54 protein-coding genes and 2 pseudogenes (2 of these 56 running past the window's edge) are annotated in these 57,671 nt (G+C 57.0%); 25 read left to right on the plus strand and 31 right to left on the minus strand.

The window, feature by feature from the left end:
• The 4 genes in view from CU100_RS26145 to CU100_RS26160 are tightly spaced (at most 60 nt apart) and all read right to left on the minus strand, a layout consistent with a single transcriptional unit that may run on beyond the window.
• Positions 1–1,097, minus strand: partial view of an amidase gene (locus CU100_RS26145; protein WP_106719566.1) — the 5' portion only. 370 nt of this gene lie to the left of the window's left edge; 1,097 of the gene's 1,467 nt are visible here — the first part of the coding sequence; the start codon lies at positions 1,095–1,097; its stop codon lies off the left edge, out of view.
• A 60-nt stretch (positions 1,098–1,157) separates the two neighbouring features.
• A complete protein-coding gene (gene glnQ, locus CU100_RS26150) occupies positions 1,158–1,886 on the minus strand; it encodes a glutamine ABC transporter ATP-binding protein GlnQ (RefSeq protein WP_106719567.1) in 729 nt (242 codons plus the stop codon).
• The gene (locus CU100_RS26155) at positions 1,883–2,539 is read right to left on the minus strand and encodes an ABC transporter permease subunit (protein WP_106719568.1); all 657 of its coding nucleotides are present in this window, start codon (positions 2,537–2,539) and stop codon (positions 1,883–1,885) included. The genes glnQ and CU100_RS26155 overlap by 4 nt, the downstream gene beginning before the upstream one ends.
• A 45-nt stretch (positions 2,540–2,584) precedes the next feature.
• On the minus strand, positions 2,585–3,328 hold the full coding sequence (locus CU100_RS26160) for a transporter substrate-binding domain-containing protein (protein WP_106719569.1): 744 nt from the start codon (positions 3,326–3,328) through the stop codon (positions 2,585–2,587).
• Positions 3,329–4,178: 850 nt separating this feature from the next.
• On the opposite strand from CU100_RS26160, the gene CU100_RS26170 reads away from it, so the two are divergent.
• The 5 genes from CU100_RS26170 to CU100_RS26190 are packed head-to-tail and all read left to right on the plus strand — an operon-like array spanning position 4,179 to position 8,290.
• Complete coding sequence (locus tag CU100_RS26170) at positions 4,179–5,156, plus strand: ABC transporter ATP-binding protein (RefSeq protein ID WP_106719571.1); 978 nt, start codon at positions 4,179–4,181, stop codon at positions 5,154–5,156.
• 41 nt (positions 5,157–5,197) lie between these two features.
• The gene (locus CU100_RS26175) at positions 5,198–6,226 is read left to right on the plus strand and encodes an extracellular solute-binding protein (RefSeq protein WP_146141903.1); all 1,029 of its coding nucleotides are present in this window, start codon (positions 5,198–5,200) and stop codon (positions 6,224–6,226) included.
• A gap of 25 nt (positions 6,227–6,251) precedes the next feature.
• Positions 6,252–7,109, plus strand: coding sequence for an ABC transporter permease (locus CU100_RS26180; protein ID WP_106719573.1), 858 nt, complete (start codon positions 6,252–6,254; stop codon positions 7,107–7,109).
• Positions 7,106–7,885, plus strand: coding sequence for an ABC transporter permease (locus tag CU100_RS26185; protein WP_106719574.1), 780 nt, complete (start codon positions 7,106–7,108; stop codon positions 7,883–7,885). Before CU100_RS26180 ends, CU100_RS26185 begins: the two co-directional genes overlap by 4 nt.
• Positions 7,886–7,909: 24 nt before the next feature.
• Positions 7,910–8,290 carry a tautomerase family protein gene (locus CU100_RS26190; RefSeq protein ID WP_106719575.1) on the plus strand — a complete coding sequence of 127 codons (381 nt, stop codon included), beginning with the start codon at positions 7,910–7,912 and terminating at the stop codon, positions 8,288–8,290.
• A 267-nt stretch (positions 8,291–8,557) separates the two neighbouring features.
• On the opposite strand, the gene CU100_RS26195 is transcribed toward CU100_RS26190, so the two are convergent.
• The 7 genes from CU100_RS26195 to CU100_RS26230 form a co-directional block, all read right to left on the minus strand.
• Entirely contained in the window at positions 8,558–9,004 is a 447-nt protein-coding gene (locus CU100_RS26195) for a RidA family protein (protein ID WP_106719576.1), read from the minus strand.
• Positions 9,001–10,212, minus strand: coding sequence for a pyridoxal phosphate-dependent aminotransferase (locus CU100_RS26200; protein ID WP_106719577.1), 1,212 nt, complete (start codon positions 10,210–10,212; stop codon positions 9,001–9,003). The genes CU100_RS26195 and CU100_RS26200 overlap by 4 nt, the downstream gene beginning before the upstream one ends.
• 46 nt (positions 10,213–10,258) lie before the next feature.
• Positions 10,259–11,245 (minus strand): threonine ammonia-lyase, encoded by a 987-nt coding sequence (locus CU100_RS26205; protein WP_106719578.1) that lies wholly within the window; start codon positions 11,243–11,245, stop codon positions 10,259–10,261.
• A 240-nt stretch (positions 11,246–11,485) separates the two neighbouring features.
• On the minus strand, positions 11,486–11,689 hold the full coding sequence (locus tag CU100_RS26215; RefSeq protein WP_146141904.1) for a KH domain-containing protein: 204 nt from the start codon (positions 11,687–11,689) through the stop codon (positions 11,486–11,488).
• A 284-nt stretch (positions 11,690–11,973) separates the two neighbouring features.
• Entirely contained in the window at positions 11,974–12,678 is a 705-nt protein-coding gene (locus CU100_RS26220) for an HAD-IA family hydrolase (protein WP_106719581.1), read from the minus strand.
• Between the two features lie 160 nt (positions 12,679–12,838).
• Positions 12,839–14,008, minus strand: coding sequence for an arsenite efflux MFS transporter ArsK (gene arsK / locus CU100_RS26225; RefSeq protein WP_146141905.1), 1,170 nt, complete (start codon positions 14,006–14,008; stop codon positions 12,839–12,841).
• Between the two features lie 11 nt (positions 14,009–14,019).
• A complete protein-coding gene (locus CU100_RS26230; protein WP_106719582.1) occupies positions 14,020–14,892 on the minus strand; it encodes a fumarylacetoacetate hydrolase family protein in 873 nt (290 codons plus the stop codon).
• A 143-nt stretch (positions 14,893–15,035) separates the two neighbouring features.
• On the opposite strand from CU100_RS26230, the gene CU100_RS26235 reads away from it, so the two are divergent.
• Both CU100_RS26235 and CU100_RS26240 read left to right on the plus strand, forming a co-directional pair.
• Positions 15,036–16,028 (plus strand): D-2-hydroxyacid dehydrogenase, encoded by a 993-nt coding sequence (locus CU100_RS26235; RefSeq protein ID WP_106719583.1) that lies wholly within the window; start codon positions 15,036–15,038, stop codon positions 16,026–16,028.
• A gap of 3 nt (positions 16,029–16,031) precedes the next feature.
• Complete coding sequence (locus tag CU100_RS26240; RefSeq protein ID WP_106719584.1) at positions 16,032–17,234, plus strand: pyridoxal phosphate-dependent aminotransferase; 1,203 nt, start codon at positions 16,032–16,034, stop codon at positions 17,232–17,234.
• Between the two features lie 14 nt (positions 17,235–17,248).
• Here CU100_RS26240 and CU100_RS26245 read toward each other — a convergent pair whose 3' ends face one another.
• From CU100_RS26245 to CU100_RS26255, 3 genes are read right to left on the minus strand one after another with little or no spacing between them, the layout of a single operon-like run.
• Complete coding sequence (locus CU100_RS26245) at positions 17,249–18,520, minus strand: NAD(P)/FAD-dependent oxidoreductase (RefSeq protein ID WP_106719585.1); 1,272 nt, start codon at positions 18,518–18,520, stop codon at positions 17,249–17,251.
• A complete protein-coding gene (locus tag CU100_RS26250; protein WP_170113982.1) occupies positions 18,513–19,940 on the minus strand; it encodes an FAD-binding oxidoreductase in 1,428 nt (475 codons plus the stop codon). Before CU100_RS26250 ends, CU100_RS26245 begins: the two co-directional genes overlap by 8 nt.
• A gap of 32 nt (positions 19,941–19,972) precedes the next feature.
• Positions 19,973–21,292, minus strand: a complete 1,320-nt coding sequence (locus tag CU100_RS26255) for an aspartate aminotransferase family protein (protein ID WP_106719587.1) — start codon at positions 21,290–21,292, stop codon at positions 19,973–19,975.
• Between the two features lie 119 nt (positions 21,293–21,411).
• Between CU100_RS26255 and pdxR the strand changes: the two genes are divergently transcribed.
• Positions 21,412–22,923 (plus strand): MocR-like pyridoxine biosynthesis transcription factor PdxR, encoded by a 1,512-nt coding sequence (gene pdxR, locus CU100_RS26260; RefSeq protein WP_170113983.1) that lies wholly within the window; start codon positions 21,412–21,414, stop codon positions 22,921–22,923.
• Between the two features lie 35 nt (positions 22,924–22,958).
• Here pdxR and CU100_RS26265 read toward each other — a convergent pair whose 3' ends face one another.
• The 4 genes from CU100_RS26265 to CU100_RS26280 form a co-directional block, all read right to left on the minus strand.
• Complete coding sequence (locus CU100_RS26265) at positions 22,959–24,389, minus strand: NAD-dependent succinate-semialdehyde dehydrogenase (protein WP_106719589.1); 1,431 nt, start codon at positions 24,387–24,389, stop codon at positions 22,959–22,961.
• A gap of 169 nt (positions 24,390–24,558) precedes the next feature.
• Positions 24,559–25,215: a GntR family transcriptional regulator gene (locus CU100_RS26270; RefSeq protein WP_106719590.1), complete on the minus strand. Its 657-nt coding sequence runs from the start codon at positions 25,213–25,215 to the stop codon at positions 24,559–24,561.
• Positions 25,216–25,371: 156 nt separating this feature from the next.
• A complete protein-coding gene (locus CU100_RS26275; RefSeq protein WP_183635541.1) occupies positions 25,372–26,043 on the minus strand; it encodes a GntR family transcriptional regulator in 672 nt (223 codons plus the stop codon).
• 157 nt (positions 26,044–26,200) lie between these two features.
• Positions 26,201–27,103: a dihydrodipicolinate synthase family protein gene (locus tag CU100_RS26280; protein WP_170113984.1), complete on the minus strand. Its 903-nt coding sequence runs from the start codon at positions 27,101–27,103 to the stop codon at positions 26,201–26,203.
• 393 nt (positions 27,104–27,496) lie between these two features.
• On the opposite strand from CU100_RS26280, the gene CU100_RS26285 reads away from it, so the two are divergent.
• The 3 genes from CU100_RS26285 to CU100_RS26295 all read left to right on the plus strand — a co-directional run bounded on the left by CU100_RS26285 (position 27,497) and on the right by CU100_RS26295 (position 31,198).
• Entirely contained in the window at positions 27,497–28,237 is a 741-nt protein-coding gene (locus tag CU100_RS26285) for an aspartate dehydrogenase domain-containing protein (protein ID WP_106719592.1), read from the plus strand.
• 306 nt (positions 28,238–28,543) lie between these two features.
• The gene (locus CU100_RS26290; RefSeq protein ID WP_245419271.1) at positions 28,544–30,088 is read left to right on the plus strand and encodes an amidase; all 1,545 of its coding nucleotides are present in this window, start codon (positions 28,544–28,546) and stop codon (positions 30,086–30,088) included.
• A gap of 402 nt (positions 30,089–30,490) precedes the next feature.
• Positions 30,491–31,198 carry an autoinducer binding domain-containing protein gene (locus CU100_RS26295; protein WP_245419272.1) on the plus strand — a complete coding sequence of 236 codons (708 nt, stop codon included), beginning with the start codon at positions 30,491–30,493 and terminating at the stop codon, positions 31,196–31,198.
• A gap of 4 nt (positions 31,199–31,202) precedes the next feature.
• Here CU100_RS26295 and CU100_RS26300 read toward each other — a convergent pair whose 3' ends face one another.
• From CU100_RS26300 to traA, 5 genes and pseudogenes are all read right to left on the minus strand, one after another.
• Positions 31,203–31,535 carry a transcriptional repressor TraM gene (locus tag CU100_RS26300; protein ID WP_170113985.1) on the minus strand — a complete coding sequence of 111 codons (333 nt, stop codon included), beginning with the start codon at positions 31,533–31,535 and terminating at the stop codon, positions 31,203–31,205.
• A gap of 426 nt (positions 31,536–31,961) precedes the next feature.
• Positions 31,962–32,558 (minus strand): TraH family protein, encoded by a 597-nt coding sequence (locus CU100_RS26305; RefSeq protein WP_106719594.1) that lies wholly within the window; start codon positions 32,556–32,558, stop codon positions 31,962–31,964.
• 16 nt (positions 32,559–32,574) lie between these two features.
• On the minus strand, positions 32,575–33,810 hold the full coding sequence (locus tag CU100_RS26310; protein ID WP_106719595.1) for a conjugal transfer protein TraB: 1,236 nt from the start codon (positions 33,808–33,810) through the stop codon (positions 32,575–32,577).
• Positions 33,731–34,261 (minus strand): conjugative transfer signal peptidase TraF, encoded by a 531-nt coding sequence (gene traF, locus CU100_RS26315; protein ID WP_106719596.1) that lies wholly within the window; start codon positions 34,259–34,261, stop codon positions 33,731–33,733. Before traF ends, CU100_RS26310 begins: the two co-directional genes overlap by 80 nt.
• Positions 34,258–37,432 (minus strand): annotated as a pseudogene (traA, locus tag CU100_RS26320) (Ti-type conjugative transfer relaxase TraA). The gene traF and the pseudogene traA overlap by 4 nt, the downstream one beginning before the upstream one ends.
• A 252-nt stretch (positions 37,433–37,684) precedes the next feature.
• Here traA and traC point away from each other — a divergent pair.
• The 5 genes from traC to CU100_RS26345 all read left to right on the plus strand — a co-directional run bounded on the left by traC (position 37,685) and on the right by CU100_RS26345 (position 40,876).
• Positions 37,685–37,948 (plus strand): conjugal transfer protein TraC, encoded by a 264-nt coding sequence (traC, locus tag CU100_RS26325; RefSeq protein ID WP_106719597.1) that lies wholly within the window; start codon positions 37,685–37,687, stop codon positions 37,946–37,948.
• Between the two features lie 4 nt (positions 37,949–37,952).
• The gene (gene traD / locus CU100_RS26330; protein ID WP_106719598.1) at positions 37,953–38,165 is read left to right on the plus strand and encodes a type IV conjugative transfer system coupling protein TraD; all 213 of its coding nucleotides are present in this window, start codon (positions 37,953–37,955) and stop codon (positions 38,163–38,165) included.
• Positions 38,158–40,074 carry a Ti-type conjugative transfer system protein TraG gene (gene traG, locus CU100_RS26335; RefSeq protein WP_106719599.1) on the plus strand — a complete coding sequence of 639 codons (1,917 nt, stop codon included), beginning with the start codon at positions 38,158–38,160 and terminating at the stop codon, positions 40,072–40,074. The genes traD and traG overlap by 8 nt, the downstream gene beginning before the upstream one ends.
• A 172-nt stretch (positions 40,075–40,246) precedes the next feature.
• Positions 40,247–40,558 carry a WGR domain-containing protein gene (locus tag CU100_RS26340; protein WP_106719631.1) on the plus strand — a complete coding sequence of 104 codons (312 nt, stop codon included), beginning with the start codon at positions 40,247–40,249 and terminating at the stop codon, positions 40,556–40,558.
• Between the two features lie 39 nt (positions 40,559–40,597).
• Positions 40,598–40,876, plus strand: a complete 279-nt coding sequence (locus CU100_RS26345; RefSeq protein WP_106719600.1) for an HU family DNA-binding protein — start codon at positions 40,598–40,600, stop codon at positions 40,874–40,876.
• Positions 40,877–40,927: 51 nt separating this feature from the next.
• Here CU100_RS26345 and CU100_RS26350 read toward each other — a convergent pair whose 3' ends face one another.
• The 4 genes and pseudogenes from CU100_RS26350 to CU100_RS26360 form a co-directional block, all read right to left on the minus strand.
• Entirely contained in the window at positions 40,928–41,236 is a 309-nt protein-coding gene (locus tag CU100_RS26350; protein ID WP_037211031.1) for a DUF736 domain-containing protein, read from the minus strand.
• A 491-nt stretch (positions 41,237–41,727) separates the two neighbouring features.
• Entirely contained in the window at positions 41,728–41,931 is a 204-nt protein-coding gene (locus tag CU100_RS26650; RefSeq protein WP_146141906.1) for a hypothetical protein, read from the minus strand.
• Positions 41,870–42,803 (minus strand): annotated as a pseudogene (locus CU100_RS26355) (ArdC family protein). The gene CU100_RS26650 and the pseudogene CU100_RS26355 overlap by 62 nt, the downstream one beginning before the upstream one ends.
• A 293-nt stretch (positions 42,804–43,096) precedes the next feature.
• A complete protein-coding gene (locus CU100_RS26360; RefSeq protein ID WP_245419274.1) occupies positions 43,097–43,555 on the minus strand; it encodes a hypothetical protein in 459 nt (152 codons plus the stop codon).
• 444 nt (positions 43,556–43,999) lie between these two features.
• Here CU100_RS26360 and CU100_RS26365 point away from each other — a divergent pair, with 444 nt between their 5' ends.
• The 3 genes from CU100_RS26365 (at position 44,000) to CU100_RS26380 (ending at position 49,095) form a co-directional block, all read left to right on the plus strand.
• Entirely contained in the window at positions 44,000–45,718 is a 1,719-nt protein-coding gene (locus tag CU100_RS26365) for an amidohydrolase family protein (protein WP_106719601.1), read from the plus strand.
• A 761-nt stretch (positions 45,719–46,479) separates the two neighbouring features.
• Positions 46,480–47,112 carry a pyridoxamine 5'-phosphate oxidase family protein gene (locus CU100_RS26375; protein WP_106719602.1) on the plus strand — a complete coding sequence of 211 codons (633 nt, stop codon included), beginning with the start codon at positions 46,480–46,482 and terminating at the stop codon, positions 47,110–47,112.
• A gap of 357 nt (positions 47,113–47,469) precedes the next feature.
• A complete protein-coding gene (locus tag CU100_RS26380) occupies positions 47,470–49,095 on the plus strand; it encodes a hypothetical protein (protein WP_106719603.1) in 1,626 nt (541 codons plus the stop codon).
• A gap of 335 nt (positions 49,096–49,430) precedes the next feature.
• Here CU100_RS26380 and CU100_RS27535 read toward each other — a convergent pair whose 3' ends face one another.
• From CU100_RS27535 to CU100_RS26395, 4 genes are read right to left on the minus strand one after another with little or no spacing between them, the layout of a single operon-like run.
• Positions 49,431–49,559 (minus strand): hypothetical protein, encoded by a 129-nt coding sequence (locus CU100_RS27535; protein ID WP_280951636.1) that lies wholly within the window; start codon positions 49,557–49,559, stop codon positions 49,431–49,433.
• A gap of 19 nt (positions 49,560–49,578) precedes the next feature.
• A complete protein-coding gene (locus tag CU100_RS26385) occupies positions 49,579–50,616 on the minus strand; it encodes an NAD(P)-dependent alcohol dehydrogenase (protein ID WP_106719604.1) in 1,038 nt (345 codons plus the stop codon).
• Between the two features lie 9 nt (positions 50,617–50,625).
• Positions 50,626–51,378: an SDR family NAD(P)-dependent oxidoreductase gene (locus CU100_RS26390; RefSeq protein WP_106719605.1), complete on the minus strand. Its 753-nt coding sequence runs from the start codon at positions 51,376–51,378 to the stop codon at positions 50,626–50,628.
• Positions 51,362–51,679, minus strand: coding sequence for a hypothetical protein (locus CU100_RS26395; RefSeq protein WP_146141907.1), 318 nt, complete (start codon positions 51,677–51,679; stop codon positions 51,362–51,364). The genes CU100_RS26390 and CU100_RS26395 overlap by 17 nt, the downstream gene beginning before the upstream one ends.
• Before the next feature lie 315 nt (positions 51,680–51,994).
• Here CU100_RS26395 and CU100_RS26400 point away from each other — a divergent pair, with 315 nt between their 5' ends.
• From CU100_RS26400 to CU100_RS26425, 6 genes are all read left to right on the plus strand, one after another.
• Entirely contained in the window at positions 51,995–53,464 is a 1,470-nt protein-coding gene (locus CU100_RS26400) for an aldehyde dehydrogenase family protein (RefSeq protein WP_245419276.1), read from the plus strand.
• Between the two features lie 3 nt (positions 53,465–53,467).
• A complete protein-coding gene (gene xylB, locus CU100_RS26405; protein ID WP_106719607.1) occupies positions 53,468–54,988 on the plus strand; it encodes a xylulokinase in 1,521 nt (506 codons plus the stop codon).
• 33 nt (positions 54,989–55,021) lie between these two features.
• On the plus strand, positions 55,022–55,714 hold the full coding sequence (locus tag CU100_RS26410; protein ID WP_106719608.1) for an HAD-IA family hydrolase: 693 nt from the start codon (positions 55,022–55,024) through the stop codon (positions 55,712–55,714).
• Positions 55,711–56,550 (plus strand): MurR/RpiR family transcriptional regulator, encoded by an 840-nt coding sequence (locus tag CU100_RS26415; protein WP_106719609.1) that lies wholly within the window; start codon positions 55,711–55,713, stop codon positions 56,548–56,550. Before CU100_RS26410 ends, CU100_RS26415 begins: the two co-directional genes overlap by 4 nt.
• Before the next feature lie 58 nt (positions 56,551–56,608).
• A complete protein-coding gene (rpiA, locus tag CU100_RS26420) occupies positions 56,609–57,319 on the plus strand; it encodes a ribose 5-phosphate isomerase A (RefSeq protein ID WP_106719610.1) in 711 nt (236 codons plus the stop codon).
• A 196-nt stretch (positions 57,320–57,515) separates the two neighbouring features.
• A protein-coding gene (locus CU100_RS26425; RefSeq protein ID WP_106719611.1) for a sugar ABC transporter substrate-binding protein crosses the window boundary here: on the plus strand, positions 57,516–57,671 show its start. Its footprint extends 927 nt past the window's final position; 156 of the gene's 1,083 nt are visible here — the first part of the coding sequence; its start codon is at positions 57,516–57,518; the stop codon falls past the right edge of the window.

The raw sequence follows: 57,671 nt of genomic DNA on the forward strand, positions 1-57,671 counted from the left end.
TCGAAGGCGTCCGAGTACTGTTGTGGAGAAATGGTGCGCCCCGCTGAAATGCCCTCTCTTACACTCTCGTCAAGCAACGAAGACCCGTCATCGATCACATCACGGAAATAGGCATAGGCCTCTGAGTTGACAATCGACATGTGAGGCCCGAAGCAGTCTTGGAACCGGAATGGAAGGTTGGTCTCCACAATCTCCGCGCCCAGGTTGCTTAAGGTCTCCAATGAGCGGTCGTAGGCTTCAAGAACGTCGGCTTCGACGCCCTCCCTTTCCGCTTTCGGGAGGGACCCGAGCTTGAGGCCAAGAACTCCGCCTTCCAATGCGCGCGATATGCCAATTACGGTGCCTGATCCAAAGGCGAATTGAGACTCTGAACCTAGCATCACGTTGTAGAGTATAGCCGCGTCAAGGACCGATCTTGTGATCGGCCCTGGCGTATCAAAAGTCTTACTAAGAGGAATTATTCCGTCGGTCGCTATTTGATCAGCAGTTGTCTTCAACGCCGTGACGCCGCAAAATGAAGCCGGCAGCCGTACAGAGCCACCGGTATCTGTTCCGATCGCCCAAGGTGCGAGACTGCCTGAAACGGCGACCGCCGAGCCGCTACTTGAACCACCTGGGATCCTCTGAATGTCCTCGTCCCATGGGTTCCACGGAGTACCCATTTGAGGGTTGATGCCCCAGCCGCTGTAAGCAAATTCAACCGTCTGTGTTTTGCCGAGAATGATTGATCCGCTGGAGATAAGCCGCCTGGCAAGACTCGCAGTAACGCAAGAGCGACGACCTCGAAAATGCGCTGATCCTGCCGTCGTGATCTTGCCGTCGACTTCGAGCAGATCCTTCAGAGCGATGGGGATGCCGCAGGCTAGTCCACCATCATTTCGCGTATCCCTGCCTGCGTCTAGGCTTGTTGCCGCAAGCCTCGCCTCCTTCGCATAAACCTCAACGTACGCATTGAGCTTGCTATCGAATTTTGCGATCCGCGATAGATAAGCCTCGGTAATTTCCGCAGTCGAGATCTTCCCCGTCGCTCTCATTTCGCTAAGCCGCGATACCGGCAAAAAACATAGATCATCGCCATTCTTGCCGCCGTTATCCATTATTCACTCTTTCACTTTCAAATGAACTAAACATATCGCCAGCGGAATATGGGCATCGACCTACGCTACGTGTTGCAAGAACGTGCGTAGCCTTTCACTAGGCGGATCGCTCAAAAGTTGATCTGGTTTTCCGTCATGCATGATTCGTCCGCCATCCAGAAAAAGTAGGCGAGAACCCACGTCTCGGGCGAATCGGATTTCATGGGTGACGATGACCATCGTCATACCTTCTTCGGCCAATTGTCTCATAACCTGAAGAACCTCGAAACGAAGTTCCGGATCCAGCGCCGAGGTTGGCTCATCGAAGAGCATTAGTCTCGGTTTGACTGCAAGGGAGCGCGCGATTGCAGTTCGTTGTTGCTGACCTCCGGAAAGTTCGCTCGGATACGCCCTCATGCGCTCCTTCAGCCCAACCTTGATGAGAAGCGCCTCTGCGATCTCCGCCGCGTCCCTCCAACTCACCCCCCTAACCCTGAGGGGGCCAAACATTACATTTTCAAGCGCGGTCAAGTGGGGGAAAAGGTTAAACTGCTGGAACACCATGCCGGCTTCCAACCGGATCTTCCGTACTTCTGCTTTGCCACCGCGTACGCTGAGACCGTCAACCACGATATCGCCTTCGCTGACCGTCTCCAGTGCGTTGATACACCGAAGCAGTGTTGACTTCCCGGATCCGGAAGGACCAATCAGAAAAACTATTTCTTGGGAAGCGATCGATAGATCGATATGTTTGAGGACATCAACGCTGCCGTACCGTTTGACGACGCCGGTAATCTCAATGATGCTCATGCAATCCTCACGTGTTTTTCTAGCGATTTCAATAGGCTAGCCATGAGGCTGATCATTGCCAAATAAATTATGGCGACGGCAAACCACACTTCGACCGCGCGGTACGTGTCGGTCATAATTTCCTGGCCGGTTCTGGTCAGTTCGCCGACGCCGATGACGATCAACAATGACGAGTCCTTGAGACCGATCACGAACTGGTTACCAAGCGCAGGGATCATACGGCGAAACGCCACGGGACCCACGATGTATCTGATTACTTGTCCAAAACGCAGGCCCATCGCCAGTCCCGCTTCTTGAAGGCCGCGCGGAACGGCGAGCAAGCCTCCTCGTACGATTTCAGCCAGATAAGCGGATGAGTTGATGACCAGTGCCACAATGCCGGCGGTCAGGCCATCCAAGCGCACATCCATTAAAGCAGGGAGCCCAAAGAAGATGAACATGATTTGGACAACCATGGGCGTACCGCGGATCAGACCCACGTAAACCTGTGCAATGCTGGCTATGGGCGTGGGCGCATATGTCAGGATAACGCCCACCATCGCGCCCAGGAGCAGCCCTGCGGGTAGGGAAACAAGGGTAACGAAAAGCGTCACCCTCGCTCCATAGAGCAGACCTGGGAAGGACTCAAAAAATGCAGACCAATCGAAGGTCATGTGTGCGCTCTTTCGTTGGAGTGCTATGATGTGGAGAGGGGGGCTTTAAGACCCTGTCTTCCCAAACCACTTGCGTGACAACGCGTCGTACCGGCCGTCAAGGCGGATCTTCTTCAACGCGTTGTTAATCGGTTCGACGAGAGAGCTCCCTTTTTGGAGGGCAAAGCCAACCGGATAGTCTTCGCCTGCATGCTCATCCAGAAGCCGCGCCTTCCTCTTACCTTCGGTCAGGGCGTAGTATGCCAGGGTTGGATAATCGTAGAGGACGGCGTCGACCCGGCCCGCCTGCAAGGCCAGAAATGCGTCGGTGGCGTTCTGAAACTGCGTTAGTTCAGCCGACGGGAGATTAGCCTTGATCCATGCCACCTGTGCCGAGCCCGTCATGGCCGCCACATGTTTCGCGTTGAGGTCTGCCAGAGTCTTGATAGCGCTTGTTTCCGAGACGAGCGCCCCAGTTCCCGCCATGTAATACGGATCGGAGAAATCCACGACTTCCTTGCGCTTCGCGGTGATGAAGATGCTGGAAAAGCCGACATCGATGTTCTTGGTCTGGAGAGCTGGAATGAGAGCCGAGAAATCCATGGACCTCGCTTCAAATTTCAGTCCTGCTTCCTTGGCGATCTCCACCCAGAGATCGTAAGAAAACCCTGTATATTCTCCTCCCGAGTTGAAGATGAAGGGTTTGTTTGCGGGCTCAAGTCCGACGGTTACGGGTTGATCGGCGGCAAAAACGGAGCCAGCAAAAATTGCGGCCGCGAGAGCCGAAGCAAAGAAGATGCGTTTTTTCATAGTAGTTCCCTTTGTTTTCATGTTGGAGGGGTGCTCGCCTCTGCCGGAACAGAGTTGCGGCCTCACGCAAGCGCCAAAACGTCGATATCGCAGCGCCTGGTTTCTCGTCGCCGCATCGTTTAGCGATGCTGATATTAACGATAATCGCTAAATTTGGCATGTCAAGTGTTGATGTTGGAGGGCAAGACATACGGTGAGATTTACTTCGAGACGTCAGTCAGACCTCATGACTGGCTCGCTTTGGGCGGCGCACGCAACGGCTCGAGACGATCATCCACTATCTCGCACGCGATCACTTGGCGAGATCCGAAGGGTTTGGTGGTGACGATCGAAGTGAACAGTCGGTATCTAACCTCCGATTTGACCATTCGATCAGACAGAGATGATAGCGTTTCCGACGGCGATGTCCCTTTCGACACGTCAACGATTAACCAGGCTTTTCTTCGCGTTTCTAGCCAGGCATCAAGCTTTGCCGCCCTGTTCGAGCTGGATTGAAAACCACTGGCGGTTGTGTGGGCGACATCCAGTTCCGGAAAACTTATCAGGCGTCAGATGTACGGTCTCGCAAAGTTCGATCTGCCGCAGGCCCCGATAGATAGCCGCGACTTATGAATGTAGCTTCAACAAAGTGCATCAGAGCCAATTCTCGGTGGCAATCAACAGCGATTTGCAACCTCCTTGTCGCGGACCTGATTCAGGACGCCAGCCGTCAATCTGTTGACACCGTACCGATTAACGATTATCGCTAATACTAATAACGTCGAACTGACAGTCGCGTCTTTGAAGGGGACTAACGGATGCTGGGGTTTAGCGAGCAATCATTTTATTTGTCGACTCGTACGGTAAACTGATGAGCGACATTCGACTGAGCAAAATTCGTAAGGACTATGGTATATTCACGGCAGTCGCCGACGTAGACCTCCATGTGGTTAATGGTGAATTCCTCACGATCCTCGGGCCAAGCGGTTCGGGCAAAACCACGTTACTGGCCTTGATCGCGGGGCTCTCGGGTCCAACCGGCGGCCAAATGCACATTGGCAGCCAAGACGTCACCTACACGCCTCCGCAAGGAAGGAATATTGGGCTCGTGTTTCAGTCATACGCGCTTTTTCCCCATATGACTGTCGCTGAGAATGTTGCCTTTCCTTTGGAAGTTCGTAAATGGTCTCGCAGTAAGAAAGACGAAGCCGTTGGCCGAGTTTTGCAGATGATGCAACTGGGCGCTCTCTCAAGCCGGAAGCCGTCGCAACTGTCGGGGGGTCAGCAACAGCGAGTAGCGTTAGCGCGAGCAATCGTGTTCCAGCCCAACATCCTGCTGCTCGATGAACCCTTGGGGGCGCTCGACAAAAAACTCAGGGAAGAGCTTCAGGTCGAACTCAAGCAGTTGCAGCGCCGTCTTGGAATTACGACGCTGCTGGTCACCCATGACCAGGAAGAGGCCCTGTCTATGGGAGATAGGGTGATGATTCTGAACGAAGGCAAGGTCCAGCAAATTGCAACGCCGGAAATCGCCTATCTTCAACCCGCTAACCGCTTCGTTGCCGAGTTCCTCGGTACCGCCAACATCGTATCAGTGTCGGACGGTAGCAGCAGGAAAGGCATATTGCGTCCCGAACGTCTGCTCCTGCGCACCTCAGCTGGGACTAATAAAGGGGTGGCTACCGTGGTAAGCGACCTCGTCTATCTAGGCCAAACGGTAAGATATTATCTCTCCGCCGCTGACGGCACCTCCTTCATCGCGGTGCGGCCATTTGTCGGACCAAAATTCGCTCTTGGTTCTGCTGTTAACGTATCTTGGACCGAGGAGGATGTCTGGCCAATCGACTAAGCATATTGATCAAACATTCAACAAAAGAAAAGGGGAATTACATGCACAGAAGAAGTTTCAATAAAATGGTGGTTGCGGCGGCTGTTGCAACTTTGGCGCATAAAGTGACCGGCGCAAACGCCGCAGTCGATGAATTGCGCTTGATCGAAGGCGGCGGTCTTAATGGCGACGCGATCGACGCGGCTTATAGTAAAGCGTTCACGGCCAAGACCGGTATCAACGTGGTTCGCGAAAGTCCAAATCCTTTCGGTAAACTGCGTGCGCTCGTAGAGAGTAAAGATTCCTCCGTAACCTTGTACGAGCTTGGTACTGCATCCCTGCAGCAGGCGAAAGCCCTTGGTCTTCTCGAAAAACTGGATTGGGAGAAAATTGCTCCCCTCCCTATGTTTCCCGAAGCTCGTGACGATTATGGGATGGGATATCAGTATTATTCAACGCTCATGTGCTGGCGAAAAGGTGAAAAGCCGCTCAAGACATGGGCGGATTTCTTCAATCCGAAAGACTACCCAGGCAAGCGCGCGTTGGCCGACGATCCGGTCTACGCTCTACCGGCCGCTTTGTTAGCAGCTGGCGTCCCAATCGGCAAATTGTTTCCGCTCGACGTGGATCTGGCCTTTCAAAAACTCGAAGAGATCAAGTCGAGCGTTTCGGTTTGGTGGAAAGCCGGGGCACAGCCGCCACAACTCCTTCGGGATAACGAAGTCCAATACGCGAATGCGTACTCAGGTCGGGTTGTCGGTCAAGAGGGCATCGATTTTACCTACAATCAAGCGAATCTCAGCATTGGGTATCTCACGGTTGTAAAGGGTTCACCTCCTGAAAGCGTGGAAGCTGCGTATAAATTCCTTCACGAAACGACGGATCCGGCAAACCAGTTAATTGCCGCAAAGGTGCTCCCATACTCTGGCAATTCGCCTGATTTCGAAAAGCTCCTCACGGCTGAACAGTTGCCGTCGTTCCCGACGACTGCTTCGAACAAGCAGGTGCAGCATTTCAGTGACCAGGCATGGTGGTTGGACAATGCAGCGACCGTTCAAACGCGTTGGCAGGAATTTGCGCTAAATCGTTAATGCGATTTGGTGGGAGGGTGCATCAATGGCTACCGTATCGCATACGCAGACCTACAGACGAAAATCCTGGGGAGCAGTTTTTTTCATCCTGCCGCTTCTCATCCTAGTGGTCATCGGGTTCGACATTCCGATAGTCACGATTTTCAACTATAGCATCTCGAGTGCGGACGGATACTCACTCGACAACTTTTACGAGTTGGTGACCACGCCGGTTTTCGCAAAAGTAGCATTGAACACCCTCCGAATAACCGTAATGACAACGGTGATCGTTGCGATCGCCGGGTACATTCTTGCGTACTGGATTTCCACACTACCCAAAACCGGCAGAATGATCGCGCTTGCGCTTGTCGTTCTGCCATTTTGGATCAGTGTCCTCGTCCGTACCTACGCATGGATCGTCGTTCTCGGTAACGCCGGGATTGTAAATAAGACTCTTCAGTCCTTAGGGCTTACTGCCGCACCAATCAGCTTCCTTTATAATGATCTCGGCGTGACAATTGGCATGGCCAATATCCAGCTTCCACTCCTGGTATTGCCGCTTTACGCTGCATTAATCCGGGTCGACCAACGCCACATGCAGGCCGCAGCTTCTCTCGGAGCATCAAAACGGGTGATCTTCTGGAGGGTGTTTTTCCCGCAAACGTTAAAAGCATATCTAGCCGGCATTATGCTGGTCACGATCGTTAGCATCGGCTTCTACATCACTCCGGCTATTCTGGGTGGTGGCCGTGTGCCCATGATGTCTAACGTCATCGAGACGTATATAAACACTGTCCCGAGATGGGAGTTAGCAAGCGCTATCGCGGTCATTCTTCTATTCGTAACTCTTGGCCTTTTCGCGATCTATAGACGCCTAGAAAACAGAACTGGAGATGAGCTATGACCCCAAACTACGCTGTACGAACGGTTGCGATCGTCACTCTGGGCTTTCTGATCCTGCCCGTGATCATCGTTATCCCGATGTCTTTCTCTTCAGCTAGTTCGATGAGCTTTCCTCCTCCGGGACTGTCGTTGCGATGGTATAGCTCGTTCTTTGGTAGTTCGGTTTGGGTTTCTGCAACGATCACATCAGCTGTCCTTGCATTGATTTCATCGACATTGGGACTTCTTCTCGGGTCAATGGCTTCTTATGGGCTCTGCAGGCGCCGCATCATGCAACGAGGCATTATTGAGAGCAATTTTATGGCTCCAATGATACTGCCCACGATCATCACTGCCGTAGCCCTCTATATCGCCTTTGCAAAAATCGGCCTACTTGGCACGTTAATCGGCTTGGTGATGGCGCACACGATCTTACTAGTCCCCTACGTGATGGTCGTCATGAACGTTGCATTTCGCTCGTTCGATTTACGTCAGGAACAGGTATCGTGGACCATGGGGGCATCATGGTACACCACGATGCGTCGGGTCGTGTTACCGCAACTTGGGCCCAACCTGTTTGCTGCTTGGGTCTTTGCATTCGTTCATAGTTTCGATGAAGTCGTTGTTACATCCTTCATCGCAGGGACCTACAACACTGTTCCAAAACAGATGTTCAGCGAACTGATCTTGGAAATATCACCAACCATCACCGCAGTTGCAACCCTCTTGATTGCATTCACCGTTGCTTCCCTGGCGGGCGCGACTCTGATCATGAAGCGATCGGTTCAAACCGTTTGACGGTAAAGCAATTCACGGAGGTAAATGATGCCGAGCACTAAATTGATAACGGGCACCTGGGCGAAATCGCGATCGCAGGCGCTGCTGGAGGCCCTGCAGCGGTCTATTGTCACCGGGCTTGAAGTCCCTGAGGACGATCGCGATATTATCGCTGAATTTATCGAGTCCGAGAATCGCATTGTGCCGTCGGGCCATGACCGAGAAAAATATACTCGCATTGAGATTCTACTTTATAGTGGCCGGGAATTAGCTACGAAACGGCGGCTCTACACTGAGGTCATCAACGAGTTAACAGCGTTTGGTCTGCCCAAGGAAGAAATTAAGGTAATCTTGGTAGAAATGCCGTGCGATAATTGGGGTATACGGGGCGGAATACCGGGATCTGAGGTCGACAGCGCCGCTTAAGAAGACGGCAGGGCGGCACCTCATTGGATGAATTTGTCATCTAGAGCTGGTGGGATAATGAACCGAGACCCAGGTGCGATCTTCGTCCACGCACCCCTCATCAAGGTTAGTTTTCCGGCGAGCGCCACTATTTATCGTCGTGCAACCTTTTCGCTTGAAGCATTCGTGAAATCCAGTAGTTGCATCGTCTTGGCCGTCTCGATAGAGGTCGATAAAGGGGAGCGATACTCAAACCTCCTTACAGAAGGTCCCCCGTTTGAAGGGAGACTAGCCACTAAGGCAAACACTCACAATGACCTGCAGCTCGACTGGAGCGTTCGAAGGCAACGAACTCACTCCAATTGCTGTCCTCGAACCGACGCCCTTCTGGCCGAGATTGTCGCGGAAATATGCAGAAGCAAAATCTGCAATACGGGAATGGTCGTTAAAACCCACTGGGGCGTTGACGTAAACCGTCAAGCTGACCACTTCGCAGATTATTTCGCCCTCCCGGAGTTGTGTCGCGGCAGCCGCAAGCGCGTTGCCTGCTGCCTGCCGAACGGCCTGGCTATACTCATCGATGGACTTATCAGGATCGATTTGACCAGTATGGATCAACGCGCCGGCCTTTCGGGGCGTCATTCCTGAGACATAAATGATATCGTTTCGCCGTGTGGCCACGTCATAGAGACCCTGCGAGCGTGGCGTATTGGCGTCGATGTTTGGCGCGCTCATTTTTTGTAACGCTCGACGAGTTCAACCAATCGTTTGACGGCTGCGACAGCCGCAGTGTGATCCTGGGAGAAGTTCAGACGAACGCTGTCCAGGGAATGCGGGCCGAACTCGCTACCCGGCGTCGCAATGACGCCTGTCTGATGTCTCAGAAGCTTCACGAAATCATGGGGTCCGACCTCCAGCGCGGGGAGTTTCGGGAAAAGGTAGCTGCCGGCCTGGGGCACGCGCACTGGCAGGCCGGCACCGCGGAAGGTTGATACCAGGTCATCGCGAATTGCTTGATGCAGTCTAATCCGCTCCTCCATCCAGCCGCTCGGCTCATTGAACCAGGTATTGAGTACCGCCTGATTGTAGCCCGATGCGCGCAGCGAAACGATGGCTTGAAGCTTTTCCATTCGCTCGATCAGATGGGCGCTCCCAAAGGCAGCGCCGAGACGGTAGCCGCTTAGCGATTCGGACTTCGACGGCCCCATGATGGTAATCAGGTTGTTGGGTCTCTCGCTTAGCGCGCGAAGGTGCGTGTATGAAGTTCCTTCATAGCGCAGGCGAGAATAAAGCTGATCTACAATCACCGTTGCGCCGTAAGCTTTGGCGAGCTTTGCAATCGCTTCAATCTCGGTTTTGGAATAAACCACCCCGGTCGGGTTGTTCGGGTTTGAAAAGACAAACACTTTCGCGCCAGCTTCGAAAGCCTGCTCTAACTCGTTGAGATTGATCCCGGCATCATGGTCCTTGCCCTCATAGCCAAGGATGACGGGGACCATTTCGCCGCCAAAGAACTGGACGAGCTTGCGGTTAGCAAAATAGTCCGGCTGGACGATGGCGACTTTGTCGCCATTCGTCACCGTCGCCGCAACAGCAAGGAATAGGGCACCCTGGGTGCCGGGCGTGATGATTAGCTCTTCGTTGGCGTCAACCGGCGCACCGGTGAAAGCGCCCACCCGTCCGGCCACGACACTGCGGATCGAGGCACTGCCACGATATTCGGTGTAGGCCTGCTTGCCGCCAGCATGCACCCCGTCAGCAAAGGCATCGAAGGAGCCAGGCGTGGGTTCAAAGGCGTCAACGTCACCGTGGGAAAAATCCACGGGCGTTCCAATCAGTGTCCCACCTTTCATCTGGTGCGTGATATTGTCAGCCTTGCTGCGCATCTCTTGCCCAGGTGCATTATCGGTGGCCAACGTCATGAACTTGTCTTCGATCAACATCTTGAATTCTTCCTCTTGGACTTTGAGAACTTGGTTCCAAAAATGGTTATGAGGTAATCGGCGATGAAAGCGCGCGCATGAAGACCCCGTTGTCAACATTGCCACCGGAGGCAACCACAATGACCGTGCGGTCCTTTGCACCGGAAGGATCTGAGAGAAGCGCGGCGAGCGCTACTGCCCCGCCTGGTTCGACAACAATGCGGAATTCCTCGTAGGCGAAACGCATCGCCGCCAAAACCTCCTCATCTGTTGCTGTTACCACGCTCGACAGTCGGCTCTTGTTGATGATGAATGGGAGCTCGGCCGGTGTCGGCGCTAGAAGCGCATCGCAGATTGAGCCCGTCAGTGCCCTGTTCGTCTCTCGATTTCCGCTTAGCAGGGAGCGCATCGTATCATCGAAGTCGGAGGGTTCCGCGGCCCAAACTTCCGCTTTGGACTTTGACGCCTCGACGCCGAGGCAGGTACCCGCCGAGAGGCCACCTCCGCCACATGGCACCATAACAACGTCAATATTCGAATTGCCGATCTGAGATAAGGCCTCGACCGCCACCGTACCTTGGCCGGCGATGATCTGAGGATGGTCTCCCGGCGGAATGATGGCCACAGGCGACCTTTCAGCGATGATCGCGGCGATCGATTCACGAGTTTCCTTGTGCCTATCATAGAGAATCACTTCCGCACCCTGCTTGCGGGCTTTAGCGATCTTCACAGCAGGAGCGTCGAAAGGCATCACGATCTTCGTTTCGATGCCTAGCATCTTGCCGACCGCAGCAATTGCCTGCCCGTGATTACCTGTCGAATAGGCAACGACCCCGCCCGGAAATTTGTCCCGCTCAAGCTGCGAAAGCGCGTTAAAGGCACCGCGAAATTTGAACGCGCCGGTGTGCTGCAGGCTCTCGAACTTCACAAAAATCTTGCCCTGTGTCCTGCGGTCGAGTTCATCTGAGCGCAGGAGCGGCGTGACGATTGCAATGCCGTCAAGTCGCTTGCGAGCCAGCAGGACGTCGTCTGCCGTTGGTATATTGTCGAGCATATGAGCCTCAGTGTGTCAGGATTTGGGAGAGGAAAAGGCGAGGGCGTTCGGTGGCCGGCGTCGTAAAGAATTGTTCGGCCTCCAGGATCTCGCCTCGTACCGTGACTATGTCGCGATCAGTTACTGTCTTGGCAAAGGCCATTTCATGCTTTACGACGACCCTTGCTAAGCTCTCTTTCGCGAGTGCCACTATCCCCGACAGCACTTCACAGAGAATTGGGGACCGCGGATGTCGGCCCGTCAAAAATAACGATAGGGTTCATCGCCGGTGACCTGGTTACTGCGAAACGCTGCTGCCGGCGGGAAAGCTGTGCCGGAAATGCCTCGGCCTTCGGAAATCGACCAGGCTTTGGCACGCCGCCGCTCAAGCACGGAGACTGCGGCGAGGCCACTGCTGTCGAGGATATTCAGATGCGGGTGGAACATGAAATGTTGAGAGACCATGCTGAGACGCGGGTGCAAACGAGATGCGAGTTTAAGATTATTTCCCACTGCAGTTCCCTTGATGATACCGGAGCCGCCCTGAAGCTCCAAGTCCGTTGATAGGCAGAACCACGTCCTCACCTTAGCGTGGTGCCAATGAAGTGTTCGTCACAGATTGATGTTCGCCCTGATCGATGACCGGGCGATCGCTCCGATCGCGCGACGGTGGACGCGCAAGAGGAAGTGAGATTTGCGGTTGCAAGTCTTATTGGGGTTTTTCATTATGTTCCTCTCAACTTGCGACTTTATGAAATAGCGGCAACAAGCTCCGCCAGACTGGAAAGCGTCAGATCAGGTTTTGCTTCCGCAGCACCTTCGCCCGACAGGCCAAGAAGGCGGTCTGGACGGTTGATCCATGCGCACCTGATTCCGAGCTTGTTGGCAGGCGTTATGTCCGCCCGCAGGCTCTGGCCGACGTGGAGAATGCGCTCCTTGGGAATTCCTTGCGCCTGCAGATCGGCAATCGCCGCGTTGAAATGTGGCCAGTCGGGTTTGTAGGCACCCACGCGTTCTGCAGTAACCACGAGGTCGAAGGTGAAGTTCATATTCTTGCAAGAGCTGGCGAGAGAGGCATTGTCGATGTTGCTGAGTGCGCCAACCTTTGCCGCCCGCTGCAGAATCTTGAGGCCGTCGTGGGTGTCGGAATATGCCGGCCAGAAGTGCGGGGTTGCCGAAAATGCCTCGCGCTGGACAGGATCGGGTGAAAGATCTAACTCGACGGCGATGCGGTCGAAGCACTTACGCAACACGTCGGGATAGAGATACGCAGGGCGCTCCTTCTGGATTTCGGCGCGTGCCCGGTCGAATGCCATTAGTAGTTCTGCGCCACGCGTCTTGATTCCTTCTTTTTCGGCCCAGGCGTCAAGGAAAGCGATGATTGATGGTTCCCAATCGATCAGCGTCCCATAGACGTCGAACGTAACTGCGTCAAAATCCTTCAGTCGAAGCATGAATATCCCCTTGGTATTGCTAAGCCGCAATTAGCGATAATCGATAAACGATTCAGAGTCAACAGTGCATTTTATTTCTGCAAACGATGATTTTTACTGGCGGTTTTGGCGGAACTTTTTGTCACGTGAAATTGGAGGCGAGCGGCACCAGCGCGGATTTTCATGGCCTAACAAACTTTCTAACGGATAGAAAAAATGCAACGCCAACAATCCCGAGCATCATGTTCAACCCCAAGGACCAACGTATCCCGAAGAGTTCCATGCCGTAGGAAAAGGCCACCGGCGCGGTGGCGCCAAAAGCCAGCCTTGCCGCCGTGATTTTCCCAGTTATCGATCCATAGTGCTGGAATCCGAACAGCCAGAGGGGCAGGGAGCCTTGCGCAATGCTGCTTGTACCCGATCCTAACCCGGCGCAGATGGCAAAGATTATCGCACCGATGAAATTGCCATTCGTCACGGCAAGGACGGCGCTGCCTATGGCAATGGAGGCGCATGACGCTGTCGCGAGCATCAGAGGAGACATTCGCGCGCCGAAGACCATGTTCAAGACACGGCTGAAGACCTGCGATGGGCCAAAAAAAGCGCCTACGACAACCGCACTTGCGCCGAGGCCAAGGGTTTCGAGCATCGGGACCATATGTGTCAGGACGGCCGAGAGCGTGAACGTCTGCAACGCGAAGGCAAGCGAGACGAGCGTAAGGGCGGGCCCCCGGTCCCGTCCAGCAAGAAGACCGGGAACGAGGACAGTTCCCACATCGCTTACCGATCGCCGTTCATCAGTTCTTGTGCGGATTGCAAGGACATGGACGGGAGCGCAGATGGCGAGGTTCATGATTGCAAAGGAGACATAGATTTCGCGCCAGCTCAGGCTTTCGCGCAACGAAGCAGAAAGCGGCCAGAACAGGGTCGAGGAAAATCCTGCGACGAGCGTCAGATACGTTATGCTTCTTCCTGCGCCCAGAGGACGTGCCTGTACTAGGGCGAGGAATGCGGCTTGGTAGAGCACCATGCTCGAAGTCAACTGCATCAGCAGGAGCGCTGCGAAAAACCCTGCGACCGAGCCACTAGCAGCGATAATGAATGTCATCGCGGCAATAGTTGATCCGACGGCCATCACCAACGCAGCGCCGTAAGCATCCATGACCTTGCCGATGTATGGCGCCGGCAGACTCCCGAAGAACAGACATATCGAATAAAGGCCGAAGACCGTCTCCAAAGGCAAACCGAAGTCGCGTGCGATGTCCGGAGCCAGTATGCTGAACGAATAGGTCATCGTTCCATAGCCGACAATCTGGGTGAGGCCCAGAGCGCCAATCAGCTTAGTAGGCACCTTATGCCCTCTTACTGATCAACGAGACTGTCGGCCGGCCCGGCGCGCTCGTCGGTGACAGAATTTTGTAGCAGACCTATACCTTCAATTTCAATCTCGACAGTGTCGCCGTGCTTGAGCCACAATTGCGGGTCCCGGCGCGATCCGACGCCGCCTGGTGTGCCGGTCGCGATTATGTCCCCCGGTTCCAGCCGGGTGAAGGTCGAGCAATATTCGATGAGGGAGGGGATATCGAAGATCATGTCTGCGATATGTGCGTCTTGGACAATCTGCCCGTTCAATCGCGTCCTGATTGCTGCGTTCACGATATCGCCAACAGCGTCTGCAGACATCATCCAAGGTCCGAAGCCACCCGTCGCCACGAAGTTTTTTCCCGGCGTAAACTGATGGGTATGGCGCTGATAGTCGCGGACGCTCGCGTCGTTGTAACAGGCATATCCAGCTATGTGATCGAAGGCCTTTTGACGGCGGATATGGCGTCCCGCCCGCCCAATGACTATGGCAAGTTCTCCTTCGTAATCAAATTCTTCGGACGCAAGGGGCCTCTCTAGCGCCCCAAGATGTCCGACCTGGGTATTGGCGAACCGAGTAAACAAGACCGGGTGGGATTGTGCTCTACGGCCCGTTTCCGCCCGATGTTCTACATAGTTGAGGCCGACACAGATGATCTTGTCTGGATCAACGATCGGTGGCAAAAGCCGGACCTCGTCAATCATACACCAACCCGATCCCTCCCAATGCGAATTGTGCTTAAGAAAACCGCAAGCCAAAGCCTGTTTTAGCGAAGCAATTCCGGCGTCATTTCCCGAAAAGTCGATGACGACTTCCCCATCGAGTCGTCCCCAGGACGCTTTGCCGTCCCGCTCAAAGCTGATCCATTTCACTGCGACGTCCTCTCTTTCACCGTGTCAATACGCGAACGGTTTAACACATCACAAACATCATATTAGCGATAATCGTTTAACGCTTGAATGTCAAAGTCTGGACGAGTAAAGTTAGTGAGAAGAATTGAAGCGAGCGAGGCAGTATGCGAATTCATGTTCAAAATCCGGCCGGCACTTCGGCATTTTCCTTTACGCGCGCGCAGTGGGACGCCGCTGTGAAGCGTCATCCAGACATGAGGGACTTAGAGGTGACAATCGACAACAGTGATGACGGCTGGTCAGCCGCATTGCCTGTTGCTGACATTGTTCTCACCTGGGTCGACATTGTCGGCGCGAAGCTTCGGGGCTGCGATCTTTCCCATGCGGCGCCTAGGTTGAAGCTCCTCTCCTGCAACTCTGCCGGCGTTGACCGGCTGGCGCCGTTTGACTGGTTGCCGAGGGACATCGCCTTGTTGAACAACAGTGGCATTCATGCTGACAAGGCGGGAGAGTTTGGCCTCATGGCGCTCCTGATGCTGCACAACAACATGCCCGCCCACATCCGCTCGCAGCACGCGCAGCGTTGGGCGCCGATGCATGCAACGACGCTGAAGGGCCGCACTCTCGTCATCGTCGGGCTGGGGGCGATTGGCGGCGGCGTAGCCCGTCTCGCAAAGATGCTAGGCATGACGATTGTGGGTGTTCGTAATGGCAGCGCGCCACATGAATATTGCGACGAGGTCGTTTCCGTCTCGGACATCCACAAGACGCTCGTCCGGGCGGAGGATCTTGTCCTTGCCTGTCCCTTGACCAAGGACACGCGAAACCTCTTGTCGCGCGAGCGCATCGCTTTGTTGCCGCGCGGGGCACGCGTCATCAATATTGGCCGTGGCCAGCTTTGGGACCAGGATGCGGTCTGTGATGCGTTGGATAGCGGGCACCTGCAATACGCTTTCACTGATGTTGCATGGAGCGAACCGGTCGAGGAAGGGCACAGACTCTGGGCGACGCCGGGCCTGATCCTCACCCCGCATATCGCCGCCGACGACCGTGACCGCTACAATGACATCACCTTGGACATCCTCTTCGAAAATATCCGAGCGCATGCCGCCGGACGTCCACTCCCCAATCAAATCGACCCTGTCAGAGGATACTGAACCATGAATTCACTCTCTTTCCCAAACGTCCCCGTCCAGCGTGACCTTGCTGAAGAACTGTCGCACCGCATCAGGAACGTCATCACCAGTCAAATCGGCATGGTCGCCGACCGTGGCCGCGATGACCCGGATGTCGTCAAGCTTTGGATCGGGGAAGGCGACCTTCCTACGCCGCCCTATATCGTCGAAGCCGCAGAGGCGGCGCTGCGTGCAGGTCACACGCGTTACACCTACTCGCTCGGTCTTCCGAGATTGCGCCAGGCATTGAGCGACTACCATTTCCGTCACTGGAATGTCCGTCTTCCAGTTGAGCGGTTCACTGTCACTGTTGGTGGCATGAACGCCCTCATGCAAAGCGCACAGGCTGTTCTTGATCCAGGCGACGAGATCATCGTGCCGACGCCGGCCTGGCCGAATCTGATCGAGTCCATGCGGCTTGCCGGCGGAACACCGGTGCTTGTGCCCTATGGGATTCAATCGGATGGCCGTTTAGCCCTCAACATCGACGATGTGCTCGCGGCAATCACACCGAAGACCAAGGCGATCCTGATCAACTCCCCCTCGAATCCCACGGGATGGGTCATGCCGCGCGAGGATATGGAAAAGTTTGTCGATCTTTCGCGCCAAACAAACATCTGGATCATCGCGGACGAGGTTTACGCACAATTCAAGTATGACGGCAGTGTCGCTCCCTCTTTCCTGCAGATCACCGATGAAAACGACAAGGTAATCGTAACCAACACGTTCTCGAAGAATTGGGCGATGACAGGCTGGCGCATCGGATGGGCTGTCGTTCCGCGCGGACTGGACAAATTTTACGCCAAGCTCAGCGAATACAACACGACAGGCGTTCCGACCTTCGTACAGCATGCCGCGATTGCCGCACTTGATCAGGGCGACGAATTCATTCGCCAGATGGTCAGTAGATGCGCTGAAACACGCAAGATCTTCGTCGATGGGCTCTCACAGATCGAAGGTGTAACCGTCCTGCCGCCAGATGGTGCCTTCTACCTCATGGTTGGTTTCCCCGGCGACGAGACCAGCCTCGACGTGGCCATCCGCATGCTCGCAGAAGCCAAGGTCGGTGTCGCCCCAGGCACGGCCTTCGGATCGGCGGGGCAAGGATATCTTCGGCTGTGTTTTGCCATCAGCCCGAAACTCGCACGCGAGGCAGTCAAGCGGCTGACGGGGTTTTTCAAGAAGTAAAAGCCTGACGAGCCTCATTGGCCAAATCGGGACGCAGAGTAGGGCGCCGGATCAATAAACGGCGCTCTGCCTACGATCAGTTGGGCGAGAAGCTTTGCTCCCGTCGGCCCGCCGGTCATGCCGTAATGGCCATGCCCGAAAAGGAAAAACAGATTGCCGAACTTCCGTGACGGACCGACGACTGGAAGGCTGTCTGGGAAGGATGGGCGGAAACCGATCCAAAAGGACCGGCTCTCGGTTGAAAGATCGGGAAAGAGCCGTTTGGCTTTGGTCACAAGAACCCTCGCACGGGCTTCGTTGGGTGGAGCCCGAAGGCCTGCGATCTCGACCGTTCCGGAGGCGCATAGACCGCATTCGGTAGGCGAGATGCTCATTCCCCAGTCCTTGTGAAGAATGGTAAATGGAACCGTCATGCCGGGATCCTTGAACATGGCATGATATCCACGCTCAGTGTCCAAAGGTAGGTCGATCCCAAGAGGCTCAAGCAGTTCGCCCGACCATGCCCCTGCTGTTACGACCACGCGCTTGGCGACATGAGTGCCGCAATTTGTCATGACGAGCCAGCCGCCGTTGCTTTCGGGAATGAGCTTTAGGGCCTTTTCTGCGCGGAATTCGACCCCGGCCTGCCTTGCTTTTTCTGCAATCGAAAGAACGAGGCGGCTCGGATTGACAGTGTGGCCATTGCCGGGGATCATGATCCCGCGCATCCGCTCGCCCGAAAGACCGGGAAACATCTCCCGGAGTTCGGCAGCAGTTAGATCGTGCGCCTCGATCTCTCTACGCTTGCGGATCAGACGTTCGATCGACGCGGTGCGGCTTTCCCGCGTTCCTTCGAAAAGTTGAACGTGGCCGAACGGGCGCAATAGATCATCAAAGCTATCTCCAAGGAGTTCGCGATAGACCGACCACACCTCGCGGTGAAGGTTCCGGATCGCCCGTGATATTGGCTCCACTCGATCCATCATCCCGGCGCGTATCCATCTGGCGAGCCATGGCGTAGCCTGCGGAAGATAGGCGGCACGCACCGAAAGTGGGCTGAGCGGATCGATCAACCATTTGGGAACATTCCAAATCATGCCGGGCAGCGCGATAGGCACAGCCGTGTCGGCACTGACAATGCCCGCATTGCCGAAGCTTGCGCCTCCGGTCCCCGGCAGAGGGTCAAGAACGACAACGCTCTCGCCAGCCCTTTGTAGAAAGGCCGCGGCGCAGGCGCCTGCAATGCCTGCGCCGATGACGATGCTCGGTGGCGTCCTGACAAGTGCCGAATCGATCAACTTACTCATCGGCGGACGTCTCCGGCGCAAACAACTTGCCAGGGTTGAGAAGTCCCTTTGGGTCGAATGCGCTTTTTATCGCCCGCATTAAGGTCCATTCACGCGGTTGCTTGTAAGATTTCAGACGGTCGCGCAGAGAAAGGCCAATACCGTGTTCTGCACTGATGCTGCCATCGAGGCCAATCGCAATCTCAAAGATGATGGAACTGACCTCTTTGGCCTTTTCTTCAAAAATCTCATCCGGGACCTTGGCGCGGTCAAAAATGGCGACCGCGTGAATATTACCGTCGCCGATGTGGCCCACGAACACGAGCTTGAGGTCCGAGCTACCTGCGAAAGCCGCTTCAACCCTACGGATGAAACGCGCGCCTTCGGACACTGGCACCGATGTGTCGTGCGACAAAACCCTCCCGGCGGCGTTGTTTCCTTCCGCCACCATATGCCGGAGGTTCCAGAACTGCGCGCGCTGGCTGTTGTTTTGGGCAACAGTCGCATCTTCGACCACACCGTCCTCGATGCATTTGTGGAGCGCTGTCGCGAAATGTTCGGTGAGAAGGTCGTTCGCGATCGTCTCGGTTAGTTCGATCAGCAGGTACCAACCATGCTCGGACTGGAGTGGTGCGATGATACCACAATGTTTTGTCGTCAACTGCATTTCGAGACCGCTGAGGATCTCGATCGTCGAAAGCCGGGCACCGAACTCCTCTTTCATGATCCCCAGAACGACAAGAGCGTCCTCCGGTGAGGCAAGGCCCGCAATTGCGGTGACGCGCGTTTTGGGCAAAGGGTATAGTTTCAATGCCGCTGCGGTAATAATGCCGAGTGTGCCTTCTGCGCCGATGAAGAGGTGTTTCAGGTCGTAGCCAGTATTGTTTTTTCGCAGCCTGTAGATTTGTTCCAGCACCTCTCCATCCGGCAGCACGACCTCGAGGCCCAGCACGAGATCGCGCATCGGCCCGTAACGCACCACCTCGAGCCCGCCGGCGTTCGTCGCTATGTTCCCGCCGACCTGACACGTCCCCTCGCTTCCAAGACTGAGGGGGAAAAGTCTGTTGACCTTTTCCGCCGCCTCCTGGATCTCCAAGAGTGTGCAGCCCGCCTCCGCAACGATTGCGTCATTGGTCACGTCGACGTCTCTGATCGTGCGAAGCCTCGTGAGCGAGAGGATGATTTCGTCGCCCCGCGTACTTGGGATCGCTCCGCCAAGCATACCCGTGTTTCCGCCCTGCGGGACGATTGCCACATTGTTCCGATACGCCCACGCTAGGACCTTCGATACCTCCGCTGTCGATTTCGGTCGCACAACGGCCCTTGCGACGCCGTGATAACGCTTTCGCCAGTCTTCAACAAACCCGGATTGTTCCTCCTTAGACAGGAGCACGTGCTGGTTGCCGACAATGTCCTTCAATTCCGAGAGGTTCGCGTCCATGTTGTCCTGTCCGTGCATGTTAACTGTTCAGCCTAATTGCGTATCGATTTGTTGAGTGCGGTCTCGGCAGCCGCCAAGACAATGTCGCCCGCTTCCTCAATATCGGCATCACTATAAGCCGTGGAGATATTCATCCGGCCGGAGGTGTCGATGAGCAGGTTTAGGTCGAGCGCGGCATTCCAGAGATGATCGACCGTTGAGAGTTCTTCCGGTCTCGTGGCGACGGCGTGGTAGTCGTTGCCGATCCGGGGAGCGAAATAGAAAGCCAGAAACGAGGCCTCGCCGGAAACTTCGATTGGTAAGCCTTTCTTTACCGCCCCGGCCGCAATGTTTTCTCGGAGCCGATCGCCCTTGGCATTTAGAACGGAGATTTGGTGCTCGTCATAAGCTTCGAGCGTGGCTAGTCCTGCAACCATCGAAAGGGGATTAGCGTTAAATGTGCCGGTAAAGGACATCGAAGCCGAACCTTCCCGAGGATCGAGAATACGCATCATCGCCTCTTTTCCGCCAACTGCCCCGACGGGTAGCCCCCCGCCAATGATCTTGCCGAAGACGGTCAGGTCCGGTGATACGCCGTAATAAGATTGTGCTCCGCCATGAGCCACGCGAAACGATGCGACTTCGTCGAAGATCAGAATAATACCATAGCTGTCGCAAAGCGACCTCAGGCCCTCGACGAACGAGCGGTCGGCGCGCTTGTAGCCGATACGTGATGGCAAGGGATCGATCAGGATCGCGGCGATCGACGCATGGTGTTCCTTGATGATCGCCTCAGTTACCGGCAGGTTATTGAAGGGTGTCACGATGACATCCTCGACGATGTTGGGTGACATGTATGGCCCATTCGCTCGGGCTTGCGGAAAACCCTGTCGACCCGGTTCAACCGGAGGCGCATTGGACACTTCGGCGAAATCGTAGCTGCCGTGATAAAGCCCCTCACACTTGACGATCTTCGATCGTTTCGTGAGGACGCGCGCAGCCTTCAGGGCATGCATCACCGCTTCCGAGCCGGAATTGCAGAACATCAATTGATCTAGCGCCTTTACGCGGCCTCCGATATGCTCGGCCAAGCGTACCTCGCTGGTGTCGGCCATGCCAAAACACAGACCACTCCCAAGCTGACGACCTAGCGCCTCAACGGTGGCCTGGTGCCGGTGGCCGTGAATGAGCACCATGAAATTGTTGGAGCCATCGAGAAGATGCTCGCCATCAAGTGTCTGCAGGCGGCTGCCTTCTCCTCCAGCAGCATACGAGCGCATCGGATAGAGGGCCCGTCGGCTGCAACCGGCCGGCATCACCTCCAAAGCACGATCGTACCAAGGCTTGCTGGCTGAGTGCAAAGTCGGAAACATGCGGTTATCTCCTCAAACTGGTTAAACACTGGCTTGATAGAAGCGTTATTTTGTGGAGTATGAAAAGGCCACTTTCAGCCGGCTCCTCCGTCCACTCGATCTCGAAAGAAGACCCGCGCATGGCACAAAGACCCAAAAGTTCGCAAGTATCGCATCTGACCGGCATTCAAATTGATCGAGGCAATGACATCCCTCTTTACTGGCAATTCTACCTCGAACTCAAACGTCTTCTGTTGACCGGCGCCATCCAAACCGGCGACGCTTTGCCATCGGCACGATCACTCGCTCGGGAATTTTCATGTTCGCGGCACACCGTTGCGACCGCATTCGAATATCTTCAGGCTGAGGGGCTCCTTAGCTCTTCGCAGGGTGTTGGAACCTTTGTCGTCGACACGGGCACGAAGCCTGTTGCTGCCGCAGCAACGTCGGTGGCGAGGCAACCCATCACCATCAGCCGGTTCGCGCAACGACTGGCCGAAAAGCAAACAGGGCGCGACGAACAGGATCCCCTACAGACATTCGGTATTCCCGATGCCGGTTCCTTTCCTTTTGGGCAGTGGACAAAAGCCTATGCCAACGTGTGGCGTGATCCATCGCCGGCTTTGCGCACACGTATCGACCACCAGGGATTCGTCGAGCTTCGTCAGTCAATCTGTAAACTCCTGCACCGCACACGCGGGATTACCGCCTCTCCGGAGAACGTACTGATTACCTCGGGCACCACCCAATCGCTGTATCTGCTTGTTCAGCTTCTGCTTGAGCCAGGCGCCCAAGTCGTTATCGAGGATCCGGGACGTCCGAAAGTGGAGGCACTTCTTAGGGCTTCTGAAATTGCCGTTCATGCCTGGCCCGTCGACCAAGAGGGCTTGCAGCTGCAAAAGCTGGAACCCCCGAACAACGCGATCAAGGCAGTCATCGTCACCCCATCACATCACTATCCAACCGGAGCATCCCTGTCCCTTCAACGACGTTTGACCCTTCTTGATTGGGCTCATCGCAACAATAATTGGATTTTCGAAGACGATTACGACGGTGAAATTCTTGCCGATGGAAAACCGGTTGCTCCGCTCTACAGCCTCGGGCAGAGCGACCGTGTCGTCTATATGGGGACCTTCTCGAAGTCGATCCATCCGCAGTTGCGTTTGGGCTATATAGTTGCCCGTCCAGACCTCATCCGCGAACTAATAAAAGTGCGTTATTATATCGATTATTTTCCGTCGACACATTTGCAGCCGGTCCTTGCGAACTTCATCGACGATGGTTCGCTCGAAAGGCATCTGCGAAAGATGCGCCGCCTCTATCGCGATCGGCAGAACGCATTTATCGGCGAGCTAAGACGTCAAGATCCTGGTTTCTTTCTCCTCTCCGAGTTTGCTCCGACGCTTTTCCTCCCGCTGCACTTTGCAGCTGGCGCAGACTTTGTGGATGACACGGTCGTTGCAGGGCAGGTCAGGGCTGCCTCGATACCATGCTTTGGACTTTCATCGTTTTATACGTCGACGCCCCCTGACGAAGGCCTAATCGTTGGAACGTCGCGCCTGGAGGCTGGCGACGCGTCGACCAACGTTGCACTTATCCTTAGGGCAATGGCCAAGGCCCAGTCCGACTGTCGAAGACAAGTATTCACATAAAAAACCGACGGCGGTTGCCCGCCGCCGTTCCGATATCAGACCGCGTGGGTGAGGAACTTCGTCGAGAGATAAGCATCCATCGCTTCGATGCCCCCTTCAACGCCGTAGCCGCTGTCCTTGACCCCGCCGAACGGTACTTCAGGAAGAGCTAGCCCAAGGTGATTGACCGTCAGCATCCCGGCTTCAACTTCGTCGGACAGCATCGCGACGGCCTTGACGGAGTTAGTGAATGCGAATGCCGCAAGACCATAGGGAAGGCGATTGGCTTCCTCGACTGCTTCCTGGAGCGATGCGAATGGCTGCACCATAGCCACCGGGCCGAACGGTTCTTCATTCATGATCCGCATCGATGTGTCGACCTCGGTCAGAACCGTCGGCTGCAAAAAGCTCCCCTTGTTCTCAACACGATTTCCACCGATTCGCACATTGGCACCGGCCTGCTGAGCCTCGGCGATGAGATCCTCTACAGCGGCCTGTCTCCGGGCATTGACGAGCGGGCCCATCGTAACGCCGGCTTCAAGACCGTTGCCGACCTTGATGGCGCGGATCTGATTGACAAAGCTTGTGACGAACTCATCGTAGACGCTTTCCTGAACGAGAATGCGGGTTGGAGACACGCAGACTTGGCCGGCGTTGCGGAACTTCGCTACTGCCAACATCGCAGCGACGCCGTCGACGTCGACGGCTTCGGTAATGATAACTGGCGAGTGACCGCCCAGTTCCATTGTCGCCCGCTTCATATGGCGACCGGCAAGCTCGGCGAGCTTCTTGCCGACCGGCACCGAGCCCGTGAAGGAAATCTTACGAATGATCGGATGGGGGATAAGGTAGCCCGAAATGTCCGCCGGATCGCCGAAGACGAGATTGATCGCACCGGTCGGAAGCCCGGCGTCGGAGAGAGCCTTTACAAGAGCGGCTGCCGAAGCGGGCGTATCTTCGGCCGCCTTGACGATGACCGAGCATCCGGCGCCGAGCGCGGGAGCGATCTTACGGACAACCTGCGACATGGGGAAGTTCCAAGGCGTGAAGGCGGCCACCGGACCGATCGGCTCCTTGACCGCAAGCTGGGTCACATTTCCGGCGCGTGCCGGGATCACGCGGCCATAGGCGCGACGCGCTTCTTCACCCGCCCAATCCAAGATGTCTGCAGTGATTGCAATTTCAACCTTGGATTCTGCAAGCGGCTTGCCTTGCTCTTCCGTCATGATCTTGGCGATGCCGTCGACGCGCTCACGAAGAAGGTCTGCTGCGCGGCGAAGCGCCTTGTAGCGCTCAAAGCCTGAAACTCGCTTCCATTCGGTAAAGCCGGCGGCGGCAGCCGCAAGGGCTTCATCAAGGTCGGCATGGGTGGCACGCGCGACACTTCCAATAACCTCGCCGGTGGCCGGATTGGTCACATCAAGGGTTGTCCTGTCGGCCGAATCCCGCCAGACTCCATTGATGAACAGCTGGGTATTATGCGACATTTCCGTCTCTCCTGTTGTTGTTTGAATTTTGCCGCGTCGCGCTTGTTCCAACGGCGGACTGCGATGGCCTATTTTTAGCGATAATCGCTTGTTCAGCCAAAGTCAAATGGTCCCGTGCAGGGCTCCGCTTTATGCCCTGGGGGGTCTGGCCGCGACAAAAGCGTCGGCCTTACGTCCGGCTTTTCAGATAGCTGACGATCATCGCGCCGGTTGAAAGTATATGTTCGCGCAAGAGGACCGCGCCGTCGGCTGCCCTTTGCTCACGACAACAGGCAAGAATCTCCTCATGCTCCAGCCGTGACCGACGCGCAAAGGCCTCATCCACGATCGGAAGCCGCAAATACCGGTCGAAGCTCGCTCTTAGTTGGCGAACGACGCCAGCAAATCGTTCTCGGTTGGCGCGCGCGTAAAGGAGATCATGAAAAGAGGCGCTCAAGAAAAGTTTTTCATCAATCGTTTCCCCGGAGTCGATCGAATCGAGAATGGCGTCTGCCCTCTCGAAGTCATCATCCGTCATTTGGGGGATGGCGGCGTTGAAGAGACACGGTTCTAGCAGGCTGCGAAGCACGGTCGTCTCCTCTGCGCTCATGGGGTCGAGTTGGGCGACGCGGACCCCGCGGCGCGGTTCGGCGACCAGAAAACCCGCATATAAAAGTTCTTGGAAGGCTTCGCGCACGACCATCTGGCTGACGCCAAACCGGGATGCTGTCGCATCTTGAAGCAGGCGCTCTCCCTCAGCCAACCCGGAGGTGAGGATTTCCTCCCTCAAAACTGTGGCAACAAAGGAGGCTGCCGAGGAGGTCGCGGCGGAAGTTTCAATAGCCATGTTTCAGCGGTTTGTTTGTAAGAAGGTGACTACGCTATCGAAGCGTATTTCAAATCATCTAGCGTAATGGCGTCAAAAAAGCAATCAAGCAGTCGATAATCTATAATCGCTACAGGATCACTGTTCCAAATGTCGGCCCATCTGAACAGCGAAGCCCTAAACTTGGTCGCCAGCCTCAAGGCTCTTAACCAACAGTTCTCCAGTAGCAATTATGTGCTTGTTCAACAGACTTGCAGCTTCTTCCACGGCACTGTTACGTACCAATTCTAGCATTTCACGGTGTTCTCGCTGCGATTGCTCGAAATGATGGGTTTCTTCCCACGTGTAACGGAGGTAGCGTTCGAAGTTGACGCGCAGCGTGGCTATGAGACCGAGCGTCCGTTCCTTTCTTGAAGGTAAATAGAGGAGTTGGTGAAATTCAGCATTAAGCGCGATCTTACGGTCGACGGTTTTTGCCTTGTCGAGTTGCGTGAGAACCTTAGCCGCGCGATCGAGGTCTGCACGCGTAATTTTCGGAATTGCCCAACGCAATGCCTGACATTCTAGAAGGCTCCTCAGTTGTGTCATTTCCCAGGCCTCCTCCGGGCTCATGGTCGCAACGCTCACGCCTCGCCGGGGCTCGATCCGGAGGAAGCCCTCTGCGACGAGTTGCTTGAACGCCTCCCGGGCCACCATCTGGCTGACGCCGAAGCGACTTGCCCAGGCGTCCTGCCTCAGCCGGTCTCCACCTTTCAGCTTGTGATGAAGAATTTCACCCCTTATGCCGTCTGCGACGATTGCCGAAGCAGATCGGCTTCCCATTCTGATGTCGGCTGTTACGGCTTCCATTTGCTGCACAAATTTCTCCTCTAAGTATCGCTATATTTCCACTATATAATAGCTTGGCGCGTCAACGTCGACAGCCTGCAACGCGCTTGGCTGCTTTTGCTGAGGAAAAAGAGGAGACTTCGAAAGGACGGCGCCGTGGCTGCCGCCCTTCGTCGTCTCAGAAATCGGCCCTGAGCTTTTCGTAGTCGGTTTCGGCAAGCAGGGACTTCAGTTTCACCGCAAGAGTATCCGAGAGAGGCTTGATTGGCGGCAGGCTCTGAGCCCATTCAGGTCTGCCTGTCAGATCTGCAAGTGCCCATTTGATCGATGCCACGATGAGGGGATGGCTTGTAAGTGCCATGCGGATCTCCGTGGCTGCCCCTAGCTTTTCCGTGCTGCCGGTATCGCGGGCCTGAGCGACAAAACGCATGGTGACGTTCATGGAAGCGGAAATAACACCGGCAAGCTCCCCGCTTTTTACATGGCCTAAGGCTTCTTCAGTGGCAGCAAAGACACTGACATCCGGAAGCGCTGCGGCACGCTGCCTTGTTTTTTCCAAATTCCCTTCACTGTCCTTCAGGCCGACGAAAACACCTGGGAAGGCGGCCCGAAGTCTTTCAATGAATTCCGGGGTAAAACTCAATCCGGTAAGTTGCGGGATGTGATAGAGGTAAAGCGGAAAATTTGGTCGGTCTACGCCACGAAGAAGCCTTTCGAAGTAGAAGAACAAATCGTCTTCGGCTTGGGCCTTGTAGTAGAACGACGGAAGTACGAGACTGCCGGAGAAGCCGAGATCTGCCGCAGCTCGCGTAAGCTCAATGGCATCGCTGATTGCTGCCGCACCAGTTCCGACGATCGCCTGCGACAGCGGCAGGGATGCCTGAGCGATGCTCATGACCTCAAGCCGGGTGCCAACCGACAAGGATGTTGCCTCGCCTGCAGTGCCGGAAAGAACGAGTCCGTTCGCGCCCAACGCCAAAAGCCGCTGGCAATGCTCTAGATAAAGTTTAGAATCGACGGCAGTACCATTTTTCTCAAACGGTGTCGCGGCCGCTACGATCAGTCCTGAAAGCGCACTCATAGCTCTACTCCAATGCATTTATCGGTTAATGTCCGCTTGGCGGTTTTTCAGCGATAGTCGTTTATCGATAATTTTGCAACATCGTGACGCCTGATTGGCGGCCTGGGCTCGATAGAATTTTAATGATGTCGTTTAAACCTGCGCATGAAGCGTTCTGCGGCTCCGGCTTACCAATTGCCGCGCGGCCGTGAGCTGAATTATCCCCCAAGCACAGAAAGCAAACTGGGGATGGCTTGCTCGTTCGCCCTCACTGTGTTGCCACGCGAAAGTACTTGCACCGCCGGGAATATGCTCTAGAGGTTTCGTTGGCATGAGTATCGATAATCGCTTCGATGCTGGGATCTCAGGGCAGGGCGTGCTTACGCCAACGATTGGCGAAACAGGAAAGCATAGATGAGAGTTGGGTTCATTGGAGCAGGGCGGGTCGTCAGTCGCATTGCAAAGGCCATTTCCAACGATGGGCACGACATCGCCTTTGTTCTTTCACGCAAACCAGTCGAGGGGGCCACGATTTTTGGCGCCAGGCACATTGTTACGTTATCCGATACCGGGTTTTTGAACGAAACCGACCTCGTCATCGAAGCAGCATCGCCAAACGCGGTCAAGGAATTCGCGCCGGACATACTGGAAAAATGCGATTTCGCCATCCTCTCGACAACGGCCTTTGGGGACGCGGAGTTCGCCGGCAAAGTCGAGGCTATCCAACAGCGCACAGGCAACAGGTTGACGCTTCTTTCAGGTGGCATCGTCGGTCTCGATGGGCTGGCCAGTGTCGGCAAACAACTGGTTTCGGTTGAAATCGAAACCGTCAAGAGCCCCGTCATGTGGGGCCTTGAAAACCATTCAGATATTCGCGTCCTGTACGAGGGCCCAACACGAGAAGCATCCAAGCTCTACGAGAAGAATGTCAACGTGCATGCGAGCATTGCATATCTATCGATCGGGTTCGATCGCTGCAAAAGCCGTTTGATTTCCGATCCGGATGCCAAAGCGGCCTATCAAAAAGTTCGGGTCGTCGGCGAGGACTTTGGCTGGACGATTGAGCTTCATTCCACGCCGATCGGCGGTGTAACGGCATCCCTGACGCCACGCGCGGTTCTTGGTTCCGTCCGCAACCTGCTGAACCGCGGTTGAGCCACGGAAACGTATCGCGCAGCGTTTATCGCGCCCCTATCGGACGTTGCCGGCTGCCGCGCGGTGCCGCAAGGCTGATTGTTGATATAAACCGAGAAATGTTCGTGCATTTTGTCTCGCCTTCCCACACCACCGCTTGACATGCCGCATTTAGCGATTATCGTTAATTATAACCGTAAACCAGATCAGCTTTTGGGCGGTTTCCTCCGGCTGACAGTTTAGGCACCTTCCTGCAGCCCATATCGCAGGTCGCAGCATGGCCTTCGCGGACAAGATGCTCGAATTCATTGTAGAGGGAAACAGTAAGTGGTGGTTAACAACTTGGAGAATTGTGATGATCTGTGCTTTCTGCCGGCATCGCTGCTCAGCGAAATGAGAGCGGCGGGACAGATCTCGTCCGCAGAAATTACCCACGCCTATCTTTCACGGATCGCAAAATTCGATGGCAAGCTTAATGCCTACGTGGAAGTCTATGAGCAGGAGGCGAGGTTTGCGGCAACAAGCCTTGACACAGGCAGCAATGGGCGAATTGAGGGTGGACTAGCCGGCGGCATCCCGATTGCCCTGAAGGATCTGCTCGAAGTCGACGGCAAGATCACAACGGCAGGATCAGCGCATTTTCGAGGTCGTCGCTCTCGCGTTACAGCGAGCCTGGCCACGCGGCTTATCGCAAGCGGGTCTATAATCCTTGGCAAAACGCAGACGGTTGAATTAGCCTACAGCGGCTGGGGCATCAACCCTCAAATGGGTACTCCGTGGAATCCATGGGACGAGGATATTCAAAGGGATCCGGGTGGTTCAAGTAGCGGCTCGGCGGTCGCCGTTTCTGCAGGTCTCGCCCCTTGGGCGGTCGGAACGGATACCGGTGGCTCCGTACGACTGCCTGCTGCATTTTGCGGCATCACAGGTTTGAAGACAACTGCCGGTCAAATAGCGACCGACGGAATAATTCCTCTCAGTAAGACCTTTGATACGCCGGGGCCGATCACAAGATCGGTTCTTGATGCGGCTATACTTTACAATCTGATGCTAGGTTCAAAATCTCAATTCGCCTTTGGATCCGGCACCGTAAGCGGCATATCGCGCGCCCTGGAAGGCGGCGTTCAGGGGCTTAAATTGGGTTCCCTACCAAAAGCGGAAAGGGAAGGCGTCGAACCCGACGTTCTTGGAGCCTACGACCGCTCATTGGAGACATTAAGCAACCTCGGCGCTGATATTGTGGAGATCAATCTTCCGTTTCGACTTAACGACTGCCGCACGGCACATTCGACCATAATCAACTCAGAGGCTTACAGCTATTTCTATGATGTGATCGAAGACGGGTCTTCGCTGATCGACGAAAGCACGAGATCAGGTATTTCAACTGGACGAACCATTTCTCCTCAACATTCTTTGGACGCTTTCAAACAAATTTGGCGGCTCAAGTCCCAAATCTCCGGGGCGCTGCTCAATGTCGACGCGTTGCTGACACCGACTACCGAATCTGTGGCCATTCCCGTTGAAGGGCTCGACCGAACGAAGTCGCCTGCCCGTTTCACTCGATTTGTTAATGCCTTGGGAATGTGTGGTCTCGCAATACCAAACGGGAAGAGCGCCGAGGCTCTCCCAACATCACTTCAAATTGTGTGCAGACAGCATCAGGAACGGTTAGCATTGCGAATTGGCCTTGCGTTCCAGAACGCAACCGACTGGCACTTGGGCTACCCGCCAATGTGCCGCGATGCTGCCTGCGGTAAAAAGCGGTTGGAGTACAGAGTGTCCGCGTCTCCGAACCAACCACGCCGGCTCAGAACAACAAAACTGGTATCTGAACAAGTGGCAGCCGGGGTCAGTCAGATCCAGCCTGAATAGCTCCGAATCTTGCTGTCACCTTCGAGTCAATCTTCTCCAAACGTGGCTAGCTGGCAAGCCTCGCAAAGCCACTAGACTTGCTAGCCACACAAGCGAACTGCGGCGACGTGCCAGGCCATCGGCGGGTCCCATGAAGCAACGAAGCCAGTTCGCTAAGGCGAGGAAAACATCGCTTCAATAAAAAGTTCCATAAACTTGATTATGCCAGATTAGCCGTTCGCTTGGTCGTTTATACGACAAATATTTACGAGTATTAGTTAAAACTTGAGGTCATAAGTTGGTAGCTGTTTTACTTTCACCGCAAACTGCGCGATTGGGAAATTATTTCTTTGCTTAACACCTTTTGGAGGATGCCGCAGCGGAATTTGTTCGAGAAACAGGCGAAATTTTGAAGGAGAGCTTATGTTAAAGATATGGTTTCAGAAACTGATGGACCTCTCTTTCGTAGCCAAAACAGAAGAAATGTTAAAAGAGGCCCTAGCTGAGCTCACCCTCCAACTCGGCTTCGACGTCTATGCCTATCTAAATGCGCAGCCAGTCAGAACATTTGCTACCTCAAATTATGCTCCCGAATGGCAGAGGCGTTACTTCATGCAGCAATTCATCAGAATAGATCCGGTCGTCGCGATCGCAAGATCGGAAATGAGGGCCTTTACCTGGACTTCAGAAAGCCCGAGGCGAGTGTCTTCAAAACAGCTGCGCCGCTTCTATTCGGAAGCGGCGGATTTTGGAATAAATTCTGGCATATCGATTCCGGTAAGAACTGCCTTCGGGCATATGTCCATGCTTACCCTTGCGTCGAGCAAACCATCTTTATCGCTCGAAAAAGACATTGACCAACTTGCGGCGGTGACTGCGGTATCTCAACTTCATGCCAAGCTTGAGCAGCTCGATTTCGCACCTACGGCGAGCGAGCGGGTTAGCCTTACGGCCAAGCAGGCAATTTGCCTTAAATGGTCCGCCGAGGGCAAGTCGATGCGAGCTATCGCAGCAATCGAAAACCTATCCTTTGGAACCGTGAATTTTCACTTGAACAACGCGCGCAAGGCGCTCGATGCCGGAAGTCTCATACAAGCAGCGTCGCTCGCTTCTAAGCTCAGATTGATCTGATACGTCATAGAGATTTGTCAACCGACGTAAGCGGAACGTACCCCAGAACGTCTAATAAGGTTGAGAGCACTGTTTGCTGGGCATGGACATCGATCATAGCCACAATATAGGCAATCCGGGCTGGCCCCACAGTTTTGCCACGAGGGTCGACAAAAGTTGCCGTTTGGCATTGCTCACATCGCTCTTCTGCCTCATCCCGAAGTTGGCGATGACGCAGGATCGCGTCGATAGTGATGCGCTCCAAATCCCCTTTCGGGAGATTCTCGGCTAAGCCAACGATGGGCCTAAGGACAAGTTTTTGATCAGGTTGATTGTCCGCGTTATTTCCGGATGACATGATTTTCTTCCACCAAGGTGTCCGCGGTGCGCCCCCGCTGACGAATATCCCTTGAGCCCTAGCCGGGGGGTAGAAAACCGTGTCTACACGGTCCCCATGACCTTTAGCACCGAGGCACCTGGACATACGTCACAGGCCCCCGGCCACATGGTCAGAGGATCTGGCACCGCAACGGCCGGTGCCAACCGGTAGGCAAGGGGTTTCTACGCCCCAAGGCAGCGCGTACTGCCTCGCAGATTCTTATAGAGGTGTAATGGGTAAATTTCCAGCCGAAATCAGTGACATATCTGCCGCATGCGGAAATGAACTATCACCTTCGACCCTGCCGCTGAATATCAGTCATAAAGTGCCTGCGTGGCTTTCAGACGCCTCAAAATTTGCTGCTTTCCAAACGTACGGGACGCTGTGTGCCTGCAGCACCCGCAGTCAAGGCTTGCCCGCTCCTACTCCCGAAAGATCTATACGAATCCCCGCTTTGTTGGCATCGGGGAACTCTCCCACGGGAGGCTCCGCCGATGTAGCTGCCATCTTTTCCGATCCAACGTCGTCGCCCGGCTTGAGCTTTACTGGCTTTACCGCGCCTGGATCGGATGCGGTAAACACAGCTTTTCCCTCGAAATACCCCGTCTGCCATGCGATGATGGCATCGTCGAACGCTTCGCTGACGGGGCTGCCGTACCATTTCACGACGATACGATAGACCTTGGCGAACAGCGCCGTTCCCATGCGGATGTTTTCGCAGGGGTCGACCATATCTGTCTTCAGCTGTCCGGCTTCGAGAATGCCGAGGCCAGCCGGATATTGCGTGATGCCGACGCGGGTGACGTTCCGGCCGACATTTTGGCGGATCAGGTCCATCGCCTCCTCGACGGTATTCGGCTTCGGAACGAGAACGACACGATTGCCGGAGCGCACGGTAACAGTCAGGGGGTCGGGCGATCCCGCCCGCTCGATGAACTTCTTGACGATTGCGGGCTTCAGGCCGGCATCGGCACATTGCTTGATCAGGGCGGCATCGACCATCGCGACTTCTCCTTGCTTAGATGTTGAATGCCGTGACGAGCGGGAGGTTGAACAGTCGCGCCCAGGCGACGGCGCTGGCTTTCTGGATGGCGACGATCGACGTGCCCGATGTCCACCAACCGTTTCCGGTCGCGACGATCATGTTGGGCGAATAGAGCATCGAGTGGAGGACCGGCCAGATGAGGAGCTGTTCATAACAAATCAGCGGCGCGACCCGCGTTTCCGACAAGTCAACAACCGAATTTTCGAAGAGGTGCGCACGTGCACCGCCTGCCTGCCCCATCCACGCGCGCCAGGGCTGCCACATGGAGCCCGGAACCGGCATCCGTTCGCGATAGAGAATCCGCGCACGCGCCGCCGAAATCGAAACCAGCACATTGTCGTAGCCATCAGGGTCGACGGTCGCCGCGCCAGCGATCACGGTGACGTTGCTACCCAACAGCCCTCCCTGCCAGAGCTGCGCGACGGTCGGCGTCCAGAAACCAAGGCTGCTTTCGGGAAGAACGACAACGCGCGCGCCCTCACCCGCGGCGCGTTTCACTGTAGCGATCAGGTCACGCTGCTGCTCTAGCGAAGTGTCGCGACCGAGATTTTTCCCCTGATCGAGGTCAATGCCTCTCCATCCTTCCGGTAAGCCCGAACCTGTCCACGTTGCGGCGGACCAGAGCCAGAGGCCCGCGAGGGCACTGGCGGCAGCCGGCCACCATCTTGTTGTCATGACAATGAGGCCGGCTGCGCCTACACCGAAACCAACCCACCCCCATCCCGGAAACAATACGCCTGCCGCTGTGATCGGATGCGCCCAGCCCGCAATGCCGAAGGGAGGGATCGCCATCAGCACCGCCGCCGCCCCATATCGCAGCGCCCGTCCCGTTCCCGGACGATCCGTCCAGAGCGCCGCATGAACGTTGACGAAAGCAAGCGAGGCGACAATCCAGAGCAAGAGCCCCGGCCACAGATCGGACGAATAGAAACTGGCGACGGCCTGCGGCAGCCCACGCGAGGCCGCCAGATAGTATCCGGTCGACACGAGGACAGCGGTCACCCGCGATCGTGAGAAGGCCCAAAGTGTCGGGAACGTCATCGCCAGCGGCAGTGCAAGGACACATCCGCTCCAGCTCAGCACGCCGACGATGCTCGCCCCGCTGATCAGTCCGACCGGATAAAGGAGATCAGGGATCGAAGGTAAGGACGGGGCGCGCCAGACCGAGAAGGCCTGTTTCCGGCACAGGCCCAAAATATCGGGAGTCATAGGAACTCGCAAAGTCGGAGTGAAGGAACAGATGTCCGGAAGGCACGATGCCGCCGGCAAATGGATGGAGCGGGCGCCCCGCGCCGTCACTTGGACGAACGGCGGAGTTCGGCAGAGGAAGCCGATCGATGACGACATCGGAGCCAATCTCCACACGCTGGCCGGAGAGCGCCACGACGGTCTTGATGAGGGGCGCGACGCCGACCGGGCAAAGCCCGCGGTGGACGTAGCCGCGCTCCACTGCCAAAGCGAACTCCTTCGATGAAGGCGGACAATCGAACACCATATCGCCGACGGAGAGAGGCCGTGTCAGCGGCTCGATCTGCCACAGGCCGAGCGGCTCGCTCGGCGTGAGGTTCAGCCGATACCCGCCAAACCAGCCGCCGGCCGCAATCGTCAGCAGGGCAACGGACGTCACAAGCACAGGCGACACGACGTGCCCGCGGCTCATGGCTTGAGCACCTGGCGCTGCGCCAGCCGGAGCGTCTCAATCTGCTTCAGCGTCTCGGCGGTCCGTTCCTGGGCCGCGAGCAGTTGTCCGGTGCGCATGAGCGGCCACGCCTTTGCAAGCTTCTCCTTCTCGGCTGGACAGAGCCCCTCGGAGAGCGTGTCGAACAGTTTGCCGGCAGGTTCACGCGCAACGTTGGTCAGAAACTTGCGCTCCCCGAACCGCTCGGCGACAGCGCGGTTGAACGCATCGATCTCCATCTTGATCTCCCGGTTGGAAACAGCGAAGGCGAGCGCGGCGGACAGATCGTTGCGGTCGATGGCGTCACGCACCTTTTCCAGCACTCCAGATACGGAGGGTGACAGCGCCGGGATATCTATCGAGCCACGGTGGCGGAGGGATTTCTCCTCTGCCTCGATCTTGTGTACCGCCGCGCCTCGAAGGCCGAGATAACGCTCGATGTCGTGTTTGAGGGCCGGCACGTTCACCTCGGCAACATGCCGGGCCTGCTTCTCCGGCTTACCCGCCAGGATACCCGTCTTGCCCTTTAGCGGGCCGATCGACGCGGTGTCGGCGACGAGCTTGTCGAGCGTCTGTTTCGGCTAGGAGCTTCTCCTCCACCGCATCCTGCAGCGATTTCGAGAACAGGGTGATGCCTACGACCATTGGTTCGGTCTCCTTTCTGAACTGGGTTTTGCGGCTTTCGACAAGACCGAGCCGCTCGCCCACGCCACGCAGGCGCATTGCGAGGTCGGCGATCCGCTGCTTCTGCCTGAGTGTCCAGTCGAGCCGGTCGCGGACGAGAGTCCTGGCAACATGGGCCATGGACAGGCCGCGGTTCTCGGCGAAGCGAAGCGCCTGCCTGTAGAGCGTGCCGCGCTCATAATCGAGCGTCGTTTCCTTGGCGTTGCGCTTCGACAGGATTTTAATGAGGCCGCCGTTGAGATCGAAGGACCGGCGTCCGTAGTAAAGCGCCAGATCTTCCCGGTGGCGGGTCATCGCCACATAGGTCAGATGCCGGTCGAGCGAGAGCGAGGCGAGCACCTTCACGCGATCGACAGTCGCGCCCTGGCTCTTGTGGATGGTCGTGGCATAGCCATGGTCGACGTTGCGGTAGACCCGCTGCTCGACGGTGACGCTCTCGCGCTGATCGCCCTCGCCGATCTCGGCGACGATTCGGTTCTGCGTTGCCTCGACAACACGTCCAATCATGCCGTTTTTCACGCCGAGCGCGCTGTCGTTCTTCAGGAAAACGATCTGGTCGCCCGCGTCGAAGCGGCGCAGGCCGTCGTCCGTTCGGAAGGCATGGCCTTCACCGACGATGCCGCGCTCGACCAGCTTCTCGCGGGCAAAGCTGTTCAGGCTTCGAACGTCACGGCGAAGGTGGGCGAGGATCAGGATCGTCTTGGTGGGATCGTATTCGCGGTTCCAGTCGGCGATGAGGGTTTCGATTGCCTGCCGCTTTACCACCGAGCCGAAGATGCGGCCCCGCTGCTGATAGGAGTTAACCGCTTCCTCGACACGACCGCGCGCCAGGTCCAGCGAGGCGTCGCGCATCCATTGCTCGCGTTGGCGATAGACGGTTCCGAGCTCGGCATAACCGATGCGCTCGACGATCGCGCGGAAAGAGGAACCGGCCTCGATCGGCTGCAACTGTTCGGGATCGCCGACAAGCACCAGCTTGGCCCCTGCCCTGGATGCTACCTCGACGAACAGCGCCATCTGCTTCGAGGCAACCATGCCAGCCTCGTCCAGCACGAACACGGTGTTCTTGTCGAGCGCGTCCCTGCCCTCTTTCCAGCGTAGCTCCCATGAGGCCAGCGTGCGGCTGTCGATACCGGCTTCCTTCTCCAGACCCTCAGCCGCCTTGCCGGCGAGGGCGCCGCCGACCACGCGGTGGCCTGCGAGCTCCCAAGCCTCGCGCGCCGCCTTCATCATCGTCGTCTTGCCGGCCCCTGCCCGGCCGACGACAGCGGCGATCCGGGCGGGCTTGGCCACATGCTCGATCGCGGTCTTCTGCTCTAGCGACAGGCGCGAATGACGTTCGAAAGTTGTCTCGAGAACGCGGCTGTTGATGTCGAAACCACCGGCCTGCGAAAGCGCCATGGCGCGTTTTGCCATCCCCGCTTCCAACTGGATCAGCTCGCGCGTCGTATAGCGGGCGGGGATTCTTTCGCCGGTGGCAAAGCCGACGCTGTCGCGTTCGATGCGCAGTATCTCCGGGCTCCGGAGGATCCTCGCCATCAGATGGGAGAAGGTGCCGGCATCATCGATATAGCGATGCAGAACCCTGGCAATATCACGTTGATCGAAGACGCTCTTCTCCGATGAGATGATGTCAAGCACGGTCTCCGGCCGCTTCTCGATGCGCCGGGTATTGTCCTGCCGCTGCTCCTCGAACAGCTTCAGTCGTTCAAGTTCGACGCCACTTCCGTCCTGCTCCGATTTACGCTGGATCGCCTTGGCGCCGACGCCGATGTGTACCGTGGGAACGAAGTCGATGCCGCGCTCGGCATAGGATCGGCCATCGACGCGGATTTCCAGCCCACCTAGCGCGAGATGTTGGTTTTGCAAATCGAGCCAGCTATTGCGCTGCTGAAGGAACTCTGTCTTCTCGCCGGACCACAGCCGATACTGGATCTTGCCAGTCTTCGTTCGAACCGGCTGACCGTCATCACTCATGACAGCAATTTTCTTCGGCCCGAATCCGTTCTCGGTCAGTGGGCGCAATGTCGTCATCAGGTGAACGTGCGGATTGCCAGGTTCGTCATGATAGACCCAGTCCGCTACCTGCCCGCGCGCCAACACCTGCTCGAACACGAACTGGTGCATCAGCGCCACGTTCTGCTCCTTCGACAATTCGACCGGCAGCGCGATGATGAACTCCTTGGCGAATTGCGCATCCTCGCGTTTCTCAAAGGCTTCGACGCGGTTCCAGAAGGCTTCCGCGGCTCCAGAAACAGACCGATCGGCGATCAACGCCAGCGCCCATTTCGGAGCACCGGGTGGAACCAAGAACTCCTCATGGGCGAGATTGCGCTTGTTGGAATAGTCGACGGTGCGCGCTTCGATTTCATAGGTCATCTTCGCGCAATGGCGATACGCAGCCGACAGCACGGCGCTGCGGCCATTGCCGCGTCCGATAAGCTGGGGCGTGAAATGCGTGATGGCCAAGGCGATACTAATCCCGACGGTTGAACGAACATCGTGTTCGTCGGGATCGGATCGGGCCTCGCCGGGCCGGCGCAGGCACGTCGCGACTGCGACGTATTACTGCGCCCTTGGAAACCGCTCCTTCGGAACGGTCGGGATGATCATCCAAAGAGTCGGCCGCGCCGACTAGCTTTTTTATTAGTCGCGCAGGCGGCGCATCCGGCGAAAACTGATGTCCGGTCACAGACGCAACCGACATGGGGTTCAACCGGAATGAAGAAGCCGTCATCGAAAATCAGGGAAGAAATCGCCCGTCTGCAGGATCAGCTCCGTCAAGCCGAGACGCGGGAGGCCGAGCGGATCGGCCGCATCGCGCTGAAGGCGGGATTGGGCGAGATCGAGATCGAGGAGACTGAACTGCAGAAGGCCTTCCAGGAACTGGCGGTGCGGTTTCATAGGAGCGACGCGAAACCCCGCAAACCCGAGACCGCGCCGGTCACGGCTGGCGCGGTGTCGGGCGGCGCTGGCGAGGCTTGAGCGAATGCGCCGATCGACGTCATCCGAGGCGCGGAAGAAGGACACGCGCGAGAAGATTGAGCTCGGCGGGCTGATCGTGAAGGCCGGTCTGCGCTACGAAAAGCGCGCGCTGCTGCTCGGCATGCTGATCGACGCGGCGAGGCGATTGCGCGATGACGAAGCGGAACAATCGCGCCTGACAGCGATCGGCGCGGAGGCGTTTGGCCGTGATGAATAGGATCCTGTTTGCAATCGTTCCCGCCCTGCTGATGATCGCCGTCGTCATCGGAATGACTGGCATCGAACAATGGCTCGCGGCGTTCGGCAAGACAGACAATGCGCGTCTGATGCTCGGCCGGATCGGAATCGCCCTGCCCTATGTCGCAGCTGGCGCGATTGGCGTCATCTTTCTTTTCGCGACGAATGGTTCGTCGAGCATCAAAGTTGCGGGATGGGGCTTCGTCGTCGGAAGCATGGCAGCGACGATCATCGCCGTGATGCGTGAGGCCATGCGGATTTCGGCATTTGCCGATCGAGTGCCGGCGGGACGCTCACTGATCGCCTATGTCGACCCGGCGATGATGGCCGGCGTCACCGTCGCGCTGCTCGCTGGCGTGTTCGGACTGCGCGTCGCGATCACGGGCAATGCCGCCTTCGCGGCCACTGCGCCACGCCGCATCCGGGGCAAGCGCGCGATTCATGGCGAGAGCGACTGGATGAGCATGCCCGAGGCGGCGCGGCTATTTCCCGATGCCGGCGGCATCGTCATCGGCGAGCGATATCGCGTCGACCGCCACAGCGTGTCGGCGATCTCGTTCCGCGCCGATGCGAAGGACACATGGGGGGCGGGCGGCAAGTCTCCGCTCTTGTGCTTCGACGGATCCTTCGGCTCGTCGCATGGTGTCGTCTTCGCCGGCTCCGGCGGCTTCAAGACGACGTCGGTGACGATCCCGACCGCGCTCAAATGGGGTGGCGGCCTCGTGGTGCTCGATCCATCGAGCGAGGTTGCGCCGATGGTGATCGAGCATCGAAAGCAGGCGGGCCGGAATGTCATCGTGCTTGGTCCGGGAAATCCGGCAATCGGCTTTAACGCTCTCGACTGGATCGGCCGGTTCGGCAGCACGAAGGAGGAAGATATTGTCGCGGTCGCCACGTGGGTGATGACCGACAATCCGCGGCAGGCGTCGGCCCGCGACGACTTCTTTCGCGCCTCTGCCCTGCAGCTGCTCACTGCTCTGATCGCCGATGTCTGCCTCTCCGGTCATACGGAAGAAAAGGATCAGACATTGCGTCAAGTCCGGGCGAACCTGTCCGAGCCGGAGCCGAAGCTTCGCGAGCGTCTTACCAACATTCACAACCAGTCGGATTCGGCCTTCGTGAAGGAGAACGTCGCGCCCTTCATTTCAATGACACCCGAGACCTTCAGCGGCGTCTATGCCAATGCTGTGAAGGAGACACACTGGCTTTCCTATCCGAACTATGCGGCGCTGGTGTCGGGTTCGAGCTTCTCGACCGACGATCTCGCCGCCGGCATCACCGACATCTTCATCGCACTTGATCTCAAGGTACTGGAAACCCATCCGGGGCTCGCACGGGTGATCATCGGCGCACTGATGAACGCGATCTACAATCGCAATGGCGAGGTGACGAACAGGACGCTGTTTCTTCTGGATGAGGTGGCGCGTCTCGGCTATCTGCGCATCCTCGAAACCGCGCGAGACGCCGGCCGCAAATACGGTCTGACGCTGACGCTGATATTCCAGTCAATCGGCCAGATGCGAGAAGCCTATGGGGGCCGCGACGCCAGCTCGAAATGGTTCGAGTCTGCGTCCTGGATCTCGTTTGCAGCGATCAACGACCCGGAAACCGCAGAGTATATCTCGAAGCGCTGTGGTGATACCACCGTCGAGGTCGATCAGACCAGCCACTCGTCGCAGATGTCGGGATCATCGCGCACGCGCTCCAAACAGCTCACGCACCGTCCACTGATCCTGCCGCACGAGGTCCTGCGCATGCGCGGCGACGAGCAGATCGTCTTCACCGCCGGCAACGCGCCACTGAGATGCGGTCGCGCTGTCTGGTTCCGGCGCGAAGACATGAGAACCTGCGTCGGCCACAACCGCTTCAACAGCAATATTGAAAGTTAGGAATGAAGCGAGTCACGACTCCCCGCACCCCGACAGGGTACATGTTTCAACATAGAAGAGCGAAGTGAAACGACGTCGGCGGCAACATCTGATCACGAAAATGAATCGATGTGCATCGGACGATTCAAAACTCTGATTGGACGCCGGAATCTGAATGGGCGATTGTGCGAAGATGATCGTTCAACCCTATCACCTCTATGTCGAGCGTATCGAGCTTGAGAAGAACATGGCGCGGTTCTATGCGCTCGCCGTCCAGCCGACACTGTTCGGCGAGGTGGCGCTGGTGCGCAGTTGGGGGAGGATCGGGACACGCGGCCGGCAGAAGGTGCACGTCTTCAATGAAGAGAAGCACGCCATCGGTCTGTTCTTCGAACTTCTCCGCGAAAAGCGAAATCGAGGCTATAGACCAAAACCTCCTGTGGAAATCCAGCGTCTTGGACATTCTTCGCTGCAGCGCGTCAGTGACAAACTCTTCGCAAGCTGACAGGGTTTCGGCCTTTCATAGAAGATGCTAGGGAATTCCATGACCTCCACAAATGAAATCGCCGACAAGATTGCAGCCGACAACAGCCTGACGAAGGTCCAGGCCAAAGGCATCGTGGAGGCCGTCTTCCAGGCGATCGCGAACGCCGCGGGCTCCGACGCTGAAACGTCTATCCCGGGCTTCGGAAAGTTCAAGGTGAAGGCATCGCCCGAGCGCGAGGGTCGCAACCCTTCGACCGGAGCAAAGATGACGGTTTCGGCTTCCAAGAAGCTCACCTTTACGTCTGCTAAGGCGCTCAAGGATGCACTGAACAAGTGATCCCTTCGATAAAGGAGAGCCCCGCAATTTTCGGCGGGGCCCTCCTTATGCTCAGTCCCGGTTCGGCCGAGACCAGATGAGGGAGAGGCCTTCCTCGCCTTCCACCTCAATCAGGGTTGCGTAGATCGGGGCCGGGAAGCTCGGGTCGTCGAGCTTGACCGAGAGGTAGTCGCGGCCTTCATTCGAAGTTTTCTTCCACGCTGCGCCGAACTCGACATTACCTGCGAGGATGCGGAAGTCCGGACCCTTTTCGGTGGCGCGCTCGACTGCGCGGACGGTTGCTTTGACGTTGAGGTTGAGTGTCTTGATGGTGCCGTTGAAGCCATTGCCGGAAGCGGTGAAAGAGCCGATGGTTGCCATTGTCGTGTGCCTTTTCTGTTGTTCGGGCCGCGCCCACCGCGGCCTCGATGGCTGTCGATAAGACCGGGGACGATCGGCCTGCACCTGAAAGGCCGAAACGCCGTGGAGGACGGCCAAGGGAGAGGCTTTCTTGCCTCGCGAGGAATGGGCGCTTCGGCGCACAGGGGAAGAAAACGAGCCAGCCGTTGCGGATGCCGATCGAGCCGAGCTTCAGTTCGGTGATCTTCCGTCAGACATGCCCCATCGAGACCCGAGTGGCTGAGCCAGCTGACAGGTCGCAAGGAATACGGCAATGGCGTCATCTGGCGGTTATCGATTGTAAACGACCTACCCGCGCTCCAGCCCGCTCAGCTCACAAAACCAAGCTTGATCTCTCGCTTCGACGCACCTATGAGGGTGGCCCCAAGCTGTTTCTCACCGCGTTGTCGATATGCCGCGCAGCAAGCGTTCGATTGCATGGCCGCCTCATTTCAACATGCACGCGCCGGAACTCACGTCGATCTTTCAGCCGGCTTCCAGTCCGAAGACAGCGGCCCGATTTCTGGCTCGTCCTGCGGCTTGGTATTGACGACGTCGTCGAAGAGCGTGGCTTTGAGACAGATGCGGCGATTGCCCGCATCCATAGCGCCTGGTTCAAGCCGTACGTTGCGCCATAGGCTGAAGATCGTGGAGATAGGCCACCGCTTTTTGCGCATGCGCGGCTGCGGAAAAGACGAACCGTTTCTCATTCTTGAGGATCGAGAGCCAAGGAAGCAATATAGCTCGCGTGATCCGGTCGTGGTTCCATCTCCGGCACGATACCGAGATCGGCGCACAGGAAAACGGCGCCGAGTTCGGCGATCAGCTCTTCACGCGCACGCTCGGTCTTGTCTTTCGCGTGGCGCGACAGATCACGATCGAGACGATGCTTCGCTCCAACCCAATGAATTTGTTCATGGCCCAGGGACGCGTAGTAGGATTCCACGTCCCGGAAGGTTTCGATCGGCGGCATCTGGATGATATCCGGGCCTGGAGCAAAGAAGGCCTTGTTGCCACCGTGGCGGATCACGGCTCCCGTTGCCGCGAAAAATGCGTCCGCTGCGGCAATGCGATTGACGTCTATCTTGGGATCTTGCCGAAGAGAAGGTAGGTATTCATCGGGCAGATCATCGATCTGTTCGAAATTGAAGACCGTGTAGGTTTTCAAAAACGGAATATCACGTTCGACCTCATCGCCATTGTCCGCCCTTTCCGTCCTCCTGACCCGGTTCGCATAAACGACTGTCGAACCGGTCTCACCCTTGCGGACATGCGCGCCGAGCTCGGCCGCCTGGCGAAATGTCATCCATGTCGGAGAGCGGGAACCGCGCGAGACCGTTTCCGACCACAGCAACAGAACATTGATACCGGAATAGGGCTCGCCAATGGGCCGCAATGGACGGGTAATGCGATCTTCCAGATGGCCGCTGCTTCAGGGCTGCACCCAAGGGCGGACGCCCACCTCCAGCGAGGCAATGATGCGGTCTGTGATTTTTGCATAGATGTCGACGCGCGTTTCCTGACCGTTCTTCCTGCTTTCCTGTCTCAATTTCTCTCCTCCATTCGAAGATCGCGCCCATCGCGGTCCGTCACGGCGGTCGAGCGAAGGCCGGAGACGGCGCACCCCGAGGTGATCCCACGAGGAGTGGGGATAGTGAGATCCGGGCCGAAACGAAGTGGAGGGCGGCTTGCCGTTGCGCCGGCACCAGCCGGCCGAAGCTAGATCACGAGCCGGAGCGGACCGTATGGGTGCGCTATGTCCCACTCAAGAAGCCGGCGCCTTGTGGCGCCCGGCCGTTTCGAACGGGAACGAGAAATGCGGGGCCGAAGCCCGCAATCGTCCTATTCGAATGCTGCCATCTGGGCACTGGCGGCCTTTTGATCGACGGATGCGCCAGATTGCTCGACCGTGCGTTCGTAGGGCTTCCAGGTTTCCCCGGTGATGTCCTCGTAGGCGGAGACGGCGCCTTCGGCTGCCATTTGGAGAACATGGGCCTGAAGGCCCATGTCGGCAGCAAATTCGCGCTTGCGCTGGGCGCGGCTGTCGAAACCCATATGGCCGTCAAGGTCTTCGTCGCGATAATCGTTGGAGAGTTTGCTGGTGAGGTCACGCGCTTCCGTCACCGATCGGCTGTAGAATTGCCCCGCGGCGTAAGCTGAGCCGACGAAGGAGCCGACGATGCGCTGCATGTGGATCTGCATGGCCTTTTCGCCAAGGCCGTCTTTCAGAGCGTTGGCGCTCTCGATCAGTTGTGAGCGATGGAGAGCGCGGATGCCAGCTTGCGCATTACCTTTTAGCACCGCTTGCAGGCAGTGTTGATTTGAGTAGTGCAAGGCAGGGCTCAATTCTTGCCGGCATCGGATCATGCGTTAGCTGTGGCTGAGCCCGAACACACTTCCGGCGTACTTTGCTCTGCAGAGGGCGCTCAAGAACACGAAGCAGGGGCTTTGATAACTTACGCGTACTTTTGTCATGAGGACATTTCACGCCAAAAAGGTAAACGAGCCCCGCGTGGCATTGCCAGAATAATACGGGACAGCATCCTCGTTGGAATAATGAGTACGGTATTTGATTGCGGAACCATAACGCGACTGGGGCGACTGACGAGACCGTCGGGCCGCTGGACGTGTCTGCGACAATATTCCTTTCCATTCTGATGCCTTTTACTCACTCGTCAGGTAAGAGCCATTGCCATTATACTGGCGTCGTGATTGCATCCTTGCACGTATACATGGGGATTGTTGATGCGCAGAAGAGACTTTCTTCGCCATACGACTTTGTCAGCTGCGGTGCTGACCGGCGGCTGCAATCGGACAAATCCCGATCCCTTACAGCCGAGCGCTAAGCACCTGATCGTTGATGCGCATTGCCACGTCTTCAACGCTTCCGATTTGCCCGCGGCGCGGTTCCTCCGCCAGGTGGTGATCAGGGACTTTCCGAAGCAATCTGCGATGATGAAAACGTTCGAGATCCGGGATCCCGATGTCACAGACCGTTTCATAGAACTGATCCTGACTCTTCTGGGAACAGACAAAGCACCAACCGCCAAGGAGGAGATCGCCTTTCTGAAGGGCATCCCCAAGGCTCCTGCGAGACGGGAGCCGGCTGAAGCACGCGAGGCGGCCATCACTGACACTGCGAACTTTCTTGTGATGCTCGATCGCCGGCGGCGGAATATCGTGACAATGACGGCCCCTACTCGTCGGCAGAAGCGTCGAGTTGCGGGCGACGAAAAGTTCCTGGCTTATATGCTTGGCTCCCGCATGGAGATCATGCGCTCGGCCACGGAAATGAGCTTTTCTGACGCCCGGGTTGCCAGTCGGGAAGTCTTTACGTCAAAGGGCGCCATTTCGCGGTATCTCAACTGGTTCAGCCTGTTCAGGTTATATCGCCATGTCCTTGTCGAAAAGCTCATCGCCGACACCCCCGGCCAGGGATTCAGGCTCGCAATGTTGGCTCCCGCACTCGTCGACTACGACGAGTGGCTTTATGAAGATGTAAAATCACCGATTTCGGAACAGATGGAAGTGATGTCCGAAATTTCGGTGCGTTGCGTCAGGCAAAAAGATGGCCCGGTGCTCCACGGCTACATCGGTTTCGACCCATTGCGGGAAGTGGTCTTTGAAAACCACAAGGGTAAGGTGAGCTCTCTTAAAACAGTCGAGCGTGCTTTGAGCGAGTTTGGATTTGCCGGCGTGAAGCTTTACCCACCGATGGGCTTCCAGCCATCCGGAAATAGGCGTCCTTATCCTCAGCGGTCGCTCGATATGCTGGGTTTCGACCCTAGCCGGCAGATGGATGAGGCGCTTCGCAAGCTCTACGCGCTGTGCATGAAACTCGATGCACCCATTCTCGCTCATGGCTATTCGTCGAACGAATCGGGTAACGGCTACGCCAAGCGGGGCGATCCGCACTATTGGACTCCCGTTTTCAGCGAATTTCCCAAACTTCGGGTCTGTTTGGCTCATTTCGGCCGTTTTGATGCTCCTTCGCAGGGGCGCGAGAACCTCGCATTTCCACAGAGAAGCTGGGAGTGGGCCTTGGGCGAATTTATGAAGGGCCATCCACGCCACAAGATCTATGGGGATATTAGTTATTTCTCGGAAGCGTTGAGCGGCGACGCCGTGCTGCGGAAATCTCTGGCGGCGAATTTCCGGCTTTGGACAGACCTTTTCGATCCAAAAGTCGATCGACTGATATTTGGAACTGATTGGCTGATGCTGGGTCAGGAGAAGGGATATGAACATTATGTCGGCAGTGTCAAAGCATTTCTGCTCAGTGACTGCGGTTTTGCCGAGGAGATCTGCGACAAGATTTTCAGACGCAACGCGCTGAATTTTCTCCCGCTTCAGCAGCGCAGCATTGGTAGAGCACGGCTTGAAAGATGGTACTTCAAAAATGGCTTGGCGCCCCAAAGGCTGCCGCTCATACCTGAAAACATCTTTGCAGGTCTTTTTCGCTGACCAGCGGCAGCTGTGATTGTCGCAGAGCGATCAAACATTCATGCGATAATCGAACCGGTTCGCAAATAGAGGACCACCCGCAGGAATTCAGGGGCGATCTGCGGGGCCGCTTTGCCGCTCAAAGGGGGTAGTCATGAGCGATTTTGAAAAGTCTGACGAAAAAGGCGGTTTTACCTGAAAGCTATGGCGCGGTGAGCGTACGACGAAGATCGGCGATACGGCTCGGGTGATGCGATCTGCCGGTGACAGTATCGTCGAGCTGGCACCGATGAAGTTTGGTTTCCCCCGACCGGCAAGGGCGGACCGGTATTTAACTTCCGGTCGGAAGGAAGACATTTTGTCTCGCCTATTCAATACTACGTCTCGAACAGAGCGTGGACTGCAGAGTCGCTAGTTATGCCCCTCTCGTTGATGATTATTTGATTTGGCAAAAGCAGGCATAAAAGTGACGAAACTAACGACGACTGCTTTGCGCCCGCATTTCGGTCGTTGATGCGACAAGGCGGTTCCTGAAAGTTGCCGGTCCGCTTAGGTTACCGCAATGTCTGTGATTGGGTGGGTTAATGACAGGCCCGTTCTGGATAGGACGGTGAGAAGGCAGCTTCTACACGATCGGCCGACTCACTGCTGGAGCTGCCTAGAACGTTAGCCTAATAGCCGAATTACTGCTGTCGCGGTAAGGTAGATGGGCGCTTGACAAAACTGATGTGCGCACCTCATCTTGAGGCATTTGAAAATGCGAAGTCTCTTGGAGGAGAGGTATGGATCCGAAATTCGTCATCAACCGCGAGGAAGCTTTGCGCGAACTTTACCCGGCCACGCATAACCTCGCTATTCAGAAGTTTCAGGAAATTCTTGGAGTGCATGCGCAAGCGTTTATCCGACGTTCACCGTTCCTTTGTTTGGGCACGCAGGATCTAAACGGCCGGGCAGATGTGAGCCCACGCGGCGACCAGCCCGGGTTCGTAAGTATTTTGGACAACAGGACCCTGGCTATTCCTGACCGTCCAGGGAACAATCGATTGGACAGCCTTTCTAACGTCATAGCAAATCCTGCTGTGGGGCTGTTGTTCATGATCCCTGGCTTCGACGACACCCTGCGCGTCAATGGAGTGGCACGCATAGTCACTGACCCGGACCTTCTCGAAACCATGACGGTCAACAGTCGCGTCCCCACTCTAGCAATAGTGGTGCAGGTCCGCGAGGTCTTCCTGCATTGCGCAAAGGCCCTCAGGCGCTCGCATATTTGGGATACTGCTCACCATCAGGATCGCAAACAGATGCCGTCGTTGATCAAGATGATACTGGATGAAACGACCGGGGCACCGGAGGAGGAAGAGATGCGCAAGATCGATGCGGGCTTGGAGGAGGACTACAAGCGAACGATGTACTAGAAAGCATCCTGACTGCGGATCCGATCAAGCCAAAGATGGCAGGTCTGTTCTTGGGGAGGCACGGTGTCAGCGCCACAGGCCGGAATTAAGGTTGGATCCGGTCAGTCGGCAATGCGCGCCCCCATTTCGGTCGTTCAGGCCGCGGTCGCGATCGCTTAGGAGCTGCCGGTCCGTAATTCGTCATGATGTCAAGTTCAGGGTGGATATCTGCATGTTGGATTCACGACACAGGTGAGAGTGATCGCGCCCCTGCCCGTGAGTTTCGGGACGTTGGCGTTTTTTCTCCATTTCCTGTCACACTCACATAACGCCCAATTGGATTCGACAGTATCGGCGACTCGGATCAAAATCATCCGTATGAAAATGAAGAACCTTGAAAAGTATCGGACTGGCGGAACGCGGGGCAAGATGAAGCTAGCCATCCCGGTCCCACGAACGCCTAACAGCAGGGCGTACCGCTATTCTCCGAACGAGGCTGCGGAGCCACGGCATTTCCTGATCGGGAACCGTGTCGCTGAAATCGAGCCGACAGAGGCGCAGCTTCTTCGCATGAAGCAGCCACCGGGAACGAAGAAAACAGTCTGCCCCTATAGCGGTGTCATCGATGATGACGATGCCTTCATTCATCCTGAAGACATCAAAGCAGCGCGGGCGACCGTCGAGCATGCTGCCGTCGAGGATGTCCGGTCCGCATTCCGCGAGATGTTTTCTGATCTCGGTCGCAAGCACAAGGGCATTACCTTCAAGGCTGGGCCATCGCGCTCGAAACCGAAGCCGCGTTTTCGCAGGAAGGACCTAATGCGCGAGCTGGTGTGCGACCATTGCGGGCGCGACTATGGCGTCTATGCGATTTCGCTCTTTTGCCCGGATTGCGGTGCCCCCAACCTTGCGCTGCATTTCGCCCGCGAGGTGGAGCTTGTTAGCGCGCAGGTCGACTTGGCAGAGGCTTTGGACAATGAACTGGAAGAGCTGGCGTACCGGCTTCTCGGCAACGCCCACGAGGATGTTCTCACCGCATTCGAGGCGACCCTGAAGGTCGCGTATCGTCATGGGGTGAGCCAGCGCCATGAAGACACGGCCCCGGTGAAGCCCGTCGGCAATGACTTTCAGAATGTGGCAAGGGGTCGCAAGCGCTACGTGTTTTTCGGCTTCGACCCCTTTGCGTCACTCTCCGCGTCCGAGCTCAAAATCCTAGAGCTCAACATTCAGAAGCGCCATGTGATCGGGCACAATCTTGGCGTCATCGATGAGAAATTCGCCGACCTCGCCGGGAACGCGAAAATTGGCGAGACGGTCGCCCTCGTCGGCGAAGACATCCGCGCCTTTGCGATCGTCGCGCAAAAAGTCGTCGCGGTCATTGACGAGTGGCTTGTGTCACTGATGCCTCCGCCCTTGCTGGCGTCGATCCCCGAAGAACAGGCGCAAGTGCAGGAGCCTTCGCCGGCTGCGGATACACCGATGATGGTCGGCGATCTCGGCGTACTCCCAAGCCGGGTCGGACTTTGGTTTGCAAAGCATGACCCAAACGGATTGCCGGGCAGCTTGGGCGATGACACTGCGTTTCGTGCGGCATTCTCTGATGTTCCACACCGCGATCTCGACGATGCTTTGGCGAAGCTGGAAGCCGATGGCTACGTCACCCTTTATCGGATGCTTGGTCCCGAACTGCCGAGGATTAACCTGACATCTGAGCTGTTCGCTGAGTTCGATCCGGTGGCGCTCGGAACCGATCCCGCCATGGATGCCGTTGAGTTGATCCATAAAGTGCTTCCGGCCAATCAAAGCGTCAGTGTGGAAGAGCTGCACAAGGAGACGGGATGGGGCCTTCGGCGGTTCAATCCTGCGATCAGCTATGTGCTGGGCTATATCGGCGATGGCCATATCAGCCGGGGCGGCTCCTTCGACTATCCGGCACGCTCGTTCGCGGTGACGGCCGAAGAGCGTGTCGCTCTCCGGCTTTTCCAGCAGCAAGTGCGGAGCTAACGCTCCGCACTTGCTAGTGTAGTTGTCAAAATAATATACGCGCGTCGCGATGTCTTTTAGGTCGCGCACGCCCGAGCTCAGATTCCTAGGTCAGGGTCACTTTTTGACCAAGCGCGAAGGCCTTCGCCAATACACAGGGAGACCTAGGCGCCGGTTTCGTGCCGTCTTTCGCCCAGAAGGTACCCTGGTGATTTGGCGCTCGCGCCTGCCAAGAAATGGCAGCTATCTGTCTCCAGAACCCAAAAGCGGTCGGTCCGGAACCGCCCCAAATCAGCCATTCAACCCGCGTACGCGGATCTTAATACACGTGGTTCTGATCTCTTCAACGCGCAAGTTCACTGAATGATTGCCGCGCCGCCGTGAACCATGAAATCCACTACCGTGGCCGGCGTCGATGAAACCGTCGTATCGCCTCCGACCCATTCTCCTGCGAACAGATGCTTTCCGTTCGGTGTCCAGCTCATGTCATTCATCTCCAAATTATCAGCGCATTGCGATCTGTATCTTCACGTCTTGTGGGTGACCCCCGTCAGCCCGCTCGAAGGCTTCGATACTTTCCGGAAATGGATATGTCGCGGAAACCAACGGTTTGACGTTGATTTTTCCTTCCGCGAGAAGTGCGATTGCCCGGTCGTAGACATTGGCATACCGGAAAACCGTCACAATACGGATTTCCTTAACTTGCAGCGCGACGATATCGATGGGAACGGGCGCCGTCGGCATGCCGATGCAGGCCAGCGTGCCACCCGGTCGAAGGCAGCCCGCGATCCCGATGAACGCCGGGGCGGCACCGGAGCATTCGTAGACAATATCCACACCCCAGCCGTTCGTCGCCTTCAGAACCTGTTCCGAGAGACCGCCGACAACCGCATCGAGGGGCTCGATCCCGGCGTATTGCATGGCCATCTCCACCTTCTTCGAAGCCGGGTCGAAAATCAGGACGCGAGCACAGCCGGCGGACAACGCCGACAGTGCTACGAGGATGCCGATCGGCCCAGCGCCTAGCACGAGCGCCACGTCGCCGGCCGCGACGCCGGTCTTGTGGACCGCCTGCAAGCCGACCGCCAGGGGCTCCACCATAGCACCCTCCGCCGCCGAGACATTGTCGGGCAACTTGTACGTCAGGCTGGCCGGATGCACGACTTCCGGTGTCAGGCAGCCATGAATCGGCGGTGTTGCCCAGAAGGTCAGTGACGGGTCGAGATTATAGAGGCCGATCCGGCTTGGACGGCTCGAAAAATCAGGTATGCCGGGCTCGATGCAGACCCTGTCGCCTACCGAAAGGTGATGAACGGCGCTCCCGCAGGCAGCTACGGTGCCCGCCCCCTCATGGCCGAGGATCATCGGCTCTCTGACGATGAATGGCCCGATCTTGCCGTGTCGGAAATAGTGGATATCGCTGCCGCATATACCGACGACATCCATCGCGATGCGCACGTCGCGATCCCCTAGCGTCAGGTCGAGATCGATGTCCCTCAGGGTGATTTTGCGTTTTTTTTCAAGAACAAGTGCAATCGGCATGGCGACACCTCAGATGCTTGTATACCCGGCGTCGGCGCTGACGATCGACCCCGTCATGAGGCTCGACGCGTCGGAAGCCAAGAACTGGACGATCGACGCAATCTCGTCAGGCTTGCCCATGCGCCCGGCGGGCGTCAGGTCGATCCAGCGCTCGATAAGCCCCGGCTGGCTTTCGAGGCCATGTAGCAGAGGCGTTTCGATGTAGGTAGGGGCCACAGCGTTGACCCGGACCCCGCGCTTTGCCCATTCCACGGCAAGGGAGCGCGTCAGGTGATGGACACCTGCTTTCGACGCGTTGTAGTGGCATTGGGGCTGCGGCACGTTGACGATGTCGGCCGACATCGAGCCGATATTGATGATCGAGCCGCGGCCCACTTCGATCATGCGGCGTCCAAAGGCGCGGCATGTTCGAAAAACGCCGCCGAGGTTCACCTCGATGACGCGATCCCATTGCTCGTCCGTCATGTCCTCGGCCGGCACGTTGCTGACGATACCAGCGTTGCAGACAAGAATGTCGAGCGGTGGCAGATCTCGGGCGATGGCGTTCAACTGCTCGCTGTCTGTGACGTCGAGCTGTCGCGCCGTGGCCTGTCTGCCGATAGCACGCGCCGTGTTTTGGGCGCGGCCGAGATCGATATCGGTACAGACGACTGCCGCACCGGTTTCCGCCAGGGCCTGGGCGCAGGCCGCACCGATTCCCTGACCTGCTCCAGTCACCAGGGCCAATCGATTATTCAAGTCCATTTTAGAACGATAGGTCATCTTCTACACTCAAATCCGGGTTGATTGGCCCGTCTAGCAGGCCGGGAACACATCCGTTTGGTACCTGGCCTATAGCAGGCCGCGCTTGGCCATGTCCCGCATCAGGCCCATAACCGATCTCCGCTGGCGCAAGAACCAGATGCTCGGGTTTGCCGATAGGCTCGCTCGTCAAAGTCTCGAAGCGCGCAGCCGGATTGTCATCGAGAAAGTCGGCGACTGACTTCACGGCCGCAGTCACATCGAGCATAATGCCATTGCGAAGTATGACGCCGGATGGTGCATTCAGGTCTGCACGCCACACGTCCCACAAGCCGCGCCTGATGGGAATCTTCGGGAAGCATATGTCTCCTCTATTGTTGCGTAACGTAGTAAAACTATTTTACACCTCGGCCGACGTCAAGCCGATCAATACGAAAATTGCCTCTTCGCGGCTGCTCAGTGCGTCTACTCTTTTTGATCCACAGTCAAGTTATGGAATTTCGTGTTGTAAAACAGCATTTTGAAGGATGTTTGGCGCAGATTTTCGTTTTTCCGTTGCGCCGGTTACGAATCCGAGTACATGTAGTTATGCTATTTCGCCTTCTCGAGTTGGGCGACCTATATGTTGGAGGAACGCATGACAGAGGCAATGCTGTCCCAAATCAGCGGCAAGCTGTTCATCAATGGCGAGTTCATCGAGGGTGCGGGTGAGCGCATCGATGTCGTCAATCCCGCGCGGGGCACAGTTATCGGGCAGATCGCCGCAACCTCGCCCGACGAGATTGAGACGGCGGTAAAGTCAGCACGCGCCGGCTTCCGCGTCTGGTCGCGCGTGCCAGCGAAGCTGCGTGCCAATTCGCTTCACAAGCTCGGCGATCTCATCGCTGCCGATGCGCCGCGCATGGCCCGGATCATGACGAGTGAGCAGGGCAAGCCGCTGAACGAAGCCAAGGGTGAAATCCTCAAGCTTGCGGAAGCATGCCATTTTTACGGCGAGGAAGCCGTACGGATTCTCGGTGAGATTGTCCCGAACGATCAGAACGGCTTTCAGAGCCAGGTTGTTCGCGAACCAATCGGCGTGGTGGGCGCGATCACGCCCTGGAATTATCCGGCAGAGCTCGTCGGCTGGAAACTGTGCGCCAGCTTGGCCGCCGGCTGCGCGATTATCGTCAAGCCCGCCGAACTGACACCATTCACGGCGCTTGCGATCGCTGAGAAGGTCAAGGACGCTGGCATTCCCGCAGGGGTCGTCAATGTCGTCACCGGCAAGGGCTCGATCGTCGGTCAGGCGCTTGTGGATCATCCCGGCGTCGACAAGATCGCCTTCACCGGCTCAAGCGCGGTCGGACTGCACATCCAGCGATCCTGCCCGAGCGTGAAGCGCCTTTCGCTGGAGCTTGGAGGCAATTGCCCGCTGGTGGTGACCGCAAGCGCAAATATCGGTGCAGCTGTTAAGGGCGCTGCACGCCGCTCTTTCCGCAACATGGGCCAGATCTGCATCGCCATCAATCGTATCTACGTCGCGCGTCCGCTTTACGAAGAGTTTCTCGAGAAGCTCGCAAAGGCCGCCAATGCACTGACCATCGGCGACGGCCTCGACAATCCCGCTGCCGACGTCGGGTCGATGGCCTCCGCCGACCCGCTGAGGAAGACCCGCGAGCATCTGGCGGATGCGTTGGAGAAAGGTGCGCGGCTTGTAGCCGGCGGCGATGCGCCGGACGGCGGGGCCCTTTCGAAGGGCTTCTTCTTCCGCCCGACAGTCGTTGCTGACTGCACGCAGGATATGAAGGTCATGAGCGAGGAGACGTTCGGCCCGCTCGTCGGAGTCGCTCCTTTCGACACGCTTGAAGAGGCCGTCGAGAGGGCAAACGACACACCCTACGGACTGGCATCCTATGTCTATGCGCGCGACCTGCAGGAGATCTACACGCTGTCGGCCGAACTCGACTACGGCAACGTCGCCATCAACAATGTCGATGCCGGTATCATGAACGCACCCTATGGCGGCCGCAAGCAGAGTGGCATCGGCTACGAGCATGGCCGCGAAGGTTTGTTGGAATATTTCAATTTCAAGCATGTCCGCCTCTTTCACGGCGTGGGAGCCTGACCCATGCCTGCGGCTCTCCTCGGCATCGACATCGGCACGTCCGGCTGCAAGGCGCTTCTTCTGTCGGTCGAGGGCAATGTGCTGGCGACAAGCACCGCTACCTACGGTCTCTCCCAACCGTATGTCGGCTGGACCGAGCAGGACCCGGTGCTCTGGATCGAAGGTGCGTGCAAGGCCGTGGCGAAGGTCATGGACGGTTGCGGCGATGTCGAACTGATTTGCATCGGTCTTTCCGGCCAGATGCATGGATTGACCCCGCTGGACGCAGATAGAAAGGTCTTGCGCCCCGCCATTTTGTGGAACGACCAGCGCAACGCCGCCGAGGTCGCCGAAATCACGCAAAAGGCAGGTGGGCTTGAAGCGCTGATCGCGCTCACGGGCAACCGCATGCTTGTCGGTTACACCGGCGGCAAGATCGTGTGGATGCGCAACCGGGAGCCCGAACTCTTCGCGCGGATGCGCCATATGCTGAACCCAAAGGACTATCTGCGCATGGTCCTGACCGGCGAGCTTGCAACCGAGGTATCGGACGCATCCGGTACCGGTCTTTTCGACGTAAAAAATCGCATCTGGGCATCCGGCCTCATCGAAACGCTCGGTATCGATCCGCGGCTTCTGCCCGCCTGCTACGAATCCGACGAGATTTCCGGGCGCGTCAGTATTGAAGGCGCTGCCCTGTTCGGCTTGCCGGCTGGTGTTCCCGTTGTCGGCGGTGGTGGCGACAGCGTCATTCAGACAATCGGCTCGGGCGTCATCGGGCCGGGCGAGTTACAGACGACGATTGGGACGGCGGGCATTCTTGCCGCTGCGCTCGATGCGCCGGCGCCGAGCCTGGATGGCCGCATTCAGATGTTTTGCAATGTCGCGCCGTCCAAATGGCATGCGATGGGCGTGTCGCTCAATGCCGGCGGGGCAATGGGCTGGTTCCGGTCGATCCTGGCCGAGGCCGGGCACGGCAAAGACCTGACATTCGACGAGATCTGCGCGGCTGCCGAGAAAAGTCCGCCGGGTGCGAAGGGGGCGTTGTTCCTGCCTTACTTGAACGGCGAACGCTGCCCGCATCCCGATCCGACGGCGCGTGGCGCATTCGTCGGCCTGACTACACGACACGATCTTGCAGACGTGGCGCGCAGCGTCATGGAAGGCGTGGTCCATGCCTTCCATGACATGCACGCGCTGTTGAAATTAATGGGCATCGAAGGTACGCTCATCAAGGCATCGGGAGGCGGGGCGAAGTCTGCGCTGTGGCGCCAGATCCAGGCCGATATGTTCGAGTGCGACGTTGTGACGACGGAAGGCGCTGCCGAGGGCGCTGCCTTCGGGGCAGCACTCGTCGCCGGCGTTGGAATCGGCGTCTGGGAGGATGCCACGCAAGCCGCCGGCACGTTGAAGGTGCTGACGCGCCAGGCGCCGAGCGCCGCGTCCCGCGATGTCTACCGCAAGGCACATAGTATCTATCGCAATCTTTATCCCGCGCTCTCGGAAAGCTTCTCCGCGTTGAACGATCGGGTTTTCGCCGATTGATCAAGCGGACCAACCCTGGAACTTGGCAGTCTTATGAAACAGTATTCAGCTTTGATCTTCGACCTGGACGGCACGCTGATCGATAGCGCGCCTGATATCGCCGCCGCTGTCAACGTCTATATGGCCTCCAAGGGTTGGCCAGAACTCGACGCCAATTACGTCGAAAGTTTCATCGGCAACGGGCCGAGGCGTCTCCTGCTCGACATCTTCATCGACAAGGGTCTTCCGTCCGACGATGCGACGGTCAATACGGCCGTCAAAAGCTATATCGACAACTACACGCGGGAGCCGGCCAACCGCACGCGGTTCTTTCCGCATGTCCGCGAGGATCTGCACGCGTTGCATGCGGCAGGCTTTCGCCTTGGCATCTGTACGAACAAGCCGCATGCACTGACGCAACAGATTCTGGCCATCCTCGGGTTGGATAAACTGATCGAGGTTGCACTCGGCGCCGATGCGGTTCCGGCCTGTAAGCCGGATCCGCGGCATCTTCTCGCCGTTGCCGAACAGATGGGCCTGCCGGAGGGCGCATGGGCCTATGTTGGCGATACCAATATCGACAAGGCGACCGCCGGTGCGATCGACGCGCCGTTCTTCGTCGTGCCCTGGGGAACAGGCGCATCCGTCGAGGTCGTGCCACAACAGCGTCTGAACCGGATCGCCGATCTCATTGCCTATGTCATGGAATCGAAGGAATCCTCGTCCGCTAGAGGGAAGATCGCATGAACGTCAGCCTACTGCAGCGCATTTTCCAGGAAATGGACAATATGGGCGGCGCCGAGCAACGCATCGCGAACTTCGTGAATGCCTCCCCCGGCGAAGTAATCCATATGAGCATGGCGAAGCTTGCCGAGACCTGCTCGGTCAGCGATCCCACCATCATGCGATTCTGTCGCCGGTTCGGCTATGATGGCTATCAGGACTTCAAGCTCAAGCTCGCGCAGAGCCTGGTGCCATCTGCACCGTTCGCCTACGAGCAGATTGTGCCCAACGACGGTATCGAAAACATCGTCCGCAAGACCTGCCGCAACTCCCTTAATGCGATCCAGCGCGCGCTGGAGGATCTCATTCCGCAACAGGTGGAAGCCGCCGCTCTGCTTCTGCGTGATGCCGGGTGGACGGGCATCTACGCGAGCGGCATTTCAGAAGTCACGGCGATTGATGCGGAGCACAAGTTCCAGCGTCTCGGCATGCGATGTGCTGCAATTCTCGGCCGAAACAAGCAGTGGATGCATGCCGAAAGCGCCCGTCCCAACGAGGTGGCGCTGATCTTTTCTCAGTCGGGACACACGAAGCAGATGGTGGAGCTGGCGATCGCGGCGCGGGCGGGCGGTGCGCGCGTTGTTTCCGTCACTGCGGCCGAAAGTCCGCTTGCGCGGGTAACCGATGCTCTGATCGCCATCCTGCCCTACGACCAGACGGAACTGATGACGCCGCTTGCTTCGCGCCTCAACCACCACCTTGTCATTAACATGCTCGTCACGGCCATCGCCGTATCGAGCGGCAGCGAATTCCCCGACCAACTGCCGGCGCTCGATTCATGGCTGACTGACAAGATCTGACCCATCGCCTACCAGCGGGCAAGAGCCACGGCAAAGCCCGGCAATCTAAGGAAAAACTATGTCCGACCGACAGAATGAAGCAAAAAAAATTGCTGGCCGCCGGGTTATCCAGGAATTCGTCCGTGATGGCATGAAGCTCGGCCTCGGTTCCGGCACGACCTCCCATTTCTTCGTGCGCGAACTCGGCAAATATGTCGCCGACGGCATGAAACTAACCTGCACGACGACCTCGCGTTCGACGATTGACGTCGCGCGGGAGGTCGGCATCGCGATCACTGATCCTAACGACATCGGCGAACTGGACCTGACCGTCGATGGCCCGGACGAAATCGATCGTCGGTTCAACATGATCAAGGGCGGTGGCGCCTGCCTACTGTGGGAAAAAATCATTGCGCATGCCTCCAGGCAGATGATCACGGTCTGCGACGAAACCAAGATCGTCGATCATCTCGGGGCTTTCCCGCTGCCGGTTGAAGTCGTCCAGTTCGCGTGGAAGCAAACCGAACGCATGGTCGCAAATGCCATTTCCGAACACGGTATCACGGCGGACATCTACCGCCGCATGCGCGACGGCCAACCGGTCGTGACAGACAGCGGCAATTTCATTCTAGACTGCAAATGCGGCGTGATCACCGATCCAGCACCGCTGGAAATCGAGCTTAACCGGATCCCCGGTGTCGTCGAAAACGGGCTTTTCACACGGGAATCCTCGGGCATGGTGGTTGGCTGCTTTGATGGCAGCTCCTACGTGACAATGCGAAATATGTAGTAAAACTTCTAAACTGGCGGGATGATGGCTCGGCCCCTGCAGCGGCGACTTACGCCCAATAATTCGCGCATTTGGTGCGGGATATTAAACGATATGCGGTTTAATCCCGCAGACATGTGAGGTGGCCGCATCGAAATGGCTTGACATCCAGAGACGATATGTAGTGAAACTATATGCGCTACCAAGGGAGGTTAAAATGGGTAACGACTTAAGAGTGAACAGGCGTCATGTACTCGCGGGCGGTCTTGCGCTTGGCGCGAGCGCTGCTACGGGGAGCATGGCTTTTGCGCAGGACAGTGTGTTCCTGCCGTTCAGCAACAAGAGCCTCGACTACTATTTCTTCGTCATCGAG

The sequence above is a fragment of the Phyllobacterium endophyticum genome (assembly GCF_003010935.1).
Lineage (GTDB): Bacteria > Pseudomonadota > Alphaproteobacteria > Rhizobiales > Rhizobiaceae > Phyllobacterium > Phyllobacterium endophyticum.

Coding starts and splice junctions, on each gene's coding strand:
- CU100_RS26365 (WP_106719601.1), top strand. CDS start 44,000: ATGCGCAGAAGAGACTTTCTTCGCCATACGACTTTGTCAGCTGCGGTG.
- CU100_RS26180 (WP_106719573.1), top strand. CDS start 6,252: ATGGCTACCGTATCGCATACGCAGACCTACAGACGAAAATCCTGGGGA.
- CU100_RS26170 (WP_106719571.1), top strand. CDS start 4,179: ATGAGCGACATTCGACTGAGCAAAATTCGTAAGGACTATGGTATATTC.
- CU100_RS26310 (WP_106719595.1), bottom strand. CDS start 33,810: ATGACTCCCGATATTTTGGGCCTGTGCCGGAAACAGGCCTTCTCGGTC.
- CU100_RS26295 (WP_245419272.1), top strand. CDS start 30,491: ATGTTAAAGATATGGTTTCAGAAACTGATGGACCTCTCTTTCGTAGCC.
- CU100_RS26200 (WP_106719577.1), bottom strand. CDS start 10,212: ATGTTGATCGAAGACAAGTTCATGACGTTGGCCACCGATAATGCACCT.
- CU100_RS26265 (WP_106719589.1), bottom strand. CDS start 24,389: ATGTCGCATAATACCCAGCTGTTCATCAATGGAGTCTGGCGGGATTCG.
- CU100_RS26250 (WP_170113982.1), bottom strand. CDS start 19,940: ATGGACGCGAACCTCTCGGAATTGAAGGACATTGTCGGCAACCAGCAC.
- CU100_RS26235 (WP_106719583.1), top strand. CDS start 15,036: ATGCGAATTCATGTTCAAAATCCGGCCGGCACTTCGGCATTTTCCTTT.
- CU100_RS26385 (WP_106719604.1), bottom strand. CDS start 50,616: ATGCCGATTGCACTTGTTCTTGAAAAAAAACGCAAAATCACCCTGAGG.
- CU100_RS26375 (WP_106719602.1), top strand. CDS start 46,480: ATGGATCCGAAATTCGTCATCAACCGCGAGGAAGCTTTGCGCGAACTT.
- glnQ (WP_106719567.1), bottom strand. CDS start 1,886: ATGAGCATCATTGAGATTACCGGCGTCGTCAAACGGTACGGCAGCGTT.
- traF (WP_106719596.1), bottom strand. CDS start 34,261: ATGAGCCGCGGGCACGTCGTGTCGCCTGTGCTTGTGACGTCCGTTGCC.
- CU100_RS26190 (WP_106719575.1), top strand. CDS start 7,910: ATGATGCCGAGCACTAAATTGATAACGGGCACCTGGGCGAAATCGCGA.
- CU100_RS26270 (WP_106719590.1), bottom strand. CDS start 25,215: ATGGCTATTGAAACTTCCGCCGCGACCTCCTCGGCAGCCTCCTTTGTT.
- CU100_RS26305 (WP_106719594.1), bottom strand. CDS start 32,558: ATGGTCGATGCCGCCCTGATCAAGCAATGTGCCGATGCCGGCCTGAAG.
- CU100_RS26245 (WP_106719585.1), bottom strand. CDS start 18,520: ATGAGTAAGTTGATCGATTCGGCACTTGTCAGGACGCCACCGAGCATC.
- CU100_RS26390 (WP_106719605.1), bottom strand. CDS start 51,378: ATGACCTATCGTTCTAAAATGGACTTGAATAATCGATTGGCCCTGGTG.
- CU100_RS26220 (WP_106719581.1), bottom strand. CDS start 12,678: ATGCTTCGACTGAAGGATTTTGACGCAGTTACGTTCGACGTCTATGGG.
- CU100_RS27535 (WP_280951636.1), bottom strand. CDS start 49,559: ATGAGCTGGACACCGAACGGAAAGCATCTGTTCGCAGGAGAATGGGTC.
- CU100_RS26280 (WP_170113984.1), bottom strand. CDS start 27,103: ATGAGTGCGCTTTCAGGACTGATCGTAGCGGCCGCGACACCGTTTGAG.
- CU100_RS26415 (WP_106719609.1), top strand. CDS start 55,711: ATGAACGTCAGCCTACTGCAGCGCATTTTCCAGGAAATGGACAATATG.
- rpiA (WP_106719610.1), top strand. CDS start 56,609: ATGTCCGACCGACAGAATGAAGCAAAAAAAATTGCTGGCCGCCGGGTT.
- CU100_RS26300 (WP_170113985.1), bottom strand. CDS start 31,535: ATGTCATCCGGAAATAACGCGGACAATCAACCTGATCAAAAACTTGTC.
- CU100_RS26400 (WP_245419276.1), top strand. CDS start 51,995: ATGACAGAGGCAATGCTGTCCCAAATCAGCGGCAAGCTGTTCATCAAT.
- CU100_RS26205 (WP_106719578.1), bottom strand. CDS start 11,245: ATGCTCGACAATATACCAACGGCAGACGACGTCCTGCTGGCTCGCAAG.
- CU100_RS26255 (WP_106719587.1), bottom strand. CDS start 21,292: ATGTTTCCGACTTTGCACTCAGCCAGCAAGCCTTGGTACGATCGTGCT.
- CU100_RS26215 (WP_146141904.1), bottom strand. CDS start 11,689: ATGGTCTCTCAACATTTCATGTTCCACCCGCATCTGAATATCCTCGAC.
- CU100_RS26185 (WP_106719574.1), top strand. CDS start 7,106: ATGACCCCAAACTACGCTGTACGAACGGTTGCGATCGTCACTCTGGGC.
- CU100_RS26240 (WP_106719584.1), top strand. CDS start 16,032: ATGAATTCACTCTCTTTCCCAAACGTCCCCGTCCAGCGTGACCTTGCT.
- CU100_RS26155 (WP_106719568.1), bottom strand. CDS start 2,539: ATGACCTTCGATTGGTCTGCATTTTTTGAGTCCTTCCCAGGTCTGCTC.
- CU100_RS26275 (WP_183635541.1), bottom strand. CDS start 26,043: ATGGAAGCCGTAACAGCCGACATCAGAATGGGAAGCCGATCTGCTTCG.
- CU100_RS26345 (WP_106719600.1), top strand. CDS start 40,598: ATGACCTCCACAAATGAAATCGCCGACAAGATTGCAGCCGACAACAGC.
- CU100_RS26410 (WP_106719608.1), top strand. CDS start 55,022: ATGAAACAGTATTCAGCTTTGATCTTCGACCTGGACGGCACGCTGATC.
- xylB (WP_106719607.1), top strand. CDS start 53,468: ATGCCTGCGGCTCTCCTCGGCATCGACATCGGCACGTCCGGCTGCAAG.
- pdxR (WP_170113983.1), top strand. CDS start 21,412: ATGGCACAAAGACCCAAAAGTTCGCAAGTATCGCATCTGACCGGCATT.
- CU100_RS26350 (WP_037211031.1), bottom strand. CDS start 41,236: ATGGCAACCATCGGCTCTTTCACCGCTTCCGGCAATGGCTTCAACGGC.
- CU100_RS26380 (WP_106719603.1), top strand. CDS start 47,470: ATGAAAATGAAGAACCTTGAAAAGTATCGGACTGGCGGAACGCGGGGC.
- CU100_RS26340 (WP_106719631.1), top strand. CDS start 40,247: ATGATCGTTCAACCCTATCACCTCTATGTCGAGCGTATCGAGCTTGAG.
- traG (WP_106719599.1), top strand. CDS start 38,158: ATGAATAGGATCCTGTTTGCAATCGTTCCCGCCCTGCTGATGATCGCC.
- traC (WP_106719597.1), top strand. CDS start 37,685: ATGAAGAAGCCGTCATCGAAAATCAGGGAAGAAATCGCCCGTCTGCAG.
- traD (WP_106719598.1), top strand. CDS start 37,953: ATGCGCCGATCGACGTCATCCGAGGCGCGGAAGAAGGACACGCGCGAG.
- CU100_RS26650 (WP_146141906.1), bottom strand. CDS start 41,931: ATGCGCAAAAAGCGGTGGCCTATCTCCACGATCTTCAGCCTATGGCGC.
- CU100_RS26195 (WP_106719576.1), bottom strand. CDS start 9,004: ATGAGCGCGCCAAACATCGACGCCAATACGCCACGCTCGCAGGGTCTC.
- CU100_RS26285 (WP_106719592.1), top strand. CDS start 27,497: ATGAGAGTTGGGTTCATTGGAGCAGGGCGGGTCGTCAGTCGCATTGCA.
- CU100_RS26160 (WP_106719569.1), bottom strand. CDS start 3,328: ATGAAAAAACGCATCTTCTTTGCTTCGGCTCTCGCGGCCGCAATTTTT.
- CU100_RS26175 (WP_146141903.1), top strand. CDS start 5,198: ATGCACAGAAGAAGTTTCAATAAAATGGTGGTTGCGGCGGCTGTTGCA.